General features: G+C 64.6%; 36 protein-coding genes and 5 pseudogenes. 25 read left to right on the forward strand and 16 right to left on the reverse strand.

The window, feature by feature from the left end; translation table 11 throughout:
- The 13 genes and pseudogenes from AC1Q7H_RS35060 to AC1Q7H_RS35120 form a co-directional block, all read left to right on the forward strand.
- A pseudogene (locus AC1Q7H_RS35060) lies at positions 1 to 222 on the forward strand (MFS transporter); the annotation flags it as partial.
- Between the two features lie 30 nt (positions 223 to 252).
- Positions 253 to 1,146: an alpha/beta hydrolase gene (locus AC1Q7H_RS35065; RefSeq protein ID WP_492382283.1), complete on the forward strand. Its 894-nt coding sequence runs from the start codon at positions 253 to 255 to the stop codon at positions 1,144 to 1,146.
- Between the two features lie 128 nt (positions 1,147 to 1,274).
- Positions 1,275 to 2,327, forward strand: coding sequence for a porin (locus tag AC1Q7H_RS35070; protein WP_492316596.1), 1,053 nt, complete (start codon positions 1,275 to 1,277; stop codon positions 2,325 to 2,327).
- 190 nt (positions 2,328 to 2,517) lie between these two features.
- Positions 2,518 to 3,855 (forward strand): MFS transporter, encoded by a 1,338-nt coding sequence (locus AC1Q7H_RS35075; protein WP_492316597.1) that lies wholly within the window; start codon positions 2,518 to 2,520, stop codon positions 3,853 to 3,855.
- A gap of 137 nt (positions 3,856 to 3,992) precedes the next feature.
- Complete coding sequence (locus AC1Q7H_RS35080; RefSeq protein WP_114133232.1) at positions 3,993 to 6,188, forward strand: thiamine pyrophosphate-dependent enzyme; 2,196 nt, start codon at positions 3,993 to 3,995, stop codon at positions 6,186 to 6,188.
- A 79-nt stretch (positions 6,189 to 6,267) separates the two neighbouring features.
- Positions 6,268 to 7,728, forward strand: a complete 1,461-nt coding sequence (locus AC1Q7H_RS35085) for an indolepyruvate oxidoreductase subunit beta family protein (protein WP_234942767.1) — start codon at positions 6,268 to 6,270, stop codon at positions 7,726 to 7,728.
- Positions 7,729 to 7,756: 28 nt separating this feature from the next.
- Complete coding sequence (locus AC1Q7H_RS35090; protein ID WP_114133230.1) at positions 7,757 to 8,212, forward strand: acyl-CoA thioesterase; 456 nt, start codon at positions 7,757 to 7,759, stop codon at positions 8,210 to 8,212.
- Positions 8,213 to 8,274: 62 nt separating this feature from the next.
- On the forward strand, positions 8,275 to 10,596 hold the full coding sequence (locus AC1Q7H_RS35095) for a bifunctional salicylyl-CoA 5-hydroxylase/oxidoreductase (RefSeq protein ID WP_492316598.1): 2,322 nt from the start codon (positions 8,275 to 8,277) through the stop codon (positions 10,594 to 10,596).
- A gap of 60 nt (positions 10,597 to 10,656) precedes the next feature.
- Positions 10,657 to 11,781: a cupin domain-containing protein gene (locus AC1Q7H_RS35100; RefSeq protein WP_114133228.1), complete on the forward strand. Its 1,125-nt coding sequence runs from the start codon at positions 10,657 to 10,659 to the stop codon at positions 11,779 to 11,781.
- Between the two features lie 70 nt (positions 11,782 to 11,851).
- Positions 11,852 to 12,763 (forward strand): fumarylacetoacetate hydrolase family protein, encoded by a 912-nt coding sequence (locus AC1Q7H_RS35105; protein ID WP_114133227.1) that lies wholly within the window; start codon positions 11,852 to 11,854, stop codon positions 12,761 to 12,763.
- Positions 12,764 to 12,815: 52 nt separating this feature from the next.
- A complete protein-coding gene (locus AC1Q7H_RS35110; protein WP_492316599.1) occupies positions 12,816 to 13,850 on the forward strand; it encodes a carbon-nitrogen hydrolase family protein in 1,035 nt (344 codons plus the stop codon).
- Complete coding sequence (locus tag AC1Q7H_RS35115; protein WP_492316600.1) at positions 13,851 to 14,621, forward strand: maleate cis-trans isomerase family protein; 771 nt, start codon at positions 13,851 to 13,853, stop codon at positions 14,619 to 14,621.
- A gap of 53 nt (positions 14,622 to 14,674) precedes the next feature.
- The gene (locus AC1Q7H_RS35120; RefSeq protein WP_492316601.1) at positions 14,675 to 15,298 is read left to right on the forward strand and encodes a flavin reductase family protein; all 624 of its coding nucleotides are present in this window, start codon (positions 14,675 to 14,677) and stop codon (positions 15,296 to 15,298) included.
- A 27-nt stretch (positions 15,299 to 15,325) separates the two neighbouring features.
- Here AC1Q7H_RS35120 and AC1Q7H_RS35125 read toward each other — a convergent pair whose 3' ends face one another.
- Positions 15,326 to 15,784, reverse strand: coding sequence for a MarR family winged helix-turn-helix transcriptional regulator (locus AC1Q7H_RS35125; RefSeq protein ID WP_284494955.1), 459 nt, complete (start codon positions 15,782 to 15,784; stop codon positions 15,326 to 15,328).
- Positions 15,785 to 16,040: 256 nt separating this feature from the next.
- Positions 16,041 to 16,202: a hypothetical protein gene (locus tag AC1Q7H_RS35130; RefSeq protein WP_492316602.1), complete on the reverse strand. Its 162-nt coding sequence runs from the start codon at positions 16,200 to 16,202 to the stop codon at positions 16,041 to 16,043.
- A 361-nt stretch (positions 16,203 to 16,563) separates the two neighbouring features.
- On the opposite strand from AC1Q7H_RS35130, the pseudogene AC1Q7H_RS35135 reads away from it, so the two are divergent.
- From AC1Q7H_RS35135 to AC1Q7H_RS35155, 5 genes and pseudogenes are all read left to right on the forward strand, one after another.
- Positions 16,564 to 17,156 (forward strand): annotated as a pseudogene (locus AC1Q7H_RS35135) (IS110 family RNA-guided transposase); the annotation flags it as partial.
- A gap of 343 nt (positions 17,157 to 17,499) precedes the next feature.
- Positions 17,500 to 17,721, forward strand: coding sequence for a PaaX family transcriptional regulator C-terminal domain-containing protein (locus tag AC1Q7H_RS35140; protein WP_492316603.1), 222 nt, complete (start codon positions 17,500 to 17,502; stop codon positions 17,719 to 17,721).
- 243 nt (positions 17,722 to 17,964) lie between these two features.
- Entirely contained in the window at positions 17,965 to 20,283 is a 2,319-nt protein-coding gene (gene tynA / locus AC1Q7H_RS35145; RefSeq protein ID WP_492316604.1) for a primary-amine oxidase, read from the forward strand.
- 119 nt (positions 20,284 to 20,402) lie between these two features.
- The gene (locus AC1Q7H_RS35150) at positions 20,403 to 21,899 is read left to right on the forward strand and encodes an amidase (protein WP_492316624.1); all 1,497 of its coding nucleotides are present in this window, start codon (positions 20,403 to 20,405) and stop codon (positions 21,897 to 21,899) included.
- A 95-nt stretch (positions 21,900 to 21,994) separates the two neighbouring features.
- The gene (locus AC1Q7H_RS35155) at positions 21,995 to 23,425 is read left to right on the forward strand and encodes an aldehyde dehydrogenase family protein (protein ID WP_492316605.1); all 1,431 of its coding nucleotides are present in this window, start codon (positions 21,995 to 21,997) and stop codon (positions 23,423 to 23,425) included.
- A 46-nt stretch (positions 23,426 to 23,471) separates the two neighbouring features.
- Here the strand turns inward: AC1Q7H_RS35155 and AC1Q7H_RS35160 are convergent, their stop codons facing one another.
- From AC1Q7H_RS35160 to AC1Q7H_RS35170, 3 genes are all read right to left on the reverse strand, one after another.
- Positions 23,472 to 24,476, reverse strand: a complete 1,005-nt coding sequence (locus AC1Q7H_RS35160; protein ID WP_492316606.1) for a helix-turn-helix domain-containing protein — start codon at positions 24,474 to 24,476, stop codon at positions 23,472 to 23,474.
- A gap of 678 nt (positions 24,477 to 25,154) precedes the next feature.
- Complete coding sequence (locus AC1Q7H_RS35165; RefSeq protein ID WP_492316607.1) at positions 25,155 to 26,180, reverse strand: IS110 family RNA-guided transposase; 1,026 nt, start codon at positions 26,178 to 26,180, stop codon at positions 25,155 to 25,157.
- A gap of 162 nt (positions 26,181 to 26,342) precedes the next feature.
- Positions 26,343 to 26,732, reverse strand: coding sequence for an IclR family transcriptional regulator (locus tag AC1Q7H_RS35170; RefSeq protein WP_492316608.1), 390 nt, complete (start codon positions 26,730 to 26,732; stop codon positions 26,343 to 26,345).
- On the opposite strand from AC1Q7H_RS35170, the gene AC1Q7H_RS35175 reads away from it, so the two are divergent.
- From AC1Q7H_RS35175 to AC1Q7H_RS35205, 7 genes and pseudogenes are all read left to right on the forward strand, one after another.
- Entirely contained in the window at positions 26,707 to 27,453 is a 747-nt protein-coding gene (locus tag AC1Q7H_RS35175) for a hydantoinase/oxoprolinase N-terminal domain-containing protein (protein ID WP_492316609.1), read from the forward strand. The two genes, AC1Q7H_RS35170 and AC1Q7H_RS35175, sit on opposite strands and share 26 nt — an antisense overlap.
- Positions 27,335 to 28,152 (forward strand): annotated as a pseudogene (locus tag AC1Q7H_RS35180) (hydantoinase/oxoprolinase family protein). The gene AC1Q7H_RS35175 and the pseudogene AC1Q7H_RS35180 overlap by 119 nt, the downstream one beginning before the upstream one ends.
- Positions 28,153 to 28,446: 294 nt before the next feature.
- Positions 28,447 to 28,611, forward strand: a complete 165-nt coding sequence (locus tag AC1Q7H_RS35185; protein ID WP_492316610.1) for a hypothetical protein — start codon at positions 28,447 to 28,449, stop codon at positions 28,609 to 28,611.
- Positions 28,612 to 28,676: 65 nt separating this feature from the next.
- Positions 28,677 to 29,348: pseudogene (locus AC1Q7H_RS35190) on the forward strand (hydantoinase B/oxoprolinase family protein); the annotation flags it as partial.
- A gap of 49 nt (positions 29,349 to 29,397) precedes the next feature.
- Positions 29,398 to 29,745: a hydantoinase B/oxoprolinase family protein gene (locus AC1Q7H_RS35195; RefSeq protein WP_492316625.1), complete on the forward strand. Its 348-nt coding sequence runs from the start codon at positions 29,398 to 29,400 to the stop codon at positions 29,743 to 29,745.
- The gene (locus tag AC1Q7H_RS35200) at positions 29,651 to 30,211 is read left to right on the forward strand and encodes a hydantoinase B/oxoprolinase family protein (RefSeq protein WP_492316626.1); all 561 of its coding nucleotides are present in this window, start codon (positions 29,651 to 29,653) and stop codon (positions 30,209 to 30,211) included. Before AC1Q7H_RS35195 ends, AC1Q7H_RS35200 begins: the two co-directional genes overlap by 95 nt.
- Before the next feature lie 24 nt (positions 30,212 to 30,235).
- The gene (locus AC1Q7H_RS35205; protein WP_492316611.1) at positions 30,236 to 30,847 is read left to right on the forward strand and encodes an ABC transporter substrate-binding protein; all 612 of its coding nucleotides are present in this window, start codon (positions 30,236 to 30,238) and stop codon (positions 30,845 to 30,847) included.
- A gap of 28 nt (positions 30,848 to 30,875) precedes the next feature.
- Here AC1Q7H_RS35205 and AC1Q7H_RS35210 read toward each other — a convergent pair whose 3' ends face one another.
- The 11 genes and pseudogenes from AC1Q7H_RS35210 to AC1Q7H_RS35260 form a co-directional block, all read right to left on the reverse strand.
- Positions 30,876 to 31,613, reverse strand: a complete 738-nt coding sequence (locus tag AC1Q7H_RS35210) for an RNA-guided endonuclease InsQ/TnpB family protein (RefSeq protein ID WP_492316612.1) — start codon at positions 31,611 to 31,613, stop codon at positions 30,876 to 30,878.
- Entirely contained in the window at positions 31,576 to 31,989 is a 414-nt protein-coding gene (locus AC1Q7H_RS35215) for a hypothetical protein (protein ID WP_492316613.1), read from the reverse strand. Before AC1Q7H_RS35215 ends, AC1Q7H_RS35210 begins: the two co-directional genes overlap by 38 nt.
- Before the next feature lie 993 nt (positions 31,990 to 32,982).
- The gene (locus tag AC1Q7H_RS35220; protein WP_492316627.1) at positions 32,983 to 34,365 is read right to left on the reverse strand and encodes an MFS transporter; all 1,383 of its coding nucleotides are present in this window, start codon (positions 34,363 to 34,365) and stop codon (positions 32,983 to 32,985) included.
- Positions 34,366 to 34,631: 266 nt separating this feature from the next.
- The gene (locus AC1Q7H_RS35225) at positions 34,632 to 35,528 is read right to left on the reverse strand and encodes a hydroxymethylglutaryl-CoA lyase (protein WP_492316614.1); all 897 of its coding nucleotides are present in this window, start codon (positions 35,526 to 35,528) and stop codon (positions 34,632 to 34,634) included.
- A gap of 18 nt (positions 35,529 to 35,546) precedes the next feature.
- A complete protein-coding gene (locus AC1Q7H_RS35230; RefSeq protein ID WP_492370399.1) occupies positions 35,547 to 37,562 on the reverse strand; it encodes an acetyl/propionyl/methylcrotonyl-CoA carboxylase subunit alpha in 2,016 nt (671 codons plus the stop codon).
- Positions 37,563 to 37,727: 165 nt separating this feature from the next.
- A complete protein-coding gene (bioB, locus tag AC1Q7H_RS35235; protein ID WP_492316616.1) occupies positions 37,728 to 38,762 on the reverse strand; it encodes a biotin synthase BioB in 1,035 nt (344 codons plus the stop codon).
- 18 nt (positions 38,763 to 38,780) lie between these two features.
- A pseudogene (gene bioD / locus AC1Q7H_RS35240) lies at positions 38,781 to 39,513 on the reverse strand (dethiobiotin synthase).
- Positions 39,510 to 40,739, reverse strand: coding sequence for an 8-amino-7-oxononanoate synthase (bioF, locus tag AC1Q7H_RS35245; protein ID WP_492316617.1), 1,230 nt, complete (start codon positions 40,737 to 40,739; stop codon positions 39,510 to 39,512). The pseudogene bioD and the gene bioF overlap by 4 nt, the downstream one beginning before the upstream one ends.
- Positions 40,729 to 42,174 (reverse strand): adenosylmethionine--8-amino-7-oxononanoate transaminase, encoded by a 1,446-nt coding sequence (gene bioA / locus AC1Q7H_RS35250; RefSeq protein ID WP_492316618.1) that lies wholly within the window; start codon positions 42,172 to 42,174, stop codon positions 40,729 to 40,731. Before bioA ends, bioF begins: the two co-directional genes overlap by 11 nt.
- Positions 42,175 to 42,245: 71 nt before the next feature.
- Positions 42,246 to 43,034, reverse strand: coding sequence for an enoyl-CoA hydratase/isomerase family protein (locus AC1Q7H_RS35255; RefSeq protein WP_492316619.1), 789 nt, complete (start codon positions 43,032 to 43,034; stop codon positions 42,246 to 42,248).
- A 19-nt stretch (positions 43,035 to 43,053) separates the two neighbouring features.
- Positions 43,054 to 43,533 (reverse strand): carboxyl transferase domain-containing protein (locus tag AC1Q7H_RS35260; RefSeq protein WP_492382284.1); only part of this gene is annotated, 480 nt, incomplete at its 5' end.

Consider the following 43,533-nt stretch of genomic DNA (forward strand, 5'->3'; position numbering starts at 1 on the left):
TATGGCGAGGCGCTGGCCGCGACTGCCATCGGCTATGCCGAGCTTGGCGGCATCGTTTCCACCTTTATCGCGCCGACACTGATGGGCTGGGTCATTGACCTGACGCACTCGTTCACGATGGCGTTCGTGGCTTTCTTCGGCGTCGAGGTGATAGTGCTGGCTGCCTTGCTGGTGCTGGCAGGCGACCGGCGCACCGCGGCGGCACCGGCGGTGGCGCACTGACAGCCCGGGCAACGACCAAGAGATCGCATCATGTTCGATTCCCACAATCGACGCATCAACCTGCAGAACGAAGCTGACTTCAACCTGCGCCAGCGGCATCCCGATGCGCTCGACCAGATGGCCGGCTGGCAGCGCCACTCGGCCTTGGCCCGAGCTGCGCTGGCCCATGAGCCTGACGTGGCGTTCGGCGCGGCCCCGGATGAGCGGATGGATATCTTTTCCGCGGCCCGGTCCGGCGCGCCCGCGGTGATGTTTATCCATGGCGGCTACTGGCAGGCGGGGGACAAGCGCGATGTCTCGTTCGTTGCCTCGGCACTAGTTCGCGCGGGCATCACCGTCGTGGTCAACAACTACACGCTGGCGCCGGCTGCGACGCTGGACCGCATGGTCGAGCAGACGGCCAGGGCCCTGCACTGGCTGCACCGCCATGCCGGGCGCTACGGCATCGACCCGGACCGCCTGCATGTGATGGGGCATTCGGCAGGTGGCCACCTGGCGGCAATGATGTTGACGGCGCATGGCAGCACGGCCGGCGCAGGAAAGGGGGGCGGCGCGCCGGTACGCAGCGCCATTGCGATCAGCGGCCTCTTCGACCTGGCGCCGCTGGTCGACACCAGCGTCAACGACGTTCTCGGTCTCGATGCGGCCAGCGCCGGCCGCCTGAGCCCGGTGCGGCTTGACCGCGACAGTGATGCGCCGCTTTACACGCTGGTCGGCGCGGACGAAACGGAAGGCTTCAAGGCACAGGCGCGCCGGATTGCTGCGTACTGGCAAGGTGTCCACGCGCTGGCGCCGGTCGCCGGCCGCCATCACTATGACGTACTGAATATTTTCCGCGATGAAGGTAATCCGTGGCTGGCGGCGGTGGCCGGGGTGATCCGGGAAGATGCGCCTCTGGAAGCTTTCGCGATGCCTGGTGGTTGAGGCGCGCCGAAACCTTTTTGTAATAACCACCTCCAGAATGGGTCGGGCAGTCCGTTGCGGGTCCTGGCGATCGCGGCGACCTGACAGAGCCGCAGACGTCCACAAGAGAAGAGAGAGAAGGGAAGACAATGAAGCACCAACGCAGGATCCTGGCCGCCGTGGCGGCCGCCGGCAGCCTCGCCTCCGGCGCCGCGCAGGCCCAGAGCGCCGTGCAACTCTATGGCACGATTGACGCCTTTGCCGGCTCCGTGCGTGCCAGTGGCGATGCCCACAGCACCGCGGTCGTCGACAGTTCCGGCCTGACCACCTCCTACTGGGGCATTGGCGGGCAGGAAGCGCTCGGCAACGGCCTGAACGCCGAGTTCACGCTGGAGAGCTTTTTCCGTACGGACAATGGCAAGGTCGGCCGCTTCGACGGCGACGTCATGTTCGGGCGCAATGCCTATGTTGGCCTGAACGGAGGTTTTGGCGCGATCAAGCTCGGCCGCAACACCACGCCGTGGTTCGTGTCGATGTTGCTGTTCAACCCGCTGGCGGATTCGGCCGTGTTCTCGCCGATGTTCCTGCATGCCTACACCACGCCGCCTGGGTCGCCGGTCGGCAACGCGGTCGCAGGTGACACCGCCTGGGACAACTCCGTGCTGTACCAGAGCCCCGGTTTCGGCGGGCTGCGCTTCAATGCGATCTACTCGACCGGCGAGAGCGCCGGCCACCAGGGCAAGCAGAACTACGGCGGCAATGCCACCTACTTCAACGGCAACTTTGGCGCCACGCTGGCGGTGCAGCGCGTGGGGGTCAATGCGCCGGAATTCGCGGCCAGCGGCGCCAGCTACCAGATGGCCTACCTGGCGGGCATGTCCTACGACTTCAAGGTGGTCAAGCTGTTCGGCCAGTACGCGCAGTCGGACAACAGCTTCAGCGCACTGAGCCGCCAGCGCATCCGCACCATGCAGGTGGGCGCGAGCGCGCCGCTGGGACCGGGCTCGCTGATGACAACGTGGGTGCGTACCTGGCAGGGCGGCAACGAGACGCTGGGCTCGGCCCGCCGCGACACCACCACGCTGGCCTACGACTACCCGTTCTCCAAGCGCACTGACCTTTACGCCGCCTGGCGCTATGACAAGGTGACCGACCTGAACCCGGGCAACACCTTCGGGCTGGGCCTGCGCCACAAGTTCTAGCAGGAGCCCGGCGCCTCCCTTCGAGGCGCCGATCAGATTTTCTTCGTCGCCCCAAAAAAAATATTTCCACAATCATATGTTTATGCCTAAACTATGTGGAACGACAACGAGCGCGTGGCGACGATCGCGCGAAACAGGTTCCCTGGCGGCTTCTCCGGTTCACCATCCGCCACCCATCAGGAGACAGACAATGACCCCAGCTGGCACCGCTCAGCCCTGGCGCCCCGCTTCTCGCGCGACCTATACCGTACTTTTCGTATGCTTTCTTGCGATTCTTTTTGAAGGCTATGACGTCGGCGTCATGGGAGCGGTACTGCCCACACTCGCCGACGACCGCAACTGGAACCTGACGCCGCTGGAACTCGGTGCCCTCAGCAGCTATGCCCTGGTCGGCATGTTCTTTGGCGCCTTCCTGATCGGCACGCTGAGCGAGATGATCGGCCGCCGCCGCATGCTGCTGCTCTGCGTTTCCCTGTTCTCGCTGACCATGCTGGGCGCGTCCTATGCGCCAACGCCCGCCATCTTCGGCGTCCTGCGATTCATCGGCGGGCTCGGCCTCGGTGGCGTCATTCCCGTCGCCGCCGCCCTGACCATCGAGTACTCGCCTCCGCACCGCCGCAGCTTCAACTATGGGCTGATGTACTCGGGGTATTCCGTGGGCATCCTTTGCGCCGCGCTCATTGCGATGTGGCTGTTGCCCAGCCTTGGCTGGCGTGGCGTGATTGGCCTGGGTGCCGTGCCCATGGTGCTGATACCGCTGATGGCGTGGCTGCTGCCCGAGTCGCTGGAGTACCTGGTGGGGCAAGGGCGAATCGATGAAGCGCAGGCATTGGCCGATCGCACTGGCCATGGCCGACTGCCGTCACAAGCCGGGCCCGCCAACAGCGCCGCCCGCGCCACCTGGCGCGACGTGATGTCGAGCATGTTCGCCCGCAAGCAGCTGCGCGCGACGGCGTGCTTCTGGATCGCACTGTACTTCGGCTTGTTGCTGGTCTACGGCCTCAATACGTGGCTGCCGACCATCATGCGCAAGAATGGCTACGACCTCGGCTCCAGCCTTTCCTTCCTGGTTATCTTCAGCCTTGCTTCCGCGGTAGGCGGCCTCTTCCTGGGCAGCGCGGCCGACAGGATAGGCGCACGTGGCACCGTCGCGGTTTTCTACCTGATCGGCGCTCTCGCCATCGGCGCGCTGATGTTCCGCAACTCCGTTGCCGTCAACTACCTGCTGGTCGCACTGGCAGGCGTGGGCAGCGTCTCGGCATCGCTGATCCTTACGGGCCATCTGGCCGGTTACTACCCGGCACACGCACGGGCCGCGGCAACAGGATGGGCCCTGAGCTTCGCGCGCTTCGGCGCCATGAGCGGCCCGCTCGTTGGCGGCTACGTGGCCGGCTCAGGCCTGGGTTTCGGCTGGAACTTCATCACGTTCTCGATTGCCGGCCTTGCCGCTGCGCTGGCTGTGGCGCTGCTGCCATCGGCACGGCAACCAGTCGTCGTGGCCCGCGCCGGCCAGCAAAGCAACGCATAGATCGCCTGAGGAGGGACTTCGGCTTCCACGGAAGCCGTCCCGGTGACCTCGAGCTCCGTGCATATATATGATTATGGAAATGTTTCTGCTTAAACTATATTCGTCTCACCCCAACGTGAGCGTCAGGAAGAAAAGCCATGGCTGAGCGTTCGTTTGCCGAAGAAGTCAAGAAATTGCGCCTGGGTTCCGGCGAGGTATTCAGCGGCGAGGGCATCCTCGCGGTCACCAAGGCGCTGCTGGAATCCGGCGTCGCCTACGTGGCCGGCTACCAGGGCTCGCCGATCTCGCATCTGATGGACGTGCTGGCCGATGCGCAGGACATCCTGGCCGAGCATGGCATCCGCTTCGAGAACAGCGCGAGCGAAGCCACGGCGGCTGCATCGCTGGCGGCCTCGGTCAACTACCCGCTGCGCGGCGCGGTAACGTTCAAGGCCACCGTGGGCACCAACGTGGCATCGGACGCGCTGGCCAACCTGGCTTCGGGCGGTGTCACCGGCGGCGCGCTGATCATCGTCGGCGAAGACTACGGCGAAGGTTCCTCGATCATGCAGGAGCGCAGCCACGCGTTTGCGATGAAGTCGCAGATGTGGCTGCTCGATCCGCGCCCCAACCTGCCGTGCATCGTGCAGGCGGTGAAGGACGGCTTCGACTTGTCAGAAGCCTCGAATACACCGGTGATGCTGCAGCTGCGCGTGCGCTCGTGCCACGTACATGGCCAGTTCGTCGCTTCCGACAACCGCCGCTCGAAGTTCTCCATCCAGGACGCGCTCGAGAACCCCACGCGCGACCTCAGCCGTATCGTGCTGCCCCCGGCGAGCTTCGTGCACGAGCACGAGAAGATCAAGCAGCGCTGGCCCGCCGCCGTGAAGTTCATCGAGGAACGCCAGCTCAATGAACTCTTCCAGGGCGAGATGGACGACATCGGCATCGCCGTGCAGGGCGGCAGCTACAACACGCTGATCCGCGCACTGGAGCAGCTCGGCCTGGCCGATGTGTTCGGCGAGTCGAAGATCCCGCTGTACGTGATGAACGTGGCCTACCCGCTGATCGATTCGGAGTGGGAACGCTTCTGCGCGGGCAAGCGCGCGGTGCTGGTGCTGGAAGAAGGCCAGCCCAACTTTATCGAGCAGAACGCCGCCAACATCCTGCGCATGGCCGGTGCCACCGCGGCGCTGCATGGCAAGGACCTGCTGCCGCTGGCTGGCGAGTACAACACTGCGACCGTGCTCAAGGGGCTGCGCGCCTTCCTGGAGCAGTACGGCAAGATCGAACCTCTGCCGGAACCTAAGCCTGCACGTAAGGTGATCCCCCTGGTGCAGGCGCCCGCCGCCACCGTCGACGCCGTGGCAGCCGAAGTGCTGGAACCGCAGAAGCTGGTCGACGAGAGCGTGCATGCGCGCCCGCCCGGCTTCTGCACCGGCTGCCCGGAGCGCCCGATCTTTACCGCGATGAAGCTGGTCGAGCGCGAGATCGGCGAGCACCACGTGAGCGCCGACATCGGTTGCCATTTGTTCTCCATCCTGCCGCCGTTCAACCTGGGCAACACCACCATGGGCTACGGCCTGGGCAGCGCCAGCGCCGCGGCGCTCAACGCGCCCGGCGGCAAGCGCGCCATCTCCGTCATGGGCGACGGCGGCTTCTGGCACAACGGCCTGACCAGCGGCATCGCCAATGCAGTCTTCAACAAGAGCGACAACCTGACCATCGTGGTCGACAACAGCTACACGTCCGCCACCGGCGGGCAGGACATCCTGTCCTCGACCGCGCTGAACGACACGCGCAGCACCGGCCACGCCATCGAGGACGCAGTCAAGGGCGTGGGTGTCAAGTGGGTGCGCACCATCCGCCGCACCTACGACCTGAAGGCGATGAAGGCTACGCTCAAGGAAGCGCTAACCACTGGCGCCAAAGGCCCGAAGGTTCTGATCGCGCAAAGCGAATGCATGCTGAACAAGCAGCGCCGCGAGAAGCCGAAGACGCGCAAGGCGATCGCCGACGGCCAGCGCGTGGTACGGGAGCGCTTTGGCGTGGATTCCGACACCTGCACCGGCGATCACTCGTGCATCCGGCTGTCGGGCTGCCCTTCGCTGACGATCAAGCCCAACCCGGACCCGCTGCGCACCGATCCGGTCGCCTCCGTGCTGGACAGCTGCGTGGGCTGTGGCCTGTGCGGCGAGGTCTCGCACGCGGCGGTGCTGTGCCCGTCCTTTTACCGTGCGCAGATCGTCACCAACCCGACCCGCATCGACAAGCTGCGCCAGCGCCTGCGCGACGGCGTGATCGGCTTCCTGCAGCGCCGCGATGCCGCGCGCCGCACCCGCCTTGCATTCTGAACACCAAGCTTCGAGAGGTTCAATCGTGAACGCACCCAACAACCTCAGCGCCAAGCCGATCAAGGTCGCCATCCTCGCCATGGGCGGCGAAGGCGGCGGCGTGCTCGCCGACTGGATCGTGGATCTGGGCGAGCACAACGGCTACATCGCGCAAACCACGTCGGTGCCCGGCGTGGCGCAGCGCACCGGCGCCACCATCTACTACGTCGAGCTGTTCCCGCGCGACCTGGCCGAGCAGGCCGGCCGTCAGCCGGTGCTGGCGCTGATGCCCACCCCTGGCGATGTCGATGTGGTACTCGCCTCGGAACTGATGGAAGCCGGCCGCGCCGTGCAGCGCGGACTGGTGACGCCGGAGCGCACCACGCTGGTGTCTTCCACCCACCGCGTGTACTCCATCGCGGAGAAATCCGCGATGGGCGATGGCCGCGTCGACAGCAACGAGCTGATCGCCCATGCCGGCAAGGCTGCCAAACGCTTTGTACGCTTCGACATGGCGCAGGCGGCCGAAGCCAGCGGCAGCGTCATCAGCGCCGTGCTGTTCGGCGCGCTGGCGGGCACCGGCGTGCTGCCGTTCAGCCGCGCGCAGTTCGAAGCCACGATCGAGCGCGGCGGCGTGGGCGTGAAGCCCAGCCTGCGCGCTTTTGGCGCGGCGTTCGCCATCGCCGAGGCCGCCGAGACGCCCGCCGCGGAAGCCGCAAAGCCGCTGGGCGAACTCAAGCCGCAGGATCCCAGGGTCGCGCAGTTGCTGCAGCGCGCCCGCGCCGAACAACCGGCCGAGAACTGGCCCGTCGTGGTCGAAGGCGTGCGCCGCATGATCGACTACCAGGACGTAGCCTACGCCGGCCTGTACCTGGATCGGCTGGCTGCCGTGCGGCGGGCCGTCGGCAACGGCGATATCGCGCTGCTGCGCGAAACCGCGCGTCACCTGGCGCTGTGGATGTCGTACGAGGACACCATTCGCGTGGCCGACCTCAAGACCCGCGACTCGCGCTTCGCGCGCGTGCGGGGCGAGGTGCGCGCCGGCGACAAGCAGCTGCTGGCGATCAACGAATTCATGCACCCGCGCCTGGAAGAAATCTGCGAGACGCTCCCGGCCGGACTCGGCCGCTGGCTGATGCAGCCGCATTTCGTGCACCGCCTGGTGCGCCGCTTCACCACCTCGGGCCGCGTGGTCACCACCAGCTCGCTGCGGGGCTACCTGATGCTGTGGGCGGTGTCGCGCCTGCGCGGCATCCGCCGCAGCACGCTGCGCTATGCGCTGGAAACCGAGCGTATCGAAGGCTGGCTGGCCCAGGTGCTGGCCGCCGCGCGCCTCAACCCTGCGCTGGCGCTGGAAGTGGTGCAGTGCCAGCGGCTGGTGAAGGGTTACAGCGACACCCATGTGCGCGGCCTGACCAACTACCAGACCCTGATGAACGCCGTGATGCGCGCGGGTGCCCGCCTGGCCCCGGCCACGCTGCGCGAGCTGCGCGAAGCCGCGCTTGCCGACGAGCACGGCAAGAAGCTGAAGGAAGCCCTCGCCCGCCACGCGCTGGCGTGATCACTCGCAAACCCAGGAACCGCAGACCATGAGCACTACGCATACCTTCCGGCGCCAGCACAAGATCCATTTCTCGGAATGCGACCCGGCCGGCATCGTCTTCTACCCGCAGTACTTCGTGCTGTTCAACGACCTGATCGAACGCTGGGTCGACACCCTGTTGCCGGACGGCTACCACGGCGTGATCGGCGCGCGCCGGCTGGGCATGCCGACCGTGCACCTGGAGGTGGACTTCAAGGCGATCAGCCGCTTTGGCGACCAGGTCTGGCTGGAGCTGGAAGTGGTGCGCCTGGGGGGCAAGTCGATCACGCTGGCCTGGCGCTGCACCGGCGCAGACGGCGAGCTGCGCATGGCGGCCACGCAGACCATCGTGATGACCTCGCTGGACACGCACCTGGCGATCCTGGTGCCCGATGACCTGCGGGCCGCAATCGAACACGGCACTGCGCCCTCAGGCCGGCCTATTCCCGAAACCACCGTCTGAATGCCGACGTACCCGCTGCGGGGGGTGCCGCAGGCTCCGGTAGTAACCAAATTGGAACAGCCATGAACATTGTATGTATCGGCGGTGGCCCCGCCGGCCTGTATTTCGGCCTGTTGATGAAGCTCCAGGATCCCGCCAATAAAGTCGTGGTGGTCGAGCGCAACCGTCCCTATGACACCTTCGGCTGGGGCGTGGTGTTCTCCGACGCCACCATGGACAACCTGCGCGAGGCCGACCCGGTCTCGGCCGAGACCATCGGCGATGCGTTCAACCGCTGGGACGATGTCGAAGTCCACTTCAAGGGCCGCGCGGTGCGCAGCGGCGGCCACGGCTTCATCGGCATCGGCCGCAAGAAGCTGCTGAACATCCTGCAGGCGCGCTGCGAGGAAGTCGGTGTGGAACTGGTATTCGAGAACTACGTCGAGGACGACCAGGCCATTGCGCGCAAGTACAACGCCGACCTGGTGCTGGCTTCCGACGGCCTCAACAGCGTGGTGCGCAAGCGCTATGCCGACACCTTCCGCCCCGACATCGACACGCGCAACTGCCGCTTTGTCTGGCTGGGCACGAAGAAGGTGTTCGACGCCTTCAACTTCATCTTCGTGCCGACCGAGCATGGCTGGTTCCAGGCACACGCCTATCGCTTCGAGGACGGCACCTCGACCTTTATCGTCGAGACCCCGGAAGAAACCTGGAAGGCCGCCGGCATCGACCAGATGAGCCAGGAAGAAGGCATCGCCTACTGCGAGAAGCTGTTCGCCCCGTACCTGGACGGCAACCCGCTGATCAGCAACGCCGGCCACCTGCGCGGCTCGGCGATCTGGATCCAGTTCCCGCGCGTGATCTGCGAGAAGTGGGTGCACTGGAACAACCTGGCCGACGACAGCGGCCTGGAGAAGAAGGTGCCCGTGGTGCTGATGGGCGACGCCGCCCACACCGCGCACTTCTCGATCGGCTCCGGCACCAAGCTGGCGCTGGAAGATGCTATCGAGCTGGCGCGCACCCTGCGCAACACCGAAGGCCCGCTGGAAGATGCACTGAAGCACTACGAAGCCGTGCGCTCGGTGGAAGTGCTCAAGATCCAGAACGCCGCGCGCAACTCGACCGAATGGTTCGAGAACGTCAGGCGCTATGAAGACCTGGAGCCCGAGCAGTTCGCCTACTCGCTGCTGACCCGCTCGCAGCGCATTTCGCACGAGAACCTGCGCGTGCGTGACAAGGCCTGGCTGGAAGGCTACGAGTCATGGCTGGCCGGACGCGCCGGCACGGATGCCACCGCCGTGCCCCCGATGCTGACGCCGTACACCGTGCGCGGCGTGGAACTGAAGAACCGCGTGGTGGTGTCGCCCACCGCCATGTACTCGTGCCAGATGGGCGTGCCGGGCAATTTCCACATGGTGCACCTGGGCAGCCGCGCACTGGGCGGTGCCGGCCTGGTGATGGTTGAAATGACGGCGGTGTCGCCGGACGGCCGCATCACTGAGGGTTGCCCGGGCCTGTGGAATGACGAGCAGGCGGCGGCATTCGCCGGCATCGTCGGCTTCGTGCATGAGCACACCAGCGCGCGCATTGGCGTGCAGATCGGCCACGCCGGCCGCCGCGGCTCGACCCAGCTGGGCTGGGAGCAGATGGACCACCCGCTGGCCGAGGGCAACTGGCCGCTGATCTCTGCCTCCGCGCTGCCTTACCTGCCGGGCGTTTCGCAGACGCCGCGCGCCATGACCCGCGCAGACATGGACCGCGTGCGCGATGACTTCGTTGCCGCCACCCGGCGAGCCGCCGCCGCGGGCTTTGACTGGCTGGAGCTGCAGGCCGGCCACGGCTACCTGCTGTCGAACTTCCTCTCGCCTGTGACCAACCAGCGCAGCGACGAATACGGCGGCTCGCTGGAAAACCGCATGGCCTTCCCGCTGGAAGTGCTGCGCGCGGTGCGCGCGGTCTGGCCGCAGGACAAGCCGGTGTCGGTGCGCATCTCCGCCACTGACTGGGTCGAAGGCGGCAACAGCGCCGACGACGCGGTGGCCATGGCGCGCCTGTTCAAGGAGGCCGGCGCCGACATGATCGACTGCTCTTCCGGCGAAGTCACGCCGGCGCAGAAGCCGGTCTACGGCCGCATGTTCCAGACCCCGTTCGCCGACCGCGTGCGCAACGAGGCAGGGGTGCCGACCATCGCCGTAGGCGCGATCACCGAAGCCGACCACGTCAACGGAATCATCGCCTCGGGCCGCGCCGACCTGTGCGCGCTGTCGCGCCCGTACCTGGCCGATCCGGCCTGGCTGCTGCGCGAGAGCGCGCAACTGGGCTACCGCCGCGTGGAATGGCCCAAGCAGTACCTGTTCGCCAAGGATCAGCTGGAGCGCAGCATCAAGCGCGCGGCGGCCTGACGATGGCTCGCCCCTCTCTCGTCCACGGGAGAGGGAGAAACCAGACCAAAGAGGAAGACGATGTCGAATACCTCCTATGACACCTACCGCGAGAACGTAGCCGGCCGCGCCGACGTGGAAGACACGCCCGAGCTGGTCGCCTACTACAAGGAGCTCGATGCGCTCAAGACCGGCGCGCTCTGGACCGTGGCCAACAAGATCGAGCCGTGGCAGCCGAAGTCAGAATCGGTGCCGGTGCTGTGGCGCTACCGCGACCTGCGTGATCACGTGCTGCGCTCGGTCGACCTGGTAACGCCGGAGAAGGCCGGCCGCCGCGTGATCTACCTGAACAACCCGGGCCGCCAGGACGTTTCGGCAGCAGTGGGCTGGCTCTATTCGGGCCTGCAGGTGATGCATCCCGGCGAAGCCGCCTCGGCACACGCGCACTCGTCGTCGGCGCTGCGCTTCATCATGGAAGGCAGCGGCGCCTACACCATCGTCGACGGCCACAAGATGACGCTGAACGCCAACGACTTCGTGCTCACGCCCAACGGGACCTGGCATGAGCATGGCGTGGCGGCCGAAGGCACCACCTGCATCTGGCAGGACGGCCTGGACATTCCGCTGGTCAACGCCATGGAGGCCGGTTTCTACGCCGTGCACCCGGACCTGCAGCAAGCTGTGACTCACCCGGTCGACGACATGCCGGCGATCTGGGGCGGCAAGGGCCTGCGCCCGCACGAAGGCAACTGGACCAAGCCGTATTCGCCGCTCTACAAGTACGAATGGGCGCCGACCTACGAGGCGCTGGTACGCCACAGCAAGGTCACCGACGGCAGCCCGTTCGACGGCGTGCTGATGCACTACGTCAATCCGGTCACCGGCGGCCCGGTGATGCCGACCATCGGCGCCAGCATGCAGTTGCTGCGTCCTGGCGAAGCCACCCAGGCCCACCGCCACACCGGCAGCTTCATCTACCAGGTAGCCAAGGGCAGTGGCTACTCGGTCATCAACGGCCAGCGCTTCGACTGGACCGAGCGCGACATCTTCTGCGTGCCGTCGTGGGCCTTCCATGAGCACGCGAACGCGTCGGCCAGCGATGACGCCGTGCTGTTCTGCTTCAACGACCTGCCGGTGATGCATTCGCTGGGCCTGTACCGCGAGCAAGCGCTGGCAGAGAACGGTGGGCATCAGGTGGTCCTTTGAACCTCAGCAGTACCCATTTTCCAAATTGTGCAGCCGCACCGCTTGCGGCCTTTTCCGGAGTTATCAAACCATGCGTCTCGTAACCTATCGCGCTGAAGTCGCTGCCGCCGCCCGCCTGGGCGCCATCGTCGACGGCAATGTCGTTGACCTCGCCCGTTTCGGCGCCGCCGTCGGCGTGAGCATTCCCTCCACCATGCTCGAGTTCATCGACCTGGGCCCCGAGGCAGTCCGCTCGACCAGCGCGCTGCTGAACGAATATCGCGGCAGGCTCCCGTTCGGCGTGGCCGTGCCGGCTTCCAACGTCAAGCTGCTGGCGCCGATCCCGCGCCCGCGCAAGAACATCTGGGGCATCGGCCTGAACTACGTCGAGCACGTCGCCGAATCCAGCCGCAGCCTGGACACCTCGAAAGAGCTGCCGAAAGAGCCGGTGATCTTCTCCAAGCCGCCCACCACCGTGATCGGCCCAGGCGATGCCATCGAGCACAACAAGGAAATCACCCAGCAGATGGACTGGGAAGTCGAGCTCGCCGTCATCATCGGCACGCGCGGCAAGGGCGTGAAGGAAGCCGATGCGCTCAACTACGTGTTCGGTTACAGCGTGATGATCGACATCTCGGCGCGCGACTGCCGCCGCGCCGGCCAGTGGATCTACTCCAAGGGCCAGGACACCTATGCCCCGTTCGGCCCGGTCATCGTCACCGCCGACGAGATCCCCGACCCGCACACGCTGGACCTGTCGCTGACCGTCAACGGCGTGACCAAGCAAAGCTCCAATACGCGCCACATGCTGTTCAAGGTGCCGGCGCTGATCGCGGACATCAGCAAGGGCATGGCGCTGGAACCCGGCGACATCATCGCCACCGGCACGCCGGACGGCGTGGGCGCGGGCCGCACCCCGCAGGAGTGGCTGTGGCCGGGCGACACCGTGGTGGCCACGGTGGAAGGCATCGGCGAACTGCGCCACCCGGTGGTGGCTGTCTAAACCCCGTCATCCCCGCGCCAGCGGGGATGACCGCTGCAAGCGAGGCACACATATGCTCAACCTGCCCAAGTTCAAGGCCGCGGCCGTACAGGCTGCTCCCGTCTTCCTCGATGCCGACGCCACGGTCGACAAGGTCTGCCGGCTGATCAGGGAAGCCGCCGACAACGGCGCGAAGCTGGTCGCCTTTCCGGAAGTGTTCGTGGCCGGCTACCCCTACTGGAGCTGGCTGACCAACCCGGTCGACGCCAGCCCCTGGTTCGAGAAGCTGGTCAAGGCTTCCATCGAGATCCCCGGCCCGGAGATCCGCAAGATCGCGCAAGCGGCGCAGGCCAACCACATCAACGTGATCGTTGGCGTGAACGAGCGCAGCCGCACCGGCATCGGCACCCTCTTCAACACGCTGGTGACCATCAGCGACGAAGGCCGCATCCTGGGCCGCCACCGCAAGCTGGTGCCCACCTGGGCCGAGAAGCTGACCTGGGCCAATGGCGACGCCTCGGCGCTGCGCGTGCACCAGACCAGCGTCGGCCCGCTCGGCTCGCTGGCCTGCGGCGAGAACACCAACACGCTGGCGCGCTTCTCGCTGCTGTCGCAGGGCGAGCTGATGCACGTGGCCAGCTACATCGCGCTGCCGGTGGCGCCGGCCGACTACGACATGGCCGAGGCCATCAAGGTGCGCGCCGCCGCCCACTGCTTCGAGGGCAAGGTGTTCACCGCGGTCTCGTGCTCGACCGTATCGGAGGAAATCATCGAGGCCATGAGCCCGCTGAACCCCAAGGCACGCGAACTGCTGTCGCGCCGCAACAGCGCCTTCTCCGGCTTCCTGGGGCCAGATGGCCGCGTGATCGGTGAGCCGCTGATCGACACGGAAGGCATCGTCTACGCCGACATCGACCTGTCGCGCTGCATCCAGCCGCGCCAGATGCACGACATCACCGGCCACTACAACCGCTTCGACATCTTCGACCTGCGTGTCGACCGCCGGCCGCTGCAGCCCGCCCAGTTCCTGGACGGCGCCAGCCAGGCCTTCGACCTCGACGCCGAGGAAGCGGAACTCAACGCATTCGACCTTTCCGAGAGCAAGTAAATGTCTTTTCTGCTGACGCCCCAGAAGCCGCTGCGCATCGGGCAGATCGTACCGTCCTCCAATACCACCATGGAGACGGAAATCCCCGCCATGTTGCGCGAGCGCGAAAAGGACTTCGCCGAGCGCTTCACCTTCCACTCCAGCCGCATGCGCATGAAGAAGGTGGTAAAGGAAGAGCTGGAAGCCATGGACCGCGACAGCGACCGCTGCGCCATCGAACTGTCCGACGCGCGTGTCGACGTGCTGGGCTACGCCTGCCTGGTGGCCATCATGAGCATGGGCAAGGGCTATCACCGCGTCTCCGAGGCGCGCCTGACCCAGCGCACCGTCGACAACGGCAACCCCGCGCCGGTGGTGACCAGCGCCGGCGCACTGGTGGACGGCCTGCACGCCATGGGCGCGAAGCGTGTCTCAGTGGTGTGCCCGTACATGAAGCCGCTGACGAAGATGGTGGTCGACTACATCGAGAGCGAAGGCATCGAGGTCAAGGACTACACCGCGCTGGAGATCCCCGACAACCTGCAGGTCGCCGCGCAGGATCCGGCCAACCTGCTGGAGATCTACAAGCGCATCGACACCAGCGGTGTCGACGCCATCGTGCTGTCGGCCTGCGTGCAGATGCAGTCGCTGCCGTCGATCCAGAAGGTGCAGGACGAGTCGGGCATCCCGACGGTGTCGGCGGCAGTGGCCACCACCTGGCAGATGCTGCGCAAGCTGAACCTGCGCGCCGAGGTCGCCGGCTGCGGTGAGCTGCTGAGCGGCAAGTACTGAGCGCCATTCCACGCTTTCGTCGTCCCTGCTCCCGCGGGGACGACGCTTCGCACATGCACATGGACGACATTCACTTCTACGAGCCCACGCGCGGTCACGGGCTGCGGCACGATCCGCTGGCCGCCATTGTCGGCCCGCGCCCGATCGGCTGGATTTCGACGGTGGACAAGGGCGGGCGCGCCAACCTGGCGCCTTACGCCTTCTTCAACGTCTTCAACTACACACCGCCCGTGGTGGCCTTCTCCAGCGTCGGCTACAAGGACACCGTGCGCAACGTCGAGGACATTGGCGAGTTCGTCTGGAACCTGGTGACGCGCCCGCTGGCCGAGCGCATGAACATGACCAGCGCCGGCGTCGCGCCCGAGGTCGACGAATTCGGCCTGGCGGGCCTGACGCCGGTGCCGTCGCGCCTGGTGTCGGCGCCTCGCGTGCAGGAGAGCCCGGTATCGTTCGAGTGCCGCGCGACCAGGGTCATGCAGCTGAACCAGGCCGACGGCGCCATGCTCGATACCTGGATGGTGCTGGGCGAGGTAGTCGGCGTGCATATCGACCGTGCCTTCCTGCCGGACGGGGTCTATGACACAGCCGCCGCACGCCCCATCCTGCGCGGTGGCGGCCCGGCCGACTACTACGAGGTCAGCAGGTCAACGCTGTTCCAGATGCGCCGGCCGGCCTGAGGCGCGAAGCTGGGCTCAGTTCTGCCCTCAGTTGGCAGGGCGGTGCAGGTGGATCAGCAGCTTCAGCGTGGCGCGCAGCTCGTCGGCCTTCTTCTTGCCGAGCGGCGCCAGCACGTGGTCCTCGTGGGCCCGGGCCTGTGCGATCAGGGTGGAGGTCAGCTTCTGCCCGCGCGGCGTGATGCGCACCAGCGTGATGCGCCGGTCGGTCTCGTGCGGGATGCGCTTGACGTAGCCCTGCGCCTCCATGCGGTCGAGCAGGCGCGTCACGGTGGGCTGCTTGGTCACCGAGATCTGCGCCAGTTCCCCGATGCTGATTGGCTTGCCGCCGGACAGCGTGGACAGGACGCGCCAGTCAGAGATGGTGAAACCATTGGCCTGCACGATCACGTGGAATTCGCCCGAAATCAGCTGGCTGGCCTGGGCCAGCAGGGCCGGGGTGTAGTTGTCGACGAAATCGTCGTCGGCGGTGTCGATGGGCTGGTTCATGCGTTCCGGTAGACGGGAAGCGGCCTCGTCGGCCGCGCGACGGGCAGAACATACCACGGCGGGAGCGTTCGTCCACGGCAAGGCGATTGAAAATGACAGGTGGTTGGCGGCCGCAGGCGTGATCACGCTGGGCCAGTTGGCCGACCGCGTTAACGGCCTCGGCGATGGCTGGACCCGGGCCATCCTCGGCCTTCAGCGCCGGCAAGGCCCGAGCGATCGAGGCGTTCCTCGCGGCGCACGCCACTACGCTGACCCTCTACGTTGGTGGGCACACCGCCGTGCCGGCGACCGCGCTGATGCCGCTTGACAAGCTGTTCGTGCCGCCGGCCTTGGACGGGCAAGATGGCTTCGTCCAGCCCATGGCCGCCTGGATGACATCGTGTAGCCGACTCAGTGTAATGTGCTCCGGAATGACCACGCGTCACCAAACCGGCGGACTCAAGCCGCGCAGCGCAATTCGGAGCTGAAGCACGGCGATCGCCGGCTGAAGATCGGATGACATGCGCGCATTCTATGTGCTCACTCGCCTCTTGGAAGTGGTACGGTCGTTTTCCCCCAATTTGGCGCGGACTCCCATGCTGATCGACGGCACGCCACAGCAGGTAGGGAGAGGTGGCGCCGTTTGTTCGGACAGGGATCCGGAGCTTTTAAGTGGAAGCGCTGGGGCAGTCAGGCTGCCGATTTGAGCGCTGGCAGCGTTGCGAAGTATGCCTCATCCGGGGTCTGGTCCGCCAGACTAGAATGGGGCCGTCGTTGGTTAATGGGATGGACGCCCCCACCCGTCACAGCATCGGCACGTTCTCGGCCGTGTGCGCGAACTCATCGAAGACGCCAGCAATGAGCTGCCAGGCAGCTTCCGGCTGTTGATCGAGCGCCTGCTCGATCACCTCAAGGAACTCGATACCCAGGTCGGCGAGCTCGAGGCCCAGATCAAGGCATCGCACCGCAACAGCGAAGCAAGTCGCAAGCTTGTGAAGATCCCCGGCATCGGCCCGATTACAGCGAGCGCGCTCGTGGCTACGGTCGGGGACGCCAAGAACTCTAAGAACGGCCGGCAACTCGCGGCCTGGATGGGCCTCGTACCCGCCCAGTCGTCCAGCGGAGGCAAGACGACCCTACTCGGCATCAGCGTGGCGACACCTATCTGAGAACCTTGCTCATCCACGGGGCACGATCCGCAGTGACGGCGTTTCGGAGCAAGCCGGATCAGCACAGCAATCCATGGCTGCAGAAGCTCCTGGAGCGACGGAACCTCAACGTCGCTGCCGTCGCTCTGGCGAACAAGAACGCACGAATCGTCTGGGCGCTGCTTGCATGCGACCGGGAGTACGAATCAGGCTTCTCGCCAGCAACGGCCGGCACAGCCGCTTAGCGACGGCAGACCAATACGCATCCAACCAACTTGACCCCGGAGAACTTCCACACCCCCCAAAGATTGCTCAGGCAACACGCAGATTGATGGCAGGACAGGTCAAACCGTGACCGGCAGAGCCCGACTGGTACAACGAACTCCGAGTTCACTTGGTTGATGGGGCGTCGGTCAGCGGATTCCATCAGGGATCGCGGGCATGAGCCCGAACGAAATCCGGATACATGGCTGCAATCTACCTTTTAGCCATCGACCTCGCGCAGCGCTTGGCAAACCGGGGGCGTCCATACAGCCGCTGGCTCTTGCTGAGCCTGGATCGCTTGCCGACCGATCAACAATCGGGCACGTGCTGCTGCGCGACCCCAACCTGCCCGAAGCGATGCTGCCGCAAGACTGGCCCGGCCGCACCGCGCGCGGCTTGTGCCACACCCTGTATGGGGCGCTGCTCGACGTAAGCGAAGCCTACCTGCGGCGCGTGGTGGAAGTGGCGGACGGTTCGCTGCTGGATGCCAACCGGAGCCTGCGCCTGCGCTTTGGGGCCGGCGCGCAGGCGGCCGACGGCAATTAGCCGGGCAGCGGGGTAATCCCGGCTGCGAAACTGCGCAATATGGCTTGCGCCGGGTTTCGCGCAGAATGAACTCGCCAGCTTCAGGAAGTTGCGTAGACGGCTGGTCATGACCCTCACGTGTGCCTTCCGCGTCCGTCCGCCCAGGCGCCCGATTTCGCATTCTTTGCAGAATCCGGATAACGGCAAGAAGGCACCCGCGCCGATACTCACTCCAACGTTCATGACTCAGCCCGCAGCCTTCCGATGCCAGCCATTTTCCGCCCTCTTTCCTTCCGTCCTCCGAAGCTCTGCGCCATCAGTCTTGCCCTGGTACTGGGCCTGGGATTCGTCGGCGCCGCAGGACTTTGGTCCGCCCCCGCGCATGCGCACGGCGCAGCCGCACATATGGTTCCGCTCAGGAAAACCCTGGAGGATTTTGGCGCTACGGTTCGCTGGGACGCGTTCTCAGGTGTCTACACCATCACTCGCAACAGCACGCTGGTGCGAGTCAAGCCAGGCTCGCAGACAGCCCTGGTCAACGGGCAACCCCTGAAGCTGGACGCTCCAGTTGTGACGCGAGGCGGCAAGGACTACGTCTCGGAGCAGTTTATCAACCGGGTGTTTCAGTCCAGCCTGGACAAGACCTTCGTGGTCGAGCGCACACCCAGCCCACTGAATCCCCTGACGGCCGACGAGATCAAGGCCACCGTCGAAATTCTCAAGGCAGCCGGTCGCTACCAGCCAGGCTTTCGGTTCACCGAGATCAGCGTGAAGACGCCACCCAAGGACCAGGTGTGGACCTTCACCCTGACCGGACAGCCGGTGAAAACGCCACGCCAGGCCGAGTTCGTGATCCTGGACGGGCAGCATGTCATCGAGGGCACGGTGGATCTGGCTGCGCGCAGCGTCACCCGCTGGAAGCCAATCGAGGGCGTGCACGGCATGGTGCTGGTCGACGATTTCGCGACCGTGCAGGCGGCCATCGAGTCCAGTCCCGAATTTGCCCAGGTGCTGGCCAAGCGAGGCATCCACGACGTCAAGAAGGTAGTCGGCACGCCGCTGACGGTGGGCTACTTCGACGGCAAGGACGGATTGAGGGAGGATGGCCGGCTCCTCAAGGTGGTGAGCTATCTCGATGTCGGCGACGGCAACCACTGGGCACATCCGATCGAGAACCTTGTGGCTGTGGTCGACCTGCAAAAAAAGCAGGTAATCAAGATCGAGGACCAGGGCGTGGTGCCCGTGCCGTTGAAGCCGACGCCCTATAACGGCAGCGACCGCACCGTTACCCCGCCCCCAAAGCCCCTCGAGATCACCGAGCCCGAAGGGAAGAACTACACCATCACCGGCAACACGCTGCACTGGCGCAACTGGGATTTCCATCTGCGGCTGGATTCGCGCGTCGGCCTGGTGCTGTCGACGGTCACCTACAACGACAAGGGCACTAAGCGCAAGGTCATGTACGAAGGCTCGCTGGGTGGGATGATCGTGCCCTACGGCGACCCGGACACTGGCTGGTACTTCAAGGCCTACCTGGACTCGGGTGAGTACGGCATGGGCACCCTGACCTCGCCGATCCAACCGGGCAAGGACGCCCCCGAGAACGCCGTGCTGCTGGACGCGACGCTGGCTGACTACACTGGCGCACCTGCGAGGATACCCTACGCGATTGCCGTGTTCGAGCGCTATGCCGGCCCCGAGTTCAAGCACCAGGAAATGGGCAAGCCGAACCTGAGCACGGAGCGTCGTGAGTTGGTGGTGCGCTGGATCAGCACCGTGGGCAACTACGACTACATCTTCGACTGGGTCTTCGCCGAGAACGGCACCATCGGCATCAACGCGGGAGCCACCGGCATCGAGGCCGTCAAGGGCGTGAAGTCACGCACCATGCAGGATGCGACTGCGGCCGAAGACACTCGCTACGGCACGCTGATTGACCACAATATCGTCGGCACGACACACCAGCACATCTACAACTTCCGGCTCGACCTGGACGTCGATGGCGAAGCCAACGCGCTCACCGAGATCGCCAATGTCGTGGCTCCCAACACGCGGGGCGGTCCGCGCACCAGCACCATGCAGACGGTGCAACACACGGCGGCGACCGAACAGCAGGCTGCCCAACAGTTCGACCCGTCAAACATTCGTCTGCTGAGCAATCCCGGCAAGACCAACAAGGTTGGCAACCCGGTGTCATATCAGTTGATCCCGTACGCTGGCGGCACGCATCCGATTGCGAAGGGCGCCAACTTCGGCAAGGATGAGTGGATCAGGCACCGCTTGAGCTTCATGGACAAGCAGCTATGGGTCACGCGCCACAACGCGGACGAAAGGTTCCCGGAGGGTAAGTACCCGAACCGGTCGAACAAGGACACCGGCCTGGGAGAGTTCATCCGCGACGACCAGTCCATTGTGAACACCGATAACGTGGTCTGGCTGACCACAGGCACCACCCACGTCGCACGTGCGGAGGAGTGGCCGATCATGCCCACCGAGTGGGTGCATGCGCTGCTCAAGCCCTGGAATTTCTTCGATGAAACGCCAACGCTGGGCCTGAACGAAGCAACAGCGCCTGGCAAGTAACCCTTCCCGACGTCCTCATCCACATCGCTACAGGAACTAACATGCACGGCTCGACGAAACCGGAATCCGCCGGCACCGACATGCATCGCCGCACCTTTCTCAAGCTGGGCGCCGTGACAATGGCAGCGCCCGCGAGCGCCTTCGCTCACTCGGCGGCCGCCCCCATTCCGGCGCCGAAGCCGACCGGGGAGATCACCGGCTGGACCGCGATTCAACTGTCCCAGGCCATCCAGTCGCGCAGCGTCTCCTGTGTCGAGGTAATGACGGCCTACCTTTCACAGATCGACAGGCTGAATCCGAAGGTAAACGCGATCGTCTCGCTGCAGGCGCGTGAGGGCCTGCTGGGGCAGGCGGCCGAGCGCGACGCACAGTTGGCGCGAGGCGAACGCATGGGTTGGATGCACGGCTTTCCCCAGGCGCCAAAGGACTTGGCCAACACCGCGGGAATCGTGACCACACAGGGCTCGCCGATCCTCAGGAACTACGTGCCCAAAACTGACGCGATCGTCGTCGAGCGTCAGCGCCGCAGTGGCTCCATCTTCATCGGCAAGACCAACACGCCCGAGTTCGGGCTGGGCTCGCATACGTACAACACCGTCTTCGGCACCACCGGAAACGCCTTCGACCCAGGCAAGAGCGCCGGCGGCAGCAGCGGTGGCGCTGCGGTGTCCCTGGCGCTGAACATGCTGCCGGTGGCTGACGGAAGCGACATGATGGGCTCGTTGCGCAACCCGGCCGGTTGGAACAACGTCTTCGGCTTTCGTCCGTCCTGGGGCCGCGTGCCCTATGGCCCGACGTCCGAGGTCTTCTACCAGCAATTGGGCTATGAAGGCCCGATGGCGCGCACGGTGGCCGACCTGGCGATGCTGCTGTCGGTGCAGGCGGGATACGACGCTCGCACGCCGTTGTCCCTGGACCAGGACCCGGCTCAATTCACTCGGCCGCTGCAGCGCGATTTCAAGGGCACGCGCATCGGCTGGATGGGCGACTTCAACGGGTACCTGCCCACCGAGCCCGGCGTGATGGCGCTTTGCAAGGATGCTCTGCGGCACTTCACCACGCTGGGCTGCTCCGTGGATGAGGTGCAGCCCGAGTTCGCTCCCGACCGCCTCTGGCGCACCTGGCTCACCTTGCGGGGCTTTCTCATGGCCGGCATCGCAGGCCCGCTCTACGCCAACGAAAAGACGCGGGCGCAGCTCAAGCCTGAAGCGGTGTGGGAAATCGAGAACGGCATGAAGCTGACCAGCGCCGACGTCTGGCGCGCGAGCGTCGACCGCTCCGCGTGGTACCAGGCGCTCAACACCCTGTTCCAGAAGTACGACTACCTCGTGTTGCCGTCGGCGCAAGTGTTCCCATTCGACGCCAGGATCGACTGGCCCAAGTCGATTGCCGGCAAGACCATGGACACCTATCACCGCTGGATGGAGGTGGTGATCGGCGGCACGCTGGCCAGCGTGCCGGTGATCAGCGTCCCGGCAGGGTTCAGCCCTTCCGGGCTGCCGATGGGCCTGCAGATCCTTGGACCCGCGCAGAAGGATTTCGCCGTGTTGCAACTCGCGCATGCCTGGGAACAGGCGACCGGCTACACGAAACGCAAATCACCGCTTCTTGGCTGAGGACGACAGTCCTTGGCGCATCGATCCATCCACTCACATCACCGGCCCGTTCTTTGAGCCGGACGCGGGACTCTACGAGCTACAGGAGCACAGCTATGAAGACATTTCAGAACATCGTGAACGGAACTGGCGTCACATCCGCGCACAGCTTCGAGTCGATGAATCCGGCCACGGGCGAGGTGTTGGGCCTCGTGCCCAAGTCCACCCCGGAGCAGGTGGCCCAGGCCGTGGCAGCGGCCAAGGCGGCGCAGCCCGGATGGGCGGCTCGCCCTGACGCAGAACGCAAGGCGCTCACGATGCGAGTCGCCGAAGTCATCAAGATCAACGCCGAGTACCTGGCCGAATGGGTCACGCGCGAGCAGGGAAAACCACTCGGCGGCGTGGGCCCCGACCAGGTGCCCGGCGCCCGTTTCGAGGTGTGGGGCTGCGAGGTGTGGTCGCAGGTTCCCGCGAGCCTGGACCTGCCCGTGGAAGTGGCCTTCGAAGACGCCACGCGCCTCGATGAAGTCCACCGCAAGCCGTTCGGGGTAGTGGCAGCGATCGCGCCTTGGAACTGGCCGCTTTTGATTGCAGTCTGGCAGATGATCCCCGCGATCCGCGCCGGCAACACGGTGGTGATCAAGCCTTCGGAATACACCAGCATCGGCACGCTTGAGATGGTGCGCTTGATCGCCGAGGTGCTGCCACCGGGCGTCATCAACACCGTCAGCGGAACCGGCGCAGTCGGCGCGCTTCTGGTGGACAACCCGGACGTCGACAAGATCATGTTCACCGGCTCCGGCGCGACCGGTGCGCACATCGCCGCTGCTGCAGCGCGCAACCTCACGCCCACCACCATGGAACTGGGCGGCAACGATGCGGCCATCGTGCTGCCCGACGCAGACCCCAAGGCCATTGCCATGGGCCTGTTCTGGGGCACCTTCCTCAACATGGGACAGACCTGCGCCTGCGCCAAGCGGCTGTACGTTCACGACAGCCTGCACGACGCTGTGGTCGGTGAACTGAAGTCATTGGCGGAAACCATGCCAATGGGTAACGGCATGGACGAAGGCATCGCGATGGGACCGATTCAGAACCGCATGCAATACGACAAGGTCGCGTCGCTGGTCGAGCAGGCACGAGAGGCGGGCGCCACCATCGTCTGCGGCGGCAAGCCGCGAGGCGGACCGGGCTACTTCTATCCGGTAACCCTGGTCACCGACATCGCCGACGGCGCGAGCCTGGTGGACCAGGAGCAGTTCGGTCCTGTGCTGCCGATCATCCGCTACACCGACGTCGAGGCGGCCATTGCAAGCGCCAACCGGCTCGACGCGGGGCTCGGAGCGTCTGTCTGGTCCACCGATCTCGAGCAGGCCAAAGCGGTCGCGAGCCGCATCCAGGCGGGCACCGTCTGGATCAACCAGCATGGCGCCATCCATCCGATGGTGCCGTTCGGCGGGGTGAAAGGTTCGGGCTGGGGCGTCGAATTCGGGGTCGATGGACTGAAAGCGGTGACGCAGCCGCAGGTCATCAGCATCAAGAAGTAGCCGATGGCGCGGCACCCGACCCTGGGGCGCCGCGGCTTCCCGCCGTTCATGCCGGCGACGCACCTCGGGCACGTCGCAGGGTGTCGGAAGGCAACTCTGCAAATTGACGCTTGTAGTCGGCGGAGAAGTGGCCGAAATGCCAGAAGCCCCAGCGTGCGGCGACATCATAGATGCTTATGAAGGGATCGCGGACGCTGCGCAACTCTCGCCGCACCGCGTTCAGCCGGACAGCCTTGACGTAGCGGGCCGGGCTCATCCCGAGCACGTCCTGGAAGCAATAGCCCAGCTTGCGGGCGCTGGCACCAATCCTGTTGCACACCTCCAGCAGCGTCGGTGGCTCTTCGGGGTTGGCGAGCATCAGCTCGCAGGCTCGATCGACGAGGCGCTTTTGTGCGTAGGCGCCGTGAACTTCGTCGGATCGCTCCGCATCGGCCATGGCCTGGACGAGATGCAATATGAGACCGTCGCGAATGTCCCGCTGCACGATGGGGTCGTGAAAGGTGGCCGGTCTGTCGATCGCCAACTCGACGACCGACATCAGCATGGTGCGAAATGAGGGCAGCGACGTCTGGGGTGCTTTGATGTCGGGCAACGAGCCGGCGTCGAGCACGCGGCTCAGTTCCGGCATCGACGAGGCTGCGCTACGCACAAGGTCTGCGTCGATGACCAGGCCGGCGAGCGTGCAGTTTGCCGGTGTGCAGACGTCGAGCTCGGCCGAGTGGACCGCGATCAGCGAGCCGGTGCCGCCCCGCTTGCCGTTGATACGGATCGCGTCGTCGCCCGAAAGCAGCGTGGCGACCCCCAAAGTGTTCTGACCAAGGTGGCCCCGTTGGCGTACTTGCCGGGTAGTCGTTTCGACAAACACCTGCAGACCCGGCCAACGTATGTCGGTGAAGTTTCCGTCGAAGCGGCCACGGTCCAGTTGGTCATAGTGCAGGTTCCAGTCAATCAACTGCTTGGTATGGGCATCGATGTCGGTTGCCGCGCTGCGGCGAACCCGGACCGGTTCGGCGTGATGAATGGGGCGCATCGGAGCAGTGACAGATGTCATGACACGTCAGCCTTGCAAACCATGGAGTTGAGGGTTCGAGCGGCCGCCGTGCCGTTTGACAACCGAAGGCCAGGCCCGCGCCGGCGGCCACGACATATATTCGCCCGACCGGTCGGTCTATAATAGAAGTTAAGTTTGCGTCAGTGCAAGCATGTCAGCTAAGGGGAAACCCTGTTGCACCTGTTGGCCGATCAGTTCGGCGCACCCTAAGCATGGCCCTCCGTGTGCCAGCTTCGCAAGGGCGGAAACGGTGGGCAAGCGTACCAATCAGCAAAGAGAGGGCCGTGCGGCGCGAAACGGCGGCTCACTAAGTCAGTGTTACAGAACGTCTTTTTAAGTCTGACCGTATCAATCTGCAGCAAAAGGACTACAAGGGCTTCCCCGTTGGCGCAAGACGTCAATTGAGGTCTGTTGTGTGCCGACTGCCGTGCCGCGGTTATGTGGAGGAGGTGAAGGACTGCAGTACTACAAACGGTCATGTTGGGCCGCAGGCCCGGACCCTGATGTAAGACGCGCGCGAGGGTTCCGTTCGATTATCGGGCTTGGCGTCCCCCAACTTTTGCCAGGTATGCCTCGCGCGTGTCCAACCCGCTTCACATCATCGCTGGCAGTGCAAAGTGATCTAGCTGCTCATGAGTTCCGCTTCAACTTTACAAAAGGTGATCGCGCTATCTGCGCTCACGTAAGTGTCGTTGCAGGTTTGAAGGCATCACCGTATTTCAGCACGGCCCAGGCCATTCTCGCGTTCTTGGCTGCAATGGCGATGGACGCGCGCCAGTAGCCGCCGCGCTCTATCAGGTCTCGGACCCAGCGACTATATCGATCCGGCTTGTCGCCCACGTTTGCTATCACCGCGCGAGCCCCCAGTACCAGCAGCGTGCGAAGATAGGAATCTCCCGCTCTGGTGATGCTGCCCAGGCGTTGTTTGCCTCCGCTGCTGTGCTGTCCTGGCGTCAACCCTAGCCAAGCTGCCACCTGGCGACCATTTCTGAAGTCGTGTCCTGCGCCAATGCTGGCGGCCAGCGCACTGGCCGTAGTCGGCCCGATGCCGCGCAACTGCATCAGGCGCTTGCTGCGTTCGTCATCACGCGCAATCTCGCTGATAGCACGATCGTATTCGTCCAGCTTCTCCTCCAGCCTGCCGGCATGGTCCAGCAGGTCTCGAATGCATCGATTCGCCCAGCCAGGTAAGGATTCCAGGTGGATCCCTATCTCCTTGCGCAGTCGCTCCGGCTTTTGCGGCAGTACCACGCCGAATTCGGCCAGCAAGCCGCGCAGGCGGTTGTAAGTCGCGGTACGCTCTTCGACGAATCCCTGTCGGGTTCGATGCAAGCTCAGGGTCGCTTGCTGCTGCTCATCTTTGACTGGCACAAAGCGCATGCTGGGCCGGGTCACCGTCTCACAGATGGCCGCCGCGTCGGCCGCGTCATTTTTGCCGCGTTTGCCGGACATCCGGTAAGGTGCCACCAGTCTCGGCGACATCAGCTTGACCGTGTGACCGTGCTGGCGAAACAACCGCGCCCAATGATGCGCGCCAGAGCAGGCTTCCATGCCGATCAGACAGGGCGGCAACTGCGCAATCAGTGGCACCAGTTGATCGCGTGAGACCTTCGGCTTGACCAGCACAGCCTTGCCGGCTTGGTCGACGCCATGAATGGCAAACACGTTCTTGGCAAGGTCAATTCCAACGGTAACGATAGTCATGGACTTCCCCTTCGCTGGTTGTGTTGCTGCCATCATGGCACTTCGGTGCCACCTGGCGGCTTCCGCCGCAACCTCGGGACGGCGAAGTCCTTTCCATTCGATTACCCCATTGATGGGAACATCGTCGTTGCCCGCGATGGCGCAGTCTCGTCTCGGCGTGCCCTAGTGGGAACGCACGGCGTTGGTGATTGCACCTGCGCACTCGCGAACCATCGGGCCTAGCTTGCCAAGCACCTCATCACGGGTCCAACGGCTGCTCGGCGCCACGACATGTACCGCCGCGATAGCGCGTCCATTCTTGTTGCAAACCGGCGCGCCAACGTTCATATGCCCGAGGTAATACTCCTCAAAATTCATCGAGAATCCGCGCACTCGACCTTCCAGCACGTTGGCAAAGATTTGCTCCGGATCGGTCAGCGTATTCGGCGTCAGCGGCTTTAGCTCCGACTGCTGCAGCAGGGCACGAACCTCTTCATCCGGCAGCCCCGCCAAATAAGCGCGGCCAGCATCTCCCGATATCGGCGTCTTGGATGCGCTGCGAGCTGCCGGCATCGACTTTGCACGGATTGACGACTTTGCCCACGGGTCCACAGTTGCCACCAACGCGGTTCTTGAGAGGAAGGGTGGAAAGGTCGCCTTTATTGCGACCGAAGGTTTTCGCGACATCCTCTTTCTGCAGCGCCACGACCGCAAGCAGATCTACGACCTCTTCTACAAGAAACCGGCGCCACCGGTTAAGTGTCGCGATTGCTTCGAAGCGCGCGAGCGTATACTGGCCGATGGGAGTGTGGAACTCGCATTGGATGAAGAACAATTCCGCGCCGATGTCCTGCCCAAGCTCGAAGCCGGAGCTTTCGACGCTGTGGCCATCTGCCTGCTCAACGCATACCGTAGTCCGGACCACGAACGGCGCCTCGCTGACATGATTCGGTCTGCCCTGCCGGGGGTCGTTATGACGTGCTCCCATCAGGTTGCCTGCGAATTCCGCGAATATGAACGTGCCAGCACCGCGACGCTGTCCGCATTTGTGCAGCCGGTTATCGCGGGTTACCTTGGGCGTTTTACGGAAGCGCTGACTCGTGAAGCGTTTCGTGGTCGCTTTTCGGTGATGCAATCCAACGGGGGGCGGCTGCCTGCTGACGCAATACGCGAGAATGCGATCAGCGCGCTGTTCTCGGGGCCCGCCTCAGGCGTGGTCGGATCTGTACGCCAGGTCATTCGATCCGGCTTCCAGAACGTCATCACCTTCGACATGGGGGGGCACCAGTTCTGATGTGTGTCTGGTCCAAGACGGTAAACCGACCTTGGCTCCGGAATCCGAAATCGACGGGCTACCTGTGCGCACTCCGGTCCTGGACATCATCACGGTGGGCGCCGGCGGCGGAAGCCTGATCTGGATTGACGACGGTGGCATGCTGCGGGTTGGCCCCGAGAGCGCTGGTGCGCAACCGGGACCTGCCTGCTATGGGCGAGGTGGCAACTTGCCTACCATCACTGACGCCCACGTCGTGCTCGGTACGGTTCGTCCCGAAGCCTTCCTCGGCGGTCAAATGAAGCTCGATGTCGCCGCGGCACACCAGGCCTTTGATTCGCTGTCCGCGTATTTCGGCCTTCCGGTAGAGGCGGTCGCTTACAACGCCGTGCGCCTTGCCAACGCCAACATCGTCGCGCCATCCAGCTCGTGTCGACGCAGCGTGGGCGCGATCCCCGAGACCATGTTCTGGTGCCCTTTGGTGGTGCCGGACCGATGCAGGCCGCGCAGATCGCTGAAGAACTTGGCATCGCCACGGTCGTTGCACCGCCCAACCCCGGCGTCACCTCAGCACATGGCTTGCTCGCCTCCGATTTCATCAAGTATGAAACGCTAACTCACCGTGTTCAGGTCGACGACCAGACATGCGGCCAGTTGCGCGCGCTTCGCCGCTATGCAGCAGGACCTGGAAGCACAGTTTCGCCAAATGGCTTTCGATGAGCCACTGGCTTTCAGTTTCACGCTTGAGATGCGCTACGTCGGACAGGCGTTCGAAGTGCCGCTCGAACACGATGCTCCAGCTCTGTCGGCTCTGGACCGTCAGAGCCTCGAGGCTGGCTTCATCGATGCTCACCATCGCATCTATTTCCACAGCGACAAGTCCGGCAGACCGATCGAAGTCGTCGCCCTGCGAGTCGGTGCGACGCTGGCCACGCCGCATTTTTCCGCTGCATCCGGCACAACCAGCAGCCTGCTGGCCGCTCCGGGCGAGCCTGCCCTGTATGACGGCAAAGCATGGGCGCCGTGCCGGCGCCGTACTGTCGCGGGCTTAGTGCTGATGGGACCACAGTGCCGGGACCAGCAGTCCTGGAGGACTACACCACCACCGTTCTCGTGCCGGCAGGCTGGGCAGCCAGCGTCGATTCCCAATCCAACCTGATTCTTTCCAAGGAAGCATGAGCATGCCGGTCAATCCTTTCGACAACGCCATCATCAGCCAAAGCATCCTTGCCGCAGCTCGTGAGATGGGCGTAAAGTTGATCCGTTCCGCCTATTCGATCATCCTGCGTGAGGCCAGCGATGGATCAGCGGCGATCGCGAATGTGCATGGCGATATCGTGGCACAAGCTGAGCTCATCCCCATCCAGCTCGGTCCTATTGGCATCACGCTGAAGCAATGCCTGGAACGTTATTCGGTCGAAATGATCGGCCCGGACGACTTCGTGATCACCAACGACCCATACTCAGGCGGCCAGCACCTGCCTGACGTCTATATCTTCTGTCCGATTTTCTACGGCGGAAAGCTGATCGGGTTCTCTGCCAGTGTCGCCCACCAGATTGACTTCGGCGGCGGCGCACCAGGCCTCGATCCGGGCGCCACCGACATTTATCAGGAAGGGCTGCGCCTGCCCTCCACCCTTTGGTCTCGAACCCGCGACTGGGATGACGGGCCGCTCGAACAACTGGTGCGCGCCAATATCCGTATGCCAGACCTGACTATCGGTGACATGAACGCCATGTTTGCCGCTAACGCAATCGCTGCGGCGCGGCTTGTGCAACTGTGCGAAAAATATGGCGATGGCGCGGTGACCGAGGTCATGGCAGAAATAGTCAACTATTCAAAACGGCGTTTCCGCGCCGCAATTGGCCAATTGCCGGACGGTGTCTATTACGGTGAGGACGTAATCGACGACGACGGGGTGACCGATGAGCCTCTGGTAATCAAAGTCAAGGTCGCCGTGAAGGGTGAGTCTATCGATAATCGACTTCGCAGGCAGCAGCCCGCAGGTTCGACGCAACTTGAATTCGCCATTCTCGTGCACGGTGTCGGCCGCAGTCACCTGTGTCAAGTCTGTGCTGACCTCTCCGGACATTCCTTTCAACGATGGCATCCTGCGCGCGGTTCGGATCACGGCGCCCTACGGTTCGATCCTAAACCCCGGCCCCCCCTTCTCCTGTGCGCGCGCGTCCGGAAGCGAACTATCGAATCTACAACGCCATCATGCGGGCGTTGTCGTCCGTCGCTCCGGAAAAGGTCATCGCGACAGGCTTCGACACCTTGACCGCAACCTGCTTCTCCCTGCAGCGCCATGAGGGCTACAGCGTCTACCTGGAGATCTTCGGCGGCGGCTATGGCGGATCCCAGCACGGCGACGGGTGTGATGCCGTGGACTCCCTGCTGTCGAACTGCGCCAACACGCCGGCTGAAGCTCTGGATATGGAGTACGACTTCTCCGGCTGGAGCGTTACGCACTGGAGCCAGACTCTTTCGGAGCCCGCAAGTACCGCGGCGGTGCCGGCTTCAGCCGCGAGTATTCCGTGCTCAAGGATGGCGTCGTTTTCGCCATCTATGCCGATCGCCATCGCTATGCCCCGCAAGGCTTGTTTGGTGGCAACGACTACAGAAAGGCTCGCTTCGAAATCCATGGTCACGCTCAATCGTGGCGACCGGGTCAAGGTCTACATGGGCGGTGGCGGCGGCTATGGCGATGAGGCCGAGCGCGATCCGGCACACATCAAAGCCGACATCGACGACGGCATGGTCGCAACCGCGCACTGAACCCGCGAATCCACGGAGGAAATCATGAACAAAGGTTTGAGCAACACAATTCGCCTGTCCGCAGTCGCACTGACGGCGATGCTTTCCGCAACCGGGGTGCAGGCTGAGATCTCCGACGGAGCTGTCAGGATCGGCTTGCTTACAGACATGAGCGGCTCATTTTCGCAGTTTTCCGGTCAAGGTTCGGTAGTGGCCGCACAAATGGCCATCGACGACTGCCTCGCCCGGGAATGCAAGGGCATGAAGGTCGAGTTGCTGTCCGCCGACCACCAGAACAAGACGGACATCGCGCTAGCCAAGGCCAGGGAGTGGGCCGATGTCAATAAGGTGGATGCCTATGCAGACATGGTGAACTCCGCAGTGGCGCTGGCGATGCAGAATCTTGCCGTACAGAAGAAGAAAGCAGCCTTGTTCGCCGGCGGTCCCCTTCGCATCTCGAACGAGGACTGCCAGCCAGAATATGCGGTGCAATGGATGTGGGACACCTATTCGCAGACCGCCGCGGCAATCAAAGGCCTGGCCAAGCCCAAACAGGGTTGGTACTTCGGTACTTCATTACGGTCGACTATGCATACGGCAATGCAGCCGTTGCCGAGGCGCGAAAGCAACTCGAGGCAATCGGTGCCTATACCGTAGGCGTAGGCGAATCAAAGCATCCACTAATCTAAAGGACGGAGATTCCTTCTGCAAGAGGGGCACGTCCGCCCCCGGCTTCTGAGGAAGCTTCATTCACGGCGGCTTTACCGGCCGCTGTGGCAAATGCCTGTTCCATGCTAAACAGTCCCGTACGCAGGATATTCTTTGCTGCGTTGGCATCGCGCTCGTGTGAGGTTTGACACACCGGGCAGGTCGACTCCCTGATGCTGAGAGCCTCCTGCCCGGTGGGACCTGTTCGTAATTTGCAGCACGAACAGGTTTGCGTGGAATAGCGTTCATCAACCTCCTCGAACCACACGCCCGCGCTATCGCATTTGTACTGGAGCATGGTGCGGAACGCGCTCCAGCCCGCATCCAACACAGACTTGGCCATGTTGGTCTGGGCGAGCTCAGAGGCGTTCACGTTGCCAATGAAGACGGCACCGTACTGCCGTACGAGTGCCGTGGATTGCTTGTGAAGAAAGTCTTTTCTGCAGTTCTTGATTTTCGCATGCAGAGAAGTGACGCGCTGCTTCTTGCGTGCCCGCTGCGCCTTGCCCAGCGCCTCCTCATACCGACGGTAGAACCGCTGTTCGATTACATGCCCAACGCTTGTCGCGGCGAAGTCCTTCAGCCCCAAGTCGATCCCGACCGACGTGCGGCCTTCCGAGCGCGTAGCGACGGACACCTTGATGGTCACGTTCAGGTACCAGCGCCCACGCGCATCTTCACTGAAGTTGCCGGCCCGCAAGTCGTATCCCGACATACCGTAACTGTCCCACAGGGACAACCAGCGGCCGTTGAAGCGCACCTGGCCGTGCCCATACTTCAGCGCTCCGGTTTTGAACGGAACCCAGCCCAGGCTGCGGCGCGCCGCCGCTGGCGCGCCAACGCAGCTTGACCTTCTTGAACTGCTTTCGGCGACGACAATACTCCTGACCGATCTCCTGCACCGTGTGGCTATGCGGGCCCAGACCCGCCTTTGTCGCGCTGTCGGTGTACTTCTGCAACTCATAGGCCCCGATAAAGCGCCGCTCACGCTCGAACACGCGCGCTGAAAGCTCATTTGCGTAATTCCACACGAAGTTCACCTCCCGTGCCTGCGCGCGAAGCCAGGCAGCATGTTTGTCTTTGATGCGCAAGCGCAGGACGCGAGTGACAGTCGGGGGTATGAGAGGTGGCTAACATTCCGAGTCTAGGACTTGAGTCTAGGACTCGGTTTTAGCCTTCCCCATAGCCGACCCTGCGCCGCTTACCCCGCCCTGAAGAGACGGGGCTTGCGCGGCAGCACTAATGGGTCACATGTTGCATGCTCTGTCTCTCCAGTCTTCGTGTGACCTCCACGACGCGGGAGGACAACATACTCTTGGAGAATCAACGTCTGACATCGGGTAACTTTAATACAATTGTTAATACATTTAAGGCATATAGATATGCATTTTCTTGGGAAGTTTATATAAGCACGCAAATGGTGCATGAGCACCCAATCGCGCCAGAGTTTGAGAAGGGCTGGAAGCGATTTGCGGCGACCAAGTCAGCCTTTGGGAGTCGACGACCCCGTAGTCCTATGTGAGGATCCGAGGGGCATACTGGTACCGAGCAGTTAATCGTGCCGGTATGCCGGTCGATTTCACGCTCAGTCCGAGGCGGGATGTGCCCGGGAACCGCTCACCGCGCCCAATTCGGCTGCAGGCGGGAACACATGCCAGGAGCCGTCGTCGTGCCGGAAAAAGAAAATGGCAAGCGAACCTGTCGGGCACTCGGCCTCAACACAAACATAGCGTCTCTGATTCGAGCGCGTGCGACTGAATTCGATGACTCGGCACGGGATCCCGGTGGTTGGGCCGAACCATTTTTCGACCAACCGACGTAGGGGCCGCCCGCCGGCTTTCGTCATCCTCTCGCTAGTTGCCATCTGAATGTCCGTACACTATGGTCAGCGCCGCTGACGCTTATACTGGTTGGACCTCGCGAAATGAATCCACTGGCATGTACGCGTATGCGTAGACAAGCGCGCGAGTCCGTTCATAGACTTGGGTGCGTTACCTGGCGCCAGAAAAGATGCAAAAATGACAGCAGCCGCGCGCCGCAAGCTGATGCTCGTGCGCGCGATGACTGTCCAGCCCCGGCCCGTGTTATTGGCGCACAGCCGTCGGACTTGGCCCAACGTCTGCCGCGTTATGTACCCCGGCGTGCTTGGCCCGATGGTCTACCGAAGCGGAGCGCTGGTGGTTAATCAGCGCAATCGCAGCAAGCGCGACGATCGCCGGCACCGCCATCGCGAGGAAGTTATGCTGCAGCGGCAGCTTCATTGCCACCAGCACGCCGATGACGATCGGCGCCAGGATCGCGCCGCTTCGCCCCACGCCCGAGGCCCAGCCGATCCCAGTCGAGCGCACCGCCATCGGATAGAACTGCCCGACGTAGGCATATGCAAGAATCTGAGTGCCGATCGTGGTCGCGCCGGCCATGCCGACCAGGAAGTACAGCACGCCAGTGGGAACCTTGTAGCCCAGCAGCGAAATCGACACCGCCGCCAATGCGAAGAACACCATCAGCACGTGCTTGATATGAAAGCGGTCGGCCAGCCAGCCGCCACCGATCGCGCCGATCATGGCGCCGAAGTTTAGTACCAGCACGAAGGTGAGCGCAGAACCGAGGCTGTACCCGGCGCTCGCCATCAGCTTGGCCAGCCATGAGCTCAGCGCATAGACCATGAACAGGCACATGAAGAAGGCAACCCAGAACATGATCGTGCTGAAGCCGCGGCCCTCGTGGAACAGGTGCCGGATCGGCGCATTGTTGGCCTTGTCGACAGCGGGCAACACGAACTCGTCTTCCGCCTGCGGCCGGGAACCGCCTTCGAGCTTCGCCACCGTGCCGCGCAGTTCGTCGAGCCGGCCGGCCTTGATCAGGAACGGCATCGACTCCGGCAGCGAGCGCACGATCAACGGGATCAGCACCACTGGCAGACCCGCCGCGATGAAAACCGATTGCCAGCCATACGACTCGATCAGTCCCTTGCCCAGAACCGCAGCCAGCATGCCGCCCACGGCGTAGCCGCTGAACATCAGCGTGACCATGGTGCTGCGCATGCGCTTGGGCGAGAACTCCGTCATCTGCGCCACCACGTTGGGCATCACCCCGCCGATACCCAGGCCTGCAAGGAAGCGGGTCACACTAAACGTCACCGGATCGCTAGTGAAGCCGGCCGCGGCAGTGAACACGCTGAACAAGCCGACGCAGATGGCGATGGCCTTGCGGCGGCCGATCCGGTCTGCGACGGTTCCAAGGAAGACAGCGCCGATCATCATCCCGAATAGCGCGGAGCTCATCATGAAGCCGGCACTGGTCGGATCGACGCCCATCTCTTTCATGATTGACGGCATCGCGATGCCCGCCACAGCCAAGTCATAGCCGTCGAACACAATAGTCAGTGCACACCAGAAAAGCACCAGGCCATGAAAACCATTGAAGCGGGCATCGTCGGCCAGCTTGTGAACATCAATCTGACGCATTGTTTGTCTCCTTGGCGCTTTACGCACCTATCAGTTGACCCGGCGGGTAGCGTCAGCTAACAGGGTTGTTGGAGTGACGTCTGCCAGTGTCTGGCGACAGCATAGGACCGTGTCTGCAGCACGTCTGTCCCAGTCATTACAATTCGGCCTCGGAGTTTCCCTAGGCAACCCGATGCTTCCCGTGGTCGGAGCGTAGTGACAGGATGAGGAAGGTAGAACGGAACTTCCGCACCCTGGGTTCAATGAGATATGCACGCTGGGTCGGTCTATACGCCTGCCGGCTGCGCATGCATATCGGAGATGCGGCCTTTGCCCACGACCCTTGCGATCAGATCGGCTGCGGCCATTACCTTGCTGAGTTCGACGCCAGTTTCGATTCCCAGGGCGTGCAGCCGCTGTAGCAGTGCTTCCGTCGCCACGTTGCCCGTCGCGCCCCTGGCATAAGGACAGCCGCCAAGCCCCGCCACCGAGGCGTGGAAGATCCGGATGCCGACCTCGAGGCTGGCTTCAACATTCTCCAGTGCATGACCGTAGGTGTCGTGGAAGTGTCCGGAGAGCTGCGCCAGCGGGAACTCAGCCGCAGCGGCGCGCATGACTTCCTTTACCTTTTCGGGCGTGCCTACGCCGATGGTGTCGGCAATATCGATCTCGTCGCAACCCAACTCGCGCATGCGGCGCACCACATCCACCACCGCATCGACGGGGACTTCGCCTTGGTAGGGACAGCCCAGCGCGCACGACACGCTCGCGCGCAGCCGCACGCCGTTCTCCTTCGCCGCGGCGGCTACGGGCGCGAATCGAGCCATCGACTCGGCGATCGAGCAGTTGATGTTCTTCTGCGAGAATGCCTCGCTGGCCGCGCCAAAGATCACCACCTCGTCGGCGCCCGCCGCAAGTGCGCCCTCTATACCCTTCATGTTCGGCGTCAGCGCCGAATACACGGTCCCGGGCCGGCGCCGGATGCCGGCCATCACCTGCGCACCATCGGCCATCTGCGGCACCCATTTGGGCGAGACGAACGATGCCACTTCGATATTGGGGAAACCCGCATCCGTAAGCAGGTCGACCAGGGCAATCTTCACCTCGGTCGGCACTAGCAGCTTCTCGTTCTGCAGGCCGTCGCGTGGACCGACCTCGACGACCTTCACTTTCTCCGCATGCATGTTCTGCCTCCCCGTCTGTCAGGCACCGAACGCCAGCAGTTGCGCGCCCTCGGTCACTTGTTCGCCCACACCGTATAACACCTCGCTGACTACGCCATCGGCCGGAGCGCTGATGGTGTGCTCCATCTTCATCGCTTCCATTACCAGCAGCGGCGCGCCGCGCGTTACCTTGCTGCCAGCCTCAACCATCACGGCAATGACCTTTCCGGGCATTGGCGCAGTCAGCTTGCCGCGCTCACCTTCGGATTCGCCGGCGTGGGCCAACGGGTCGAGCCAGGTCAGCGAGACGTGGCGGCCGGCGTTGAAGACATGGATTTCGTCGCCTTCCGTATGCACCTGCCCGTGCGCGCGGCGCGTCCCCAGGTCGACGCGGATGTCGTCAGCCTGGCTGGTGCAGGTAAAGGGCACGGTCTGGTCGCCGTAGACCAGCGTGCTGCCGCGCTCGTTGCTGCCCAACGTGACATCCAGCACCTGATCGCCGTGGGCAAACTGCAGCGTGCGCGATGCACCGCCGTTCAGCCGCCACGCGCCGCCATGGGTCCACGGCGAATGCTGGTCGGCGGCGTCGATGCGGCGCTCGCGCTTCTCGCGCTCGAGCAGCGCAGCCACAGCCAGCGCGATGAGCTCCATCCCAACCGGCGCCGGCGGCGGGAACAAGACCTTCTCGTTGCGCTCGATCAGCCCGGTGTCGAGGTCCGCCGTGCGGAACGCCTGGGACGACACCAGCCGCTGCAGGAAAGCCACGTTGGTCGACAGCCCCACCACGTGGTAGGCCGCCAGCGCCTGGCGCATGCGCGCCAGCGCCTCGTCGCGGTCCTTGCCCCAGACGATCAGCTTGGCGATCATCGGATCGTAGAACGGGCTGATGGTGTCGCCCTCGCGCACGCCGGCATCGATGCGGATACCCGCCGGGCCGTGCGCATCCTCACCGCGCATGAACTGCACCGCCGGCGGCGTGCGCAGGAAGCGCAGCGTGCCGGTGGACGGCAGGAACTGCTTGTCGGGGTTCTCGGCGTAGATACGCGCTTCCAGCGCATGGCCGTCGATGCGCAGCTGGTCCTGCGTGAGCGGCAGCGCTTCACCGGCGGCGACGCGCAGCTGCCATTCGACCAGGTCCTGCCCGGTGATCATCTCGGTGACGGGGTGCTCCACCTGCAGGCGCGTGTTCATCTCCATGAAGTAGAACGAGCCGTCCTGGTTGGCGATGAACTCGACCGTGCCGGCGCCGACATAGCCGACCGCCTTGGCCGCGGCCACCGCCGCTTCGCCCATGGCACGGCGGCGCTCCTCGGTCATGCCCGGTGCGGGGGCTTCTTCCAGCACCTTCTGGTGGCGGCGCTGCACCGAGCAGTCGCGCTCGAACAGGTAGACACAGTTGCCGTGGGTATCGGCAAACACCTGGATTTCGATATGGCGGGGGCGCGTCAGGTACTTCTCCACCAGCACCTTGTCATCGCCAAAGCTGGCGCTGGCCTCGCGCCTGACCGAGGCCAGCGCGGCCTCGAAGGCATCGCCCGACTCGACCACGCGCATGCCCTTGCCGCCGCCGCCCGCGCTGGCCTTGAGCAGCACCGGGTAGCCGATGCGGTCGGCCTCGCGGCGCAGCAGCGCCGGATCCTGGTCCTCGCCGTGGTAGCCTGGCACCAGCGGCACCGCGGCCTTCTCCATCAGCTGCTTGGCCGCGCTCTTGCTGCCCATCGCGTTGATGGCCGACGCCGGCGGGCCGATAAAGACCAGCCCCGCCGCGGCGCAGGCCTCGGCAAAGGCCTCGTTCTCGGACAGGAAGCCATAGCCCGGGTGGATGGCCTGGGCGCCGGTCTCCTTCGCCATCTCGATGATGTGGTCCGCGCGCAGGTAGCTGTCGCGCGCGGCCGCGCCGCCGATATGCACGGCCTCGTCGCAGAAGGCGACATGGCGTGCGTCGGCGTCGGCATCCGAGTACACCGCGACGGTGCGGATGCCGAGCCGGCGGCAGGTGGCGGCGACGCGGCAGGCGATTTCACCGCGGTTGGCGATCAGGATCTTGTTGAACATGGCTCCTCCTAGTATTTCGACAGGACGACGGCCAGCACACTGACATTCTCTCTGGAGGTTGCCTCAGAATGACGCGAAGCGGTTCTAGCTAAGCATGCGGTCGCAGATAGTACAACTGGTACGGCAAGGCCGCGCAACAACGCCGAATCGTTCTGAGTCGACCTCCTATCCCGCGTAGCCCTCTGCGCGGATATCGAGGCGGGCCAACAGGGCGCGATCGCGGTCGGCCTGCGGGTTGCCGGTGGTCAGCAGCTTTTCGCCGTAAAAAATGGAATTGGCGCCGGCCATGAAGCACAGCGCCTGCAAGGCTTCGTCCATGGCCTCGCGGCCGGCGGACAGGCGCACCATCGCGCGCGGCATGGTGATGCGGGCCACGGAAATGGTGCGGACGAACTCGAACGGATCCAGCGCCTCGGTGCCCGCCAGCGGCGTGCCCTCGACCTGCACCAGGTTGTTGATCGGCACCGACTCCGGATACGGGTCCATGTTGGCCAGCTGCGCGATCAGCCCGGCGCGCGCTTCGCGCGACTCGCCCATGCCGACGATGCCGCCGCAGCAAACGTTGATGCCCGCGTCGCGCACGTGGCCGATGGTGTCCAGGCGGTCCTGGTAGGTGCGCGTGGTGATGATCTTGCCGTAGAACTCGGGCGAGGTATCCAGGTTGTGGTTGTAGTAGTCCAGCCCGGCGTCCTTGAGCTGCTGCGCCTGCTCGGCCTTGAGCATGCCCAGCGTGACGCAGGTCTCCAGGCCCATCGCCTTCACTTCGCGCACCATGTCCATCACCGGCTCCAGGTGGCGGTCCTTGGGGCTGCGCCAGGCGGCGCCCATGCAGAAGCGCGTGGCGCCGTTGGCCTTGGCCGCGCGCGCGGCGTCGAGCACCTCGTCCAGCGCCATCAACTTCTCGGCCTTGACGCCGGCATCGTGGTGCGCGCTCTGCGGGCAGTAGCCGCAATCCTCTTCGCAGCCGCCGGTCTTGATCGACAGCAGCGTCGAGAGCTGCACGGTGTTGGCGTCGAAATTGTCGCGATGCACTTGCTGGGCGCGGAACAGCAGGTCGTTGAACGGCAGCGCGAACAGCGCGGCGACATTGTCGACGCGCCACTTGGTGTCATCGGGCAAGGCGCGCCGGCGCGCCGTCTGGCGCAGCGCTGCTACGGAAATAGCGGTGACCGTCGCAAGAGAATGCATATCTTGGGTCATGATGCGTTGAGCTCCGGATCAGGCGGCGAGACTGAGAGGCGCCGGATGGCGACGGATACTGGCCGCGGCGGCCATTAGCGGTGTGAGGTCAAGCCGGACCGCGGCGTCGGCCGGCTCCAATCCCCACGGCAATTCGCCCAGACATGGCGCGTCCAGCGTGTCGCACAGGGTGGAAATGCTCTCGTCAGGCAGTAGCATGTCCGGGTCGATTCGGTTGGCGATCCATCCGGCCAGCTTCAGGCTGCGAGCGCGGATGGCTTCGGCGGTCAGCATGGTGTGGTTCAGGCAGCCCAGGCGGATGCCCACCACGACGATGACCGGCAAGTTCAGCATCACCGCGAGATCGGCGGTGCTCCAGCGCACCGCACCGGCATCGAGCGGCACGTGGAACCCACCCACTCCCTCCACGACCACGGCATCCGCACGGCGGGCCATTGCATTGAACGCGGCACGAATCGGTGATCGTGTGATACGCACCCTCGTGCGCCGCTGCAAGGTGGGGTGAACACGGCTTTCGCAGCAGGAACGGGCAGGTCTGTTCCAGCGGAACGGAGACGGAACTGGCCGCGCGCAATTGCGCCACGTCGTCGTTGCGCCAGTGGCCGTCGCGCCATTCGCAGCCGCTGGCCACGGGCTTCATGCCGACGGACGACAGGCCACACGCTCGCAAGGCGCGCAACAGTGTCGCGCTGGCATGAGTCTTGCCGATGCCGGTGTCTGTGCCGGTGACGAAACAGTCGAGGCGCTTCATACCTCCGCCTCCTTCCCCGCGATGTCGTGGACAGTTGCGTCCAGCGAGTCGATCAACTGCGCGACCTGGGACTCGGTATGCGCTGCCGACAGCGTGATGCGCAGCCGCGCCGTGCCCACCGGCACCGTGGGCGGACGGATCGCGCCGACGCGGATGCCATCCGCCTCCAGCGTGGCCGACAGCGCCAGCGAGGCGCCGTTGTCGCCGACAATCAGCGGCTGGATCGCGGTCTGGCTCTCGCCCAGCGACCAGCCCGCGCTGGCGGCGAGCCGCGCCAGGCCCTCGCGCAGCAGCGCGATGCAGCGCGCCAATTGCGCGCGCCGTTGCCGGCCTTCCTCGCCTTCGATGATCGCGAGGCTGACCAGCAGCGCGTGCGCCACCGCCGGCGGTGCGGCCGTGGTGTAGATATACGGCCGCGCGGTGTTGACCAGGTGTTCGATGATGGTCTCGTGCGCGGCGACGAAGGCGCCCGCGACGCCGGCGGCCTTGCCCAGCGTGCCGATATAGATGAAGCGTTCGGAGGACAGGCCCAGCGCTTCCAGCACACCGTGGCCCTGCTCGCCCAGCACACCGAAGCCGTGGGCGTCATCGACGATGATCCAGGCGTCATGGCGCTCGGCCAGTTCCAGCAGCTTGCGCAGCGGCGCGACGTTGCCGTCCATGCTGAACACGCTGTCGGTGACGATCAGCTTTCGCGCGCTGGTGCTGGCCGCCAGCAGCGCCTCCAGCGCGTTGGTGTCGCAATGCGGGTAGCGCTGCACGTCGGCGCGCGCCAGGCGGGCGCCGTCGATCAGCGAAGCGTGGTTGAGCGATTCGCAGAACAGGGTCGCACCCTCCGTGCCCAGCGCGGTCAGCACCGCCATATAGGCCATGTAGCCGGTGCAGAAGTACAGCGTGCGCGCGTGCGGGATATGCGGCGTGAACCAGCGCGCGAGCTCCTCCTCCAGCTGCGCATGTGCCAGCGAGTGGCCGCTGACCAGGTGCGAGGCGCCGCTGCCGGCGCCGTAGCGATGCGCGCCTTCGGCCAGCGCGGCGACCACCGCCGGGTGATTGGCCAGGCCGAGGTAGTCGTTGCTACAGAAGGTCAGCAGCGAATCGGGCTGCGCGTCATCCGCTTCCCCCACCGACTGGAGCGGCGCGCACGCCGTGTGCGCGATGCGGCGGCGGCGCGTGAGGGCCAGCGCGTGGCGCTGCTCGGCGGCCTGCTTCAGTTGTTCAAGCAGCATGGCGCACCTCCTCGCTCGTGCTCACGTCGTTGAGGGTGGCCAGCATCCGCTCGCCCAGCCAGCGCGCCTGTGCGGCGTCGAAGACATAGGGCGGCATCACGTACAGCGTATTGCCGATCGGCCGCACCAGCAGATCGCGCGCACGCGCGGTGTGGTGGAAGCGCGAAGCAAAGTCGGCACCGGCAACGTCATCGCGCACGTCAGCGGCCCAGATCAGCCCGCGCTGGCGCACGTGCTGCAGGCGCGAGTCCATGGCCAGCGCGGCCATGCCATCGGCCAGCCACTGCGCGCGTTCGCGGTTGCGGGCGATCACGTCGTCCTGCTCGAACAGGTCGAGCGTGGCCAGCGCCGCGCGGCAGGCGAGCGGATTGCCGGTGTACGAATGCGAATGCAGGAAGCTGCGCGCCAGCTCGTCGGCGACGAAGGCGCGCTGGATCTCCGGGCGCGACAGCACCAGCGACAGCGGCAGGTAGCCGCCGCTGATGCCCTTGGACAGACACAGGAAGTCGGGCCACAGGTGCGCGGGCAGCGGCGCTTCTTCTACACGCGACTGCTCCCAGGCGAAGAAGGTGCCGGTGCGGCCGCAGCCGACCGCGATCTCGTCGGCGATCAGGTGCACGCGGTAGCGGTCGCACAGCGCGCGCACGCCATCGAGATACGACGGGTCATGCATGGCCATGCCGGCGGCGCCCTGCACCAGCGGCTCGACGATCAGCGCGGCGACCTGGCCGGCGTGCTCACGCAGCAGTGCTTCCAGTTCCGCCAGCGCACGCGCAGCCACGTCCGCCGCCCACTCGCCGGGCGCTGCCTGGCGGGCATCGGGCGACATCACCACATGGGCGCGGCGGATCAGCGGGTCATAGGCGTCGCGGAAGATTTCCACGTCCGTCACCGCCAGCGCGCCAACGGTCTCGCCGTGGTAGCCGTGGCGCAGGCACACGAACTCGCGCTTGGCCGGCAGGCCGGTGTTGCGCCAGTAGTGGAAGCTCATCTTCAGCGCGATCTCGACCGCCGAGGCGCCGTCCGATGCGTAGAAGACATTGCCAAGGGCGCCGCCGGTCAGCGCCGACAGGCGCTCGGCCAGTTCCACCGCGGGCGCGTGGGTGCAGCCGGCGAGCATCACGTGCTCTAGCGTTTCCAGCTGGCTTGCCAGCGCGGCGTTGATGCGCGGGTTGGCGTGGCCGAACAGGTTGACCCACCAGGAGCTGGTGGCGTCGAAATAGCGGCGGCCGTCGGCATCGTGCAGCCACGGGCCATCACCGCGCACAATCGCCAGCGGCACGGCGTCGTCGTCGGGGCGCAGGCGCGTGCAGGGGTGCCAGACGGCCTGGCGGCTGCGCTGCGCGAGCGTATCCGACACATGCGTGGACGCAGTCTCAGGGGAGTTAGTTGACAGGTATGGCACGGGAACCCTCCCTTGCAAATCCACCGCCATCGATCGCACCTCGGGCTGGTGCGAACGTGCGGCAAAACGAAGGTGAACGCGGGAAATGGCTGGATACTTGTTCAGGCCGCCTTCCACGCGGGCGAGCGCTTCTCGAGGAAGGACCGCACGCCCTCGCGCCCCTCTTCCGAGGCGCGAATCTCTGCGATACGCTCGGCGGTATCGGCGAGCAACCGTTCGTCGATGGCCCGCCCAGCCACGTCCTGCACAAGCCGCTTGCTCTCGCACACGGCATTCGGGCTGTTGCCAACCAGCGCGGCGGTCAACTCGGCCACCTTGGCATCGAGCCCCTCCACCGGCACCACCGCCTGTACGAAGCCCAGTCGCAAGGCTTGGTCTGCGTCGAATCGTTCGGCCGTGATAAAGTAGCGGCGCGCTGCCTGCTCGCCCATGGCACGGATCACGTAGGGGCTGATCGTCGCCGGCAGCAGACCCAGTCGCGCTTCCGACAGGCAGAACTGCGCATGTCCGGCGGCCACCGCGATATCGCAGGCAGCGACCAAGCCCATGCCACCGGCATAGGTGTCGCCCTGGATACGGGCGATTACTGGCCGCGGGCACGACCAGATGGTGTACAGCACGTTGGCGAGCGCCAGCGCATCGGCACGATTCTCTTCGTGCGAATAGCCGGCCATCTTCTTCATCCAGTTCAAGTCGGCGCCAGCGCAGAAAGCCGGGCCGTTGCTGGCCAGCACGATGGCGCGCACGTCATCCGTGCCGCCCAACGCGCGGAACGCGCGAGTCAGCTCCGCGATGACAGTCTCATTGAACGCATTGCGCACGTCGGGCCGGTTCAGCGTGACGGTGGCCACATGGCCGGCGACATTGACGGTCAGGGTGGTGAATTCCATGATTATTACGATCCCTTGGCTACATGCGGAACACGCCGAACTTCATATCGTCGATCGGTGCGTTCAGGCTGGCGGAAAGACCCAGGCCCAGCACGGTGCGGGTCTGCGCCGGGTCGATCACGCCGTCGTCCCACAGCCGCGCGCTGGCGTAATAGGGGTGGCCCTGGTGTTCGTACTGGTCGCGGATCGGTTGCTTGAACGCCTCTTCCTCCTGCGCGCTCCATTTGCCGCCCTTGCCCTCGATGCCGTCGCGGCGCACCGTCGCCAGCACGCTGGCGGCCTGCTCGCCGCCCATCACCGAGATGCGTGCGTTCGGCCACATCCACAGGAAGCGCGGCGAATAGGCGCGCCCGCACATGCCGTAGTTGCCGGCACCGAACGAGCCGCCGATGATCACGGTGAACTTGGGCACCTGCGCGGTCGCGACCGCGGTCACCATCTTGGCGCCGTTGCGGGCAATGCCTTCGTTCTCGTACTTGCGCCCGACCATGAAGCCGGT

Source organism: Cupriavidus sp. GW823-FHT06D04, from assembly GCF_058795055.1.

What these genes read in the sequence shown, in the direction of transcription:
- AC1Q7H_RS35065 (WP_492382283.1), top strand. Translation starts at nt 253, where the DNA reads ATGTTCGATTCCCACAATCGACGCATCAACCTGCAGAACGAAGCTGAC.
- AC1Q7H_RS35070 (WP_492316596.1), top strand. Translation starts at nt 1,275, where the DNA reads ATGAAGCACCAACGCAGGATCCTGGCCGCCGTGGCGGCCGCCGGCAGC.
- AC1Q7H_RS35075 (WP_492316597.1), top strand. Translation starts at nt 2,518, where the DNA reads ATGACCCCAGCTGGCACCGCTCAGCCCTGGCGCCCCGCTTCTCGCGCG.
- AC1Q7H_RS35080 (WP_114133232.1), top strand. Translation starts at nt 3,993, where the DNA reads ATGGCTGAGCGTTCGTTTGCCGAAGAAGTCAAGAAATTGCGCCTGGGT.
- AC1Q7H_RS35085 (WP_234942767.1), top strand. Translation starts at nt 6,268, where the DNA reads ATGGGCGGCGAAGGCGGCGGCGTGCTCGCCGACTGGATCGTGGATCTG.
- AC1Q7H_RS35090 (WP_114133230.1), top strand. Translation starts at nt 7,757, where the DNA reads ATGAGCACTACGCATACCTTCCGGCGCCAGCACAAGATCCATTTCTCG.
- AC1Q7H_RS35095 (WP_492316598.1), top strand. Translation starts at nt 8,275, where the DNA reads ATGAACATTGTATGTATCGGCGGTGGCCCCGCCGGCCTGTATTTCGGC.
- AC1Q7H_RS35100 (WP_114133228.1), top strand. Translation starts at nt 10,657, where the DNA reads ATGTCGAATACCTCCTATGACACCTACCGCGAGAACGTAGCCGGCCGC.
- AC1Q7H_RS35105 (WP_114133227.1), top strand. Translation starts at nt 11,852, where the DNA reads ATGCGTCTCGTAACCTATCGCGCTGAAGTCGCTGCCGCCGCCCGCCTG.
- AC1Q7H_RS35110 (WP_492316599.1), top strand. Translation starts at nt 12,816, where the DNA reads ATGCTCAACCTGCCCAAGTTCAAGGCCGCGGCCGTACAGGCTGCTCCC.
- AC1Q7H_RS35115 (WP_492316600.1), top strand. Translation starts at nt 13,851, where the DNA reads ATGTCTTTTCTGCTGACGCCCCAGAAGCCGCTGCGCATCGGGCAGATC.
- AC1Q7H_RS35120 (WP_492316601.1), top strand. Translation starts at nt 14,675, where the DNA reads ATGCACATGGACGACATTCACTTCTACGAGCCCACGCGCGGTCACGGG.
- AC1Q7H_RS35125 (WP_284494955.1), bottom strand. Translation starts at nt 15,784, where the DNA reads ATGAACCAGCCCATCGACACCGCCGACGACGATTTCGTCGACAACTAC.
- tynA (WP_492316604.1), top strand. Translation starts at nt 17,965, where the DNA reads ATGCCAGCCATTTTCCGCCCTCTTTCCTTCCGTCCTCCGAAGCTCTGC.
- AC1Q7H_RS35150 (WP_492316624.1), top strand. Translation starts at nt 20,403, where the DNA reads ATGGCAGCGCCCGCGAGCGCCTTCGCTCACTCGGCGGCCGCCCCCATT.
- AC1Q7H_RS35155 (WP_492316605.1), top strand. Translation starts at nt 21,995, where the DNA reads ATGAAGACATTTCAGAACATCGTGAACGGAACTGGCGTCACATCCGCG.
- AC1Q7H_RS35160 (WP_492316606.1), bottom strand. Translation starts at nt 24,476, where the DNA reads ATGACATCTGTCACTGCTCCGATGCGCCCCATTCATCACGCCGAACCG.
- AC1Q7H_RS35165 (WP_492316607.1), bottom strand. Translation starts at nt 26,180, where the DNA reads ATGACTATCGTTACCGTTGGAATTGACCTTGCCAAGAACGTGTTTGCC.
- AC1Q7H_RS35170 (WP_492316608.1), bottom strand. Translation starts at nt 26,732, where the DNA reads ATGCCGGCAGCTCGCAGCGCATCCAAGACGCCGATATCGGGAGATGCT.
- AC1Q7H_RS35185 (WP_492316610.1), top strand. Translation starts at nt 28,447, where the DNA reads ATGGGCGCCGTGCCGGCGCCGTACTGTCGCGGGCTTAGTGCTGATGGG.
- AC1Q7H_RS35205 (WP_492316611.1), top strand. Translation starts at nt 30,236, where the DNA reads ATGAACAAAGGTTTGAGCAACACAATTCGCCTGTCCGCAGTCGCACTG.
- AC1Q7H_RS35210 (WP_492316612.1), bottom strand. Translation starts at nt 31,613, where the DNA reads ATGTCGGGATACGACTTGCGGGCCGGCAACTTCAGTGAAGATGCGCGT.
- AC1Q7H_RS35220 (WP_492316627.1), bottom strand. Translation starts at nt 34,365, where the DNA reads ATGCGTCAGATTGATGTTCACAAGCTGGCCGACGATGCCCGCTTCAAT.
- AC1Q7H_RS35225 (WP_492316614.1), bottom strand. Translation starts at nt 35,528, where the DNA reads ATGCATGCGGAGAAAGTGAAGGTCGTCGAGGTCGGTCCACGCGACGGC.
- AC1Q7H_RS35230 (WP_492370399.1), bottom strand. Translation starts at nt 37,562, where the DNA reads ATGTTCAACAAGATCCTGATCGCCAACCGCGGTGAAATCGCCTGCCGC.
- bioB (WP_492316616.1), bottom strand. Translation starts at nt 38,762, where the DNA reads ATGACCCAAGATATGCATTCTCTTGCGACGGTCACCGCTATTTCCGTA.
- bioF (WP_492316617.1), bottom strand. Translation starts at nt 40,739, where the DNA reads ATGCTGCTTGAACAACTGAAGCAGGCCGCCGAGCAGCGCCACGCGCTG.
- bioA (WP_492316618.1), bottom strand. Translation starts at nt 42,174, where the DNA reads ATGGCGGTGGATTTGCAAGGGAGGGTTCCCGTGCCATACCTGTCAACT.
- AC1Q7H_RS35255 (WP_492316619.1), bottom strand. Translation starts at nt 43,034, where the DNA reads ATGGAATTCACCACCCTGACCGTCAATGTCGCCGGCCATGTGGCCACC.